The organism is Mesorhizobium album (assembly GCF_033977205.1).
Lineage (GTDB): Bacteria > Pseudomonadota > Alphaproteobacteria > Rhizobiales > Rhizobiaceae > Mesorhizobium > Mesorhizobium album.
The window spans coordinates 226,830-283,430 of sequence record NZ_JAVIIW010000001.1 but is presented as its reverse complement, the minus strand read 5'-3'; the positions used below and the strand labels follow the sequence as shown (position 1 = coordinate 283,430).

General features: G+C 64.4%; 50 protein-coding genes (1 of these 50 cut by a window edge). 24 read left to right on the top strand and 26 right to left on the bottom strand.

Going from position 1 to position 56,601, the window contains the following annotated elements:
• Positions 1 to 16: 16 nt before the first annotated feature.
• Together RFN28_RS01320 and RFN28_RS01315 are read left to right on the top strand one after the other, a co-directional pair.
• Complete coding sequence (locus RFN28_RS01320) at positions 17 to 817, top strand: class II glutamine amidotransferase (RefSeq protein WP_320285548.1); 801 nt, start codon at positions 17 to 19, stop codon at positions 815 to 817.
• A gap of 178 nt (positions 818 to 995) precedes the next feature.
• A complete protein-coding gene (locus tag RFN28_RS01315; protein WP_320285547.1) occupies positions 996 to 2,360 on the top strand; it encodes an amidase in 1,365 nt (454 codons plus the stop codon).
• On the opposite strand, the gene RFN28_RS01310 is transcribed toward RFN28_RS01315, so the two are convergent.
• Complete coding sequence (locus tag RFN28_RS01310) at positions 2,354 to 3,421, bottom strand: NAD(P)/FAD-dependent oxidoreductase (protein WP_320285546.1); 1,068 nt, start codon at positions 3,419 to 3,421, stop codon at positions 2,354 to 2,356. The two genes, RFN28_RS01315 and RFN28_RS01310, sit on opposite strands and share 7 nt — an antisense overlap.
• A gap of 118 nt (positions 3,422 to 3,539) precedes the next feature.
• Here RFN28_RS01310 and RFN28_RS01305 point away from each other — a divergent pair, with 118 nt between their 5' ends.
• From RFN28_RS01305 to RFN28_RS01295, 3 genes are all read left to right on the top strand, one after another.
• On the top strand, positions 3,540 to 4,136 hold the full coding sequence (locus RFN28_RS01305) for a TetR/AcrR family transcriptional regulator (protein WP_320285545.1): 597 nt from the start codon (positions 3,540 to 3,542) through the stop codon (positions 4,134 to 4,136).
• Positions 4,133 to 5,062 (top strand): haloalkane dehalogenase, encoded by a 930-nt coding sequence (locus RFN28_RS01300; protein ID WP_320285544.1) that lies wholly within the window; start codon positions 4,133 to 4,135, stop codon positions 5,060 to 5,062. The genes RFN28_RS01305 and RFN28_RS01300 overlap by 4 nt, the downstream gene beginning before the upstream one ends.
• A 97-nt stretch (positions 5,063 to 5,159) precedes the next feature.
• The gene (locus RFN28_RS01295) at positions 5,160 to 6,752 is read left to right on the top strand and encodes a peptide chain release factor 3 (protein WP_320285543.1); all 1,593 of its coding nucleotides are present in this window, start codon (positions 5,160 to 5,162) and stop codon (positions 6,750 to 6,752) included.
• Positions 6,753 to 6,910: 158 nt separating this feature from the next.
• Here RFN28_RS01295 and RFN28_RS01290 read toward each other — a convergent pair whose 3' ends face one another.
• Positions 6,911 to 7,378 (bottom strand): VOC family protein, encoded by a 468-nt coding sequence (locus tag RFN28_RS01290; protein ID WP_320285542.1) that lies wholly within the window; start codon positions 7,376 to 7,378, stop codon positions 6,911 to 6,913.
• 255 nt (positions 7,379 to 7,633) lie between these two features.
• Between RFN28_RS01290 and ilvD the strand changes: the two genes are divergently transcribed.
• Positions 7,634 to 9,478: a dihydroxy-acid dehydratase gene (gene ilvD, locus RFN28_RS01285; protein ID WP_320285541.1), complete on the top strand. Its 1,845-nt coding sequence runs from the start codon at positions 7,634 to 7,636 to the stop codon at positions 9,476 to 9,478.
• Between the two features lie 174 nt (positions 9,479 to 9,652).
• Here the strand turns inward: ilvD and RFN28_RS01280 are convergent, their stop codons facing one another.
• Positions 9,653 to 11,407 (bottom strand): ABC transporter ATP-binding protein, encoded by a 1,755-nt coding sequence (locus RFN28_RS01280; protein ID WP_320285540.1) that lies wholly within the window; start codon positions 11,405 to 11,407, stop codon positions 9,653 to 9,655.
• A gap of 319 nt (positions 11,408 to 11,726) precedes the next feature.
• On the opposite strand from RFN28_RS01280, the gene RFN28_RS01275 reads away from it, so the two are divergent.
• Both RFN28_RS01275 and RFN28_RS01270 read left to right on the top strand, forming a co-directional pair.
• The gene (locus RFN28_RS01275; RefSeq protein WP_320285539.1) at positions 11,727 to 13,007 is read left to right on the top strand and encodes an amidohydrolase family protein; all 1,281 of its coding nucleotides are present in this window, start codon (positions 11,727 to 11,729) and stop codon (positions 13,005 to 13,007) included.
• A gap of 414 nt (positions 13,008 to 13,421) precedes the next feature.
• A complete protein-coding gene (locus RFN28_RS01270; protein WP_320285538.1) occupies positions 13,422 to 14,342 on the top strand; it encodes a DMT family transporter in 921 nt (306 codons plus the stop codon).
• Here RFN28_RS01270 and RFN28_RS01265 read toward each other — a convergent pair.
• Positions 14,339 to 15,238 (bottom strand): phosphotransferase, encoded by a 900-nt coding sequence (locus tag RFN28_RS01265; RefSeq protein WP_320285537.1) that lies wholly within the window; start codon positions 15,236 to 15,238, stop codon positions 14,339 to 14,341. The genes RFN28_RS01270 and RFN28_RS01265 overlap by 4 nt on opposite strands.
• Positions 15,239 to 15,335: 97 nt before the next feature.
• On the opposite strand from RFN28_RS01265, the gene RFN28_RS01260 reads away from it, so the two are divergent.
• A complete protein-coding gene (locus RFN28_RS01260; RefSeq protein WP_320285536.1) occupies positions 15,336 to 15,968 on the top strand; it encodes a class I SAM-dependent DNA methyltransferase in 633 nt (210 codons plus the stop codon).
• Between the two features lie 13 nt (positions 15,969 to 15,981).
• Here RFN28_RS01260 and RFN28_RS01255 read toward each other — a convergent pair whose 3' ends face one another.
• Both RFN28_RS01255 and RFN28_RS01250 read right to left on the bottom strand, forming a co-directional pair.
• A complete protein-coding gene (locus RFN28_RS01255) occupies positions 15,982 to 18,423 on the bottom strand; it encodes a GcvT family protein (protein WP_320285535.1) in 2,442 nt (813 codons plus the stop codon).
• Entirely contained in the window at positions 18,420 to 19,319 is a 900-nt protein-coding gene (locus RFN28_RS01250) for a phosphotransferase (protein WP_320285534.1), read from the bottom strand. The genes RFN28_RS01255 and RFN28_RS01250 overlap by 4 nt, the downstream gene beginning before the upstream one ends.
• 386 nt (positions 19,320 to 19,705) lie before the next feature.
• Between RFN28_RS01250 and RFN28_RS01245 the strand changes: the two genes are divergently transcribed.
• Positions 19,706 to 20,470: a DeoR/GlpR family DNA-binding transcription regulator gene (locus tag RFN28_RS01245; protein WP_320285533.1), complete on the top strand. Its 765-nt coding sequence runs from the start codon at positions 19,706 to 19,708 to the stop codon at positions 20,468 to 20,470.
• A gap of 18 nt (positions 20,471 to 20,488) precedes the next feature.
• Here RFN28_RS01245 and RFN28_RS01240 read toward each other — a convergent pair whose 3' ends face one another.
• Positions 20,489 to 21,385: an NAD(P)/FAD-dependent oxidoreductase gene (locus tag RFN28_RS01240; RefSeq protein ID WP_320285532.1), complete on the bottom strand. Its 897-nt coding sequence runs from the start codon at positions 21,383 to 21,385 to the stop codon at positions 20,489 to 20,491.
• Positions 21,375 to 21,824, bottom strand: coding sequence for an RrF2 family transcriptional regulator (locus RFN28_RS01235; RefSeq protein WP_320285531.1), 450 nt, complete (start codon positions 21,822 to 21,824; stop codon positions 21,375 to 21,377). The genes RFN28_RS01240 and RFN28_RS01235 overlap by 11 nt, the downstream gene beginning before the upstream one ends.
• A gap of 86 nt (positions 21,825 to 21,910) precedes the next feature.
• On the opposite strand from RFN28_RS01235, the gene RFN28_RS01230 reads away from it, so the two are divergent.
• On the top strand, positions 21,911 to 22,816 hold the full coding sequence (locus tag RFN28_RS01230; protein ID WP_320285530.1) for a LysR family transcriptional regulator: 906 nt from the start codon (positions 21,911 to 21,913) through the stop codon (positions 22,814 to 22,816).
• A 234-nt stretch (positions 22,817 to 23,050) separates the two neighbouring features.
• Here RFN28_RS01230 and RFN28_RS01225 read toward each other — a convergent pair whose 3' ends face one another.
• On the bottom strand, positions 23,051 to 23,296 hold the full coding sequence (locus RFN28_RS01225) for a MerR family transcriptional regulator (RefSeq protein ID WP_320285529.1): 246 nt from the start codon (positions 23,294 to 23,296) through the stop codon (positions 23,051 to 23,053).
• Between the two features lie 84 nt (positions 23,297 to 23,380).
• On the opposite strand from RFN28_RS01225, the gene RFN28_RS01220 reads away from it, so the two are divergent.
• The 6 genes from RFN28_RS01220 (at position 23,381) to RFN28_RS01195 (ending at position 29,972) form a co-directional block, all read left to right on the top strand.
• Complete coding sequence (locus RFN28_RS01220) at positions 23,381 to 24,226, top strand: class I SAM-dependent methyltransferase (RefSeq protein ID WP_320285528.1); 846 nt, start codon at positions 23,381 to 23,383, stop codon at positions 24,224 to 24,226.
• Between the two features lie 205 nt (positions 24,227 to 24,431).
• A complete protein-coding gene (locus RFN28_RS01215; RefSeq protein WP_320285651.1) occupies positions 24,432 to 25,586 on the top strand; it encodes an ABC transporter substrate-binding protein in 1,155 nt (384 codons plus the stop codon).
• Between the two features lie 164 nt (positions 25,587 to 25,750).
• Positions 25,751 to 26,749 (top strand): ABC transporter ATP-binding protein, encoded by a 999-nt coding sequence (locus RFN28_RS01210; RefSeq protein ID WP_320285527.1) that lies wholly within the window; start codon positions 25,751 to 25,753, stop codon positions 26,747 to 26,749.
• Positions 26,746 to 27,714: an ABC transporter permease gene (locus RFN28_RS01205; protein ID WP_320285526.1), complete on the top strand. Its 969-nt coding sequence runs from the start codon at positions 26,746 to 26,748 to the stop codon at positions 27,712 to 27,714. Before RFN28_RS01210 ends, RFN28_RS01205 begins: the two co-directional genes overlap by 4 nt.
• On the top strand, positions 27,704 to 28,519 hold the full coding sequence (locus RFN28_RS01200) for an ABC transporter permease (protein ID WP_320285525.1): 816 nt from the start codon (positions 27,704 to 27,706) through the stop codon (positions 28,517 to 28,519). The genes RFN28_RS01205 and RFN28_RS01200 overlap by 11 nt, the downstream gene beginning before the upstream one ends.
• Positions 28,520 to 28,544: 25 nt before the next feature.
• Complete coding sequence (locus tag RFN28_RS01195) at positions 28,545 to 29,972, top strand: gamma-aminobutyraldehyde dehydrogenase (protein ID WP_320285524.1); 1,428 nt, start codon at positions 28,545 to 28,547, stop codon at positions 29,970 to 29,972.
• Positions 29,973 to 30,169: 197 nt separating this feature from the next.
• On the opposite strand, the gene RFN28_RS01190 is transcribed toward RFN28_RS01195, so the two are convergent.
• The 11 genes from RFN28_RS01190 to RFN28_RS01140 all read right to left on the bottom strand — a co-directional run bounded on the left by RFN28_RS01190 (position 30,170) and on the right by RFN28_RS01140 (position 40,812).
• Positions 30,170 to 30,484, bottom strand: a complete 315-nt coding sequence (locus tag RFN28_RS01190; RefSeq protein ID WP_320285523.1) for a hypothetical protein — start codon at positions 30,482 to 30,484, stop codon at positions 30,170 to 30,172.
• A 29-nt stretch (positions 30,485 to 30,513) separates the two neighbouring features.
• Complete coding sequence (locus tag RFN28_RS01185) at positions 30,514 to 30,876, bottom strand: nuclear transport factor 2 family protein (protein WP_320285650.1); 363 nt, start codon at positions 30,874 to 30,876, stop codon at positions 30,514 to 30,516.
• 74 nt (positions 30,877 to 30,950) lie between these two features.
• Positions 30,951 to 31,424, bottom strand: coding sequence for a carboxymuconolactone decarboxylase family protein (locus RFN28_RS01180; protein ID WP_320285522.1), 474 nt, complete (start codon positions 31,422 to 31,424; stop codon positions 30,951 to 30,953).
• A gap of 108 nt (positions 31,425 to 31,532) precedes the next feature.
• Positions 31,533 to 33,044 carry an alpha/beta fold hydrolase gene (locus tag RFN28_RS01175; RefSeq protein ID WP_320285521.1) on the bottom strand — a complete coding sequence of 504 codons (1,512 nt, stop codon included), beginning with the start codon at positions 33,042 to 33,044 and terminating at the stop codon, positions 31,533 to 31,535.
• A gap of 165 nt (positions 33,045 to 33,209) precedes the next feature.
• Positions 33,210 to 33,524, bottom strand: coding sequence for a formate dehydrogenase subunit delta (locus tag RFN28_RS01170; RefSeq protein WP_320285520.1), 315 nt, complete (start codon positions 33,522 to 33,524; stop codon positions 33,210 to 33,212).
• Positions 33,514 to 34,344 carry a formate dehydrogenase accessory sulfurtransferase FdhD gene (fdhD, locus tag RFN28_RS01165; RefSeq protein WP_320285519.1) on the bottom strand — a complete coding sequence of 277 codons (831 nt, stop codon included), beginning with the start codon at positions 34,342 to 34,344 and terminating at the stop codon, positions 33,514 to 33,516. Before fdhD ends, RFN28_RS01170 begins: the two co-directional genes overlap by 11 nt.
• A 2-nt stretch (positions 34,345 to 34,346) precedes the next feature.
• Complete coding sequence (gene fdhF, locus RFN28_RS01160) at positions 34,347 to 37,256, bottom strand: formate dehydrogenase subunit alpha (RefSeq protein ID WP_320285518.1); 2,910 nt, start codon at positions 37,254 to 37,256, stop codon at positions 34,347 to 34,349.
• A 10-nt stretch (positions 37,257 to 37,266) separates the two neighbouring features.
• Positions 37,267 to 38,823, bottom strand: a complete 1,557-nt coding sequence (locus RFN28_RS01155) for a formate dehydrogenase beta subunit (protein WP_320285517.1) — start codon at positions 38,821 to 38,823, stop codon at positions 37,267 to 37,269.
• The gene (locus RFN28_RS01150) at positions 38,820 to 39,299 is read right to left on the bottom strand and encodes a formate dehydrogenase subunit gamma (RefSeq protein ID WP_320285516.1); all 480 of its coding nucleotides are present in this window, start codon (positions 39,297 to 39,299) and stop codon (positions 38,820 to 38,822) included. The genes RFN28_RS01155 and RFN28_RS01150 overlap by 4 nt, the downstream gene beginning before the upstream one ends.
• A 194-nt stretch (positions 39,300 to 39,493) precedes the next feature.
• Positions 39,494 to 40,393: a LysR family transcriptional regulator gene (locus RFN28_RS01145; protein WP_320285515.1), complete on the bottom strand. Its 900-nt coding sequence runs from the start codon at positions 40,391 to 40,393 to the stop codon at positions 39,494 to 39,496.
• A 41-nt stretch (positions 40,394 to 40,434) separates the two neighbouring features.
• Positions 40,435 to 40,812, bottom strand: coding sequence for a VOC family protein (locus tag RFN28_RS01140; protein ID WP_320285514.1), 378 nt, complete (start codon positions 40,810 to 40,812; stop codon positions 40,435 to 40,437).
• A gap of 251 nt (positions 40,813 to 41,063) precedes the next feature.
• Here RFN28_RS01140 and RFN28_RS01135 point away from each other — a divergent pair, with 251 nt between their 5' ends.
• A complete protein-coding gene (locus tag RFN28_RS01135; protein WP_320285513.1) occupies positions 41,064 to 42,221 on the top strand; it encodes an Mrp/NBP35 family ATP-binding protein in 1,158 nt (385 codons plus the stop codon).
• Between the two features lie 16 nt (positions 42,222 to 42,237).
• Here RFN28_RS01135 and RFN28_RS01130 read toward each other — a convergent pair whose 3' ends face one another.
• Positions 42,238 to 42,687 (bottom strand): SRPBCC family protein, encoded by a 450-nt coding sequence (locus RFN28_RS01130; protein ID WP_320285512.1) that lies wholly within the window; start codon positions 42,685 to 42,687, stop codon positions 42,238 to 42,240.
• A gap of 150 nt (positions 42,688 to 42,837) precedes the next feature.
• Here RFN28_RS01130 and RFN28_RS01125 point away from each other — a divergent pair, with 150 nt between their 5' ends.
• Positions 42,838 to 44,643: an IlvD/Edd family dehydratase gene (locus tag RFN28_RS01125; RefSeq protein ID WP_320285511.1), complete on the top strand. Its 1,806-nt coding sequence runs from the start codon at positions 42,838 to 42,840 to the stop codon at positions 44,641 to 44,643.
• Positions 44,644 to 44,827: 184 nt separating this feature from the next.
• Positions 44,828 to 45,226 (top strand): hypothetical protein, encoded by a 399-nt coding sequence (locus RFN28_RS01120; protein WP_320285510.1) that lies wholly within the window; start codon positions 44,828 to 44,830, stop codon positions 45,224 to 45,226.
• An 18-nt stretch (positions 45,227 to 45,244) separates the two neighbouring features.
• Here the strand turns inward: RFN28_RS01120 and RFN28_RS01115 are convergent, their stop codons facing one another.
• The 3 genes from RFN28_RS01115 to RFN28_RS01105 form a co-directional block, all read right to left on the bottom strand.
• Positions 45,245 to 46,834: a trimethylamine methyltransferase family protein gene (locus tag RFN28_RS01115; protein ID WP_320285509.1), complete on the bottom strand. Its 1,590-nt coding sequence runs from the start codon at positions 46,832 to 46,834 to the stop codon at positions 45,245 to 45,247.
• A 220-nt stretch (positions 46,835 to 47,054) separates the two neighbouring features.
• Positions 47,055 to 48,548: a MocR-like pyridoxine biosynthesis transcription factor PdxR gene (gene pdxR / locus RFN28_RS01110; RefSeq protein ID WP_040993852.1), complete on the bottom strand. Its 1,494-nt coding sequence runs from the start codon at positions 48,546 to 48,548 to the stop codon at positions 47,055 to 47,057.
• Complete coding sequence (locus RFN28_RS01105; protein WP_320285508.1) at positions 48,532 to 48,795, bottom strand: hypothetical protein; 264 nt, start codon at positions 48,793 to 48,795, stop codon at positions 48,532 to 48,534. Before RFN28_RS01105 ends, pdxR begins: the two co-directional genes overlap by 17 nt.
• A gap of 92 nt (positions 48,796 to 48,887) precedes the next feature.
• Here RFN28_RS01105 and pgi point away from each other — a divergent pair, with 92 nt between their 5' ends.
• Both pgi and RFN28_RS01095 read left to right on the top strand, forming a co-directional pair.
• Complete coding sequence (pgi, locus tag RFN28_RS01100; protein ID WP_320285649.1) at positions 48,888 to 50,492, top strand: glucose-6-phosphate isomerase; 1,605 nt, start codon at positions 48,888 to 48,890, stop codon at positions 50,490 to 50,492.
• A gap of 5 nt (positions 50,493 to 50,497) precedes the next feature.
• Positions 50,498 to 51,223, top strand: coding sequence for an HAD family hydrolase (locus tag RFN28_RS01095; RefSeq protein ID WP_320285507.1), 726 nt, complete (start codon positions 50,498 to 50,500; stop codon positions 51,221 to 51,223).
• Here the strand turns inward: RFN28_RS01095 and RFN28_RS01090 are convergent.
• Positions 51,220 to 51,858, bottom strand: coding sequence for a class I SAM-dependent methyltransferase (locus tag RFN28_RS01090; protein ID WP_320285648.1), 639 nt, complete (start codon positions 51,856 to 51,858; stop codon positions 51,220 to 51,222). The genes RFN28_RS01095 and RFN28_RS01090 overlap by 4 nt on opposite strands.
• Before the next feature lie 77 nt (positions 51,859 to 51,935).
• Positions 51,936 to 53,936: a long-chain fatty acid--CoA ligase gene (locus tag RFN28_RS01085; protein ID WP_320285506.1), complete on the bottom strand. Its 2,001-nt coding sequence runs from the start codon at positions 53,934 to 53,936 to the stop codon at positions 51,936 to 51,938.
• A gap of 469 nt (positions 53,937 to 54,405) precedes the next feature.
• On the opposite strand from RFN28_RS01085, the gene RFN28_RS01080 reads away from it, so the two are divergent.
• The gene (locus RFN28_RS01080; RefSeq protein WP_320285505.1) at positions 54,406 to 56,004 is read left to right on the top strand and encodes an ABC transporter substrate-binding protein; all 1,599 of its coding nucleotides are present in this window, start codon (positions 54,406 to 54,408) and stop codon (positions 56,002 to 56,004) included.
• Positions 56,005 to 56,049: 45 nt separating this feature from the next.
• Positions 56,050 to 56,601, top strand: partial view of an ABC transporter permease subunit gene (locus tag RFN28_RS01075; protein ID WP_320285504.1) — the 5' portion only. Its footprint extends 456 nt past the window's final position; the window shows 552 of its 1,008 coding nt (coding positions 1–552); its start codon is at positions 56,050 to 56,052; its stop codon lies off the right edge, out of view.

The following is a 56,601-nucleotide window of genomic DNA, read 5'->3' as shown; positions in this document are numbered from 1 at the left end:
TAGATGGTGGAATGCGATGTGCCGGTGGGCGGCCTATCTTGGTGAAGCGGTCTTCCTCGAAGACATCGTCACCGCGCCCTGCCACTCGCTGATCGTCCAAAGTCATTGCGCCCAGGAGGCCAAGTCACCGACCAATGGCGACGGATTCGGCCTCGCCTGGTATGGTGATCGGCCCGAGCCCGGCCTCTATCGCGACATCCTGCCGGCCTGGTCGGACCCCAATCTGAAAAGCCTCTGCCGGCAGATCAAGTCCGGCCTGTTCCTCGCCCATGTGCGCGCCGCGACCGGCGGCGCCACCAGCCGCATGAACTGCCATCCTTTCGTATCCGGCCGCTGGTCGTTCATGCACAACGGCCAGATCGGCGGTTTCGAAAAGATCCGCCGCGTGCTGGAAAATTCACTCTCGGATGCTGTCTTCGACCAGCGCGAAGGGACGACCGATTCCGAGCTCTTTTTCCTGCTGATGCTCGACGAAGGCCTGTCCGCCGACCCGATAGGCGCAGTGTCCCGCGCCACCAGCCGCGTCATCGAGGCCTCGCGCCGCGCCGGTGTCGAGCCCTCCTTGAAATTGACTGCCGCCTTTTCGGATGGCGAGGCGCTCCACGCCGTGCGCTTCGCCACGGACGGCCATGCGCCGACGCTCTATACCGGCGCCTTCACAAGTCGCGCCGGCCGCTGCCTAGTCTCGGAACCCTTTGACCGCGACGGCGGCGACTGGCAGGCGATCCCGCCGTCGAGCTTCGTCACCATGGCGAGGGACGGCACCAGCATTCAACCGTTTGCGCCTGCGGTCGCGCAACTGGCAATGGCCGTGTAATTCCAAAAAAATCGGCCACGTCGCAGGACAGAGGGGCGCCGTAGAGCGCAGATCTGATCAAACTTGACGCGCAATTTCGATCAAGCGTCACCCAGTCTTGAATGCTGAACTCTTGGCTTGAAGCCACGCGCCAATCCGCCATTTCACGCTGGGCGCGGCCAGAGCCGGAGCTTTCACCATGGATACCGCCTTCTCCTCAGTCGTCGAACTCGCCGCCGCGATTGCCGAGCGCAAGATATCGGCGGTCGAGGCGCTCGACGCGCACCTCGCGCAGATCGATCGGCACAACAAGGCGATCAACGCTGTCGTGATCCTCGACCGGGAAGGCGCGCGCGAGCGTGCCAGACAAGCCGATGCGGCGTTGGCTCGCACCGACACGCTCGGCCCGCTGCATGGCGTGCCCTTCACCTTGAAGGACACGCACGAGACGGCGGGCATGAGGACCACCGTCGGCTTCCCGCCTTTTGCCGACTATGTGGCCAGGAAGGACAGCCCGGTCGTCGCCCGGCTGAAGGCGGCGGGAGGCGTGCTGGTCGGCAAAACCAATGTCGCCACCATGCTGGGTGACTGGCAGTCGGACAATCCGTTGTTCGGTCGCACCGGCAACCCGTGGGATTTGTCGCGCACGGCGGGTGGCTCGAGCGGCGGTGCCGCAGCCGCTGTTGGCGCCGGCCTCACCCCCTTCGAAGTGGGGACGGACATGCAGGATTCGATTCGACTGCCGGCTGCATTCTGTGGAGTCTACGGGTTGAAGCCTACCGAGCATCGCGTCTCGCTGGCCGGCGCTTTTCCCGATCCGGGCGGCGCTCCACGCAGCGTCCGCTTGATGTCCTGTGTTGGGCCGATTGCTCGCAATCTGGAGGACCTGGCGCTGATCTACCGGATCATTGCCGGTCCGGACGGAGCCGACACCGATCTGGCGCCGGTGCCGGTTGAGCCGATGCCGAAGCTCGAGCTGAAATCGCTGCGCATTGCCTTCGCCAGCACCTTCCCCGGTTTTCCGGTGGCCGCCGAGATCAGCGCGGCGGTGGAAAGATTGGCCGCCGGGCTCGCCTCCGCCGGCGCCAGCGTCGAGGAAGCAAGACTGCCGAAACTCGACCTGCATGACGACCTCGCCGAGGGCGGCAAGCTGATCGGCATGATGTTGGAGGCCTCGCAGCCGGAACAGCCGACGCCGGTGTCACAGTGGTTTGCGGCGCTTGCCCGGCGCGATCGGTCGATCCTTGCCTGGCAGCGCTTCTTCGAAAGCTGCGACGCCTTCCTCTGCCCGGTTGCGATGACCACGGCCTTTGCGCACTGCAAGCCGGGAACCACGCTCAAGGTCAGCGGCAAGGACGAGAGCTATTGGATGCTGCCGGCCTACGGCGCGGTGTTCAACTATTCCGGCCATCCTGCAGTCGCCATCCCGTGCGGACTGGACAGCGGCGGTTTGCCAATTGGCTTGCAGCTGGCCGGACGGCGCTGGTCGGAAGCGCGGCTGCTCGGCATCGCCGCAGCGATCGCGCCGTTGGCTGGCGGGTTTCGCCGGCCGCCTGGCTACTGAGCGAAACGCGACAGTGCATAAGGCGCGAGCAACGCATCGCGCTCGTTATCGAGGATTTCGCGGGCTGCAAACAGTCCGATGGCCGGCGCCAGCGTGATGCCGGAATGGGTAACGGCGATATAGAGGCCGCCGACGCTGTCGGCGCGGCTGACGATCGGAAACCCGTCGGTCGGGGTAGGGCGGTAGCCAACTGTGTGGAAATCGAACTCCAGCCCATCGCCGCCGCTCAGCATCGCTTTCATCGCCGCGAACAGTTCGCGCGCGGTAGCCTCCGGGTTCTCGCCTGGGTCACCGCCGCCGAAATCCGAGCCGGCGATGATGCGCCCCTCCGCCGTCTGGCGCATGTGCAACTTCTCGGCCAGCACCAGACCGTTGAGCAATTTCTTGTAAGGGCGCGAATGCACGATCAGGCCCGGCGGCGTCTCGATCGGCAGCTCGATGCCGGCCGTTGCGGCGATCGCAGGAGCGCCTGCGCCGGCGGCGATCACCACCTCGTCGGCGGCGAAGATTTCGCCCGAAACGACCACGCCGGTGACTTTGCCATTGGACAGCGCCAGCGCATCGACGGCTCCTGCGACGATCCGCGCCCTGCGCCGTTCGGCATCGGCAAGCAGCGCCTTGGCGGTGGCAACCGGCTCGGCGACGCCTTCCTCGGCGACATAAAGGGCAAGATCGGGAGGCTCCGCCAGATTGGGCTCGATCCGCGCCGCCCGCTCGCGGCCGACGCGCTCGATGCCGTAGCCCCAGGACGAATGCTCGGCCGCGTAAGCTTCGAGCCTGTCCGCCGGCAGGTCCCAGCATAGGCCGCCGCACCAGGCGAGCGGCAATCCCGGCAGTTCCTTTGCCAGTCGCATCCATTCGGTCATCGCCCGGGTGCGCAGCCGGAAGTAGGTTTCGGGGTTACCCCAGCTAGCATTGATCCAGGCGAAGGAATTCGGCGTGGCGACACCGCCGGGGCCGCTCTCGGAGACGACCGTCACCCGCGCACCGGCCTTTGCCAGATGCCAGGCGATCGATGCGCCGATGATGCCGGCGCCGATGACGATGACTTGTTTGGCCACGATATCTTCCTCCTCGGCGCCACGTTCCGGACCTCTCCAACTGCCATTTGCCGCAGTCCTTTGCCAATGCAAAAATTTCACCACTTGACATCAATACGTACGTACGTATTATTTTGCCATGGCTAGACAATCACTTCGCGAAAACCTTCTCGACGCCGGTTTCCGGACCATCTGGAATTCCGGCTACACGGCAGCCGGCGTGCGTGACATCGTCGCCGCGGCCGGCGCCAGGCCTGGCTCCTTCACCAACCATTTTGCCTCCAAGGAGGAATTCGCCGGTGAGGTGCTGGAGCGTTACTTCGCCTATGTCAGCGGACTGGTCGAAAAAGCGCTGGCGCGCGACGGCACGCCGCCCGCGGGGAGGCTTCGCCGCTATCTCGATGTCATCACCTCGAAGCTCGCAGCGCATGACTGGGCGCGCGGCTGCATGATCGGCAATCTCAGCCTCGAGACGGCGGTTCACAGCGAGCCGCTCAGGCTGCGGCTGGTCGACATTTTCGAGCGTTGGCGCAAGCCTTTCGCCGAATGCATCGCGGAAGGCCAGGCAGCGGGCGAGATCACCAAGGCGTTCGATGCCGCGGACCTTGCCGATTTCCTCTTGAGCTCCTGGCAGGGGGCCATGCTGCGCATGAAGGTCGAGCGCAGTCCCGAACCGCTCGAGCGGTTCAAGAACATCATCTTCAGCACCGTGTTTGGGAAGGAGACTATGCGATGAATTGGAAGACCGACGGACAACAGGCTGGCGGCACCGCGTTACGGCGTTCCCAAGTGACCGTGCTCGATTCCACCATGTCCTGGCTGGAGGCCGGCGCGGCCGGTCCGACTGTGCTGTTCCTGCATGGCAACCCGACCTCCTCCTACATCTGGCGCAACATCATCCCGCATGTCGCGCCGGTTGGCCGCTGCATCGCGCCGGACCTCATCGGCTACGGTCAGTCGGGCAAGCCCGATATCGACTATCGCTTCTTCGATCATGTCCGATACCTCGATGCCTTCCTTGAGACGCTCGACATCGAGGATCTGGCGATCGTCGCCCAGGATTGGGGCACCGCACTTGCGTTCCATCTCGCGGCACGACGCCCGCAACGCGTTTTGGGCTTGGCCTTCATGGAATTCATCCGGCCGTTCGAGCGCTGGGAGGATTTTCACCAGCGCCCACAGGCGCGCGAGCTGTTCAAAGCGCTGCGCACGCCGGGCGTCGGCGAAAAGCTGGTGCTGGAGGACAACGTCTTCGTCGAGAAAGTGCTGCCGGCTTCCGTGTTGCGGCCGATGAGCGAGGAGGAGATGGCGGCTTACCGGGCGCCATTCCCGACACCTGCGTCGCGCAAGCCGATGCTCCGCCTGCCAAGGGAGCTTCCGATCGAGGGCCAGCCTGCCGACGTCGCCGCCATCAGCGAACACGATCACCGGGCGCTGCGGCTTTCCTCGTATCCAAAACTGCTTTTCGCGGGCGATCCCGGTGCTCTGATCTCGCCGCAGGCGGCACAGGAATTTGCGGCCGGGCTGAAGAACTGCCGGTTCATCAATTTGGGCCCGGGCGCCCATTATCTGCAGGAAGATCACCCGGATGCCATCGGCACAGCCATCGCCCACTGGCTGCCGAAGATCGCGAGAGCACAAAGCATGGCCCAACTGGCCTGAGCCGAGGCGATGGGGCCCGAGGTGTTTCCCATCCATGTCGACAGGCCGGCGCAGCGCTGGTAGAAGCGCCGCCTGTCACACGGAACGCCTGGAAGAAATGCCCGAGACCATTCCCGAAGAGGTATCGCGCCGCCGCACCTTCGCGATCATCGCCCACCCCGACGCCGGCAAGACGACGCTCACCGAGAAGCTGCTTCTGTTCGGTGGCGCCATCCAGCTTGCCGGCGAGGTCAAGGCCAAGAAGGATCGCATCCAGACCCGGTCGGACTGGATGAAGATCGAGCGCGAGCGCGGCATCTCGGTGGTCACCTCGGTGATGACCTTCGAGTATGACGACAATGTCTTCAACCTGCTCGACACGCCCGGCCACGAGGATTTTGCCGACGACACTTATCGCACGCTGTCGGCGGTCGACTCGGCTGTCATGGTCATCGACGCCGCCAAGGGCATCGAGCCGCGCACGCTGAAGCTGTTCGAGGTTTGCCGGCTGCGCGACATCCCGATCATCACCTTCGTCAACAAGATGGACCGCGAGAGCCGCGATCCCTTCGAGATCCTCGACGAGATCGAGCAGAAGCTGGCGCTGGACACGGCTCCCGTCACCTGGCCGATTGGCCGCGGCAAGACCTTTTGCGGCACCTATCACCTGGCGCAGAACGCGGTGCGCCGGAGCGACGACGAGAAAGAGCGCACGCCGGTCCACGGCCCGGACTCCAATCGCGTCGCCGGCCTCTTGCCGGAAAACGAGCGCAACGACTTCATCGAGGAACTGGAGCTGGCGCGCGAGGCCTGCCGTCCGCTCGACATCGACGCCTTTCGCGAAGGCCACCTGACGCCGGTCTATTTCGGCTCGGCGCTGCGCAATTACGGCGTGCGCGACCTGATCGAGGCCCTCGGCGCCTTTGGGCCGCCGCCGCGCGCGCAAGAGGCCGACAGCCGTAAGGTCGAGGCGACCGAGGAGAAGATGACCTCCTTCGTCTTCAAGATCCAGGCCAACATGGACCCCAACCACCGCGACCGCATCGCCTTCGTCCGCGTCTGCTCGGGCAAGCTCGAGCGCGGCATGAAGGCGAAGCTGGTGCGCACCGGCAAGCCGATGAGCCTGTCGGCGCCACAGTTCTTCTTCGCCCGCACCCGCGTCACCGCCGACGAGGCCTTTGCCGGCGACGTCGTCGGCATCCCCAACCACGGCACGCTGCGCATCGGCGACACGCTGACCGAGGGTGAGGAGATCCTGTTCCGCGGCGTGCCGAACTTCGCGCCGGAAATCCTGCGCCGCGTCCGCCTCGGCGACGCCATGAAGGCCAAGAAGCTCAAGGAAGCGCTGCACCAGATGGCCGAGGAGGGCGTCGTGCAGCTGTTCTCGCCGGAGGACGGCTCGCCCGCGATCGTCGGCGTCGTCGGCGCGCTGCAGCTCGATGTGCTCAAGGAGCGGCTGAACATCGAATACACGCTGCCGGTGGATTTCGAGATGTCGCGCTTCTCGGTCTGCCGCTGGATCTCGGCCGACGACAAGGCGGATGTGCAGCGCTTCATCGAGGCGCATCGCGGCGACATCGCCCGTGACCTCGACAACGACCCGGTGTTCCTCGCCCAACACGCCTTCTCGCTGAACTACGAGGCCGAGCGCTGGAAAGCGATCCGTTTTACGGCAGTGAAGGATTATCAGGTCCGCGACAAGGCGGCGTGAGCTCCTCCTTCTCCCCTTCTTGTGGGAGAAGGTGTCGCCGAAGGCGACGGATGAGGGGTGTTCCAGGGAACACCAACGCTCCGCTGGAACACGCCTCATCCGTCTCGGCGCTGCGCGCCGATCCACCTTCTTCCACAAGGGGAGAAGGGGAAGTCCGCTCACCCCCTGGCCGCTTCCTCGATCTTGGCGATCTCGATCTTACCCATCTGCATCATCGCCGACATCACCCGGCCGGCCTTGGCCCTGTCCGGGTCCTGAAGCAGGCGTGGCAGTTGCTCCGGCACGACCTGCCAGGAGACACCGAACTTGTCTTTCAGCCAGCTGCACGGGCCGGGCTCGCCGCCCTCGGTGAGCCTCTCCCAGAAATAGTCGACCTCTTCCTGCGTCTTGCAGTCGATCGACTGCGACATCGCCTCGTTAAACTTGAAGTTGGGGCCACCATTGAGCGCCTGGAACGGCACGCCGTCGAGTTCGAATGAGGTCATCAGCACTTTGCCCTCGTTGGCGTGACCCTCGGGCCAACGCAAAACGCTCAGCACCTTCGAATTCTTGAAGATGGAGATGTAGTGGTTCATCGCCTCCTCGGCCTGGCCGTCGAACCACAGGCATGTGGTGATCTTTTGCATGTCTTGCTCCTCGGACTTTTCAGGTTGGTTCCATCTTCAACGGCGCGCCGGCGACTTTGTGCCGTTTCCGTGCCGCCTGCCTCAAGGACGGACCCGTAAGGCGCGATCCGACAGCGATTTCCAAATTTTCCTGAAGATTTGTGGCGCAGCGCAAAACTGTGGCAAGGCCCGGCGGTGGCCGCTATAACCGGCGCCGACTGAAATTCAGCGCCGCCGCGCCTCGCTTTGGCGCGGCCAGCCAGCAAGGACAATTCGATGCCTGCCTATCGTTCCCGCACCACCACCCATGGCCGCAACATGGCCGGCGCCCGCGGCCTGTGGCGCGCCACCGGCATGAAGGATTCGGATTTCGGCAAGCCGATCATCGCGGTGGTCAACTCCTTCACCCAGTTCGTGCCGGGCCATGTGCATCTGAAGGACCTCGGCCAGCTTGTCGCTCGAGAGATCGAGAAAGCCGGCGGCGTCGCCAAGGAGTTCAACACCATCGCCGTCGACGACGGCATCGCCATGGGCCACGACGGCATGCTCTATTCGCTGCCGTCGCGCGAGCTGATCGCCGACTCCGTCGAATACATGGTCAACGCGCATTGCGCCGACGCCATGGTCTGCATCTCCAATTGCGACAAGATCACTCCCGGCATGCTGATGGCCTCGCTGCGCCTCAACATCCCGACTGTCTTCGTCTCCGGCGGCCCGATGGAGGCCGGCAAGGTGGTGCTGGCCGGCAAGGCGCAGGCGCTCGACCTGGTCGACGCCATGGTCGCCGCCGCCGACGACAAGATTTCCGATGAGGACGTCAAGGTCATAGAGCGCTCGGCCTGCCCGACCTGTGGCTCCTGCTCCGGCATGTTCACGGCGAACTCGATGAACTGCCTGACCGAGGCGCTCGGCCTCTCGCTGCCCGGCAACGGCTCGACGCTCGCAACGCACGCCGACCGCAAGCGCCTGTTCGTCGAGGCCGGCCATCTGATCGTCGATCTCGCCCAGCGCTATTACGAGCAGGAGGACGAAAGTGCGCTGCCACGCAGCATCGCCTCCAAGGGTGCCTTCGAGAACGCCATGGCGCTCGACATCGCCATGGGCGGTTCGACCAACACGGTGCTGCACATCCTTGCCGCAGCACACGAGGGCGAGGTCGACTTCACCATGGAGGATATCGACCGGCTGTCGCGGAAAGTGCCGGTGCTCTGCAAGGTGGCGCCCGCCAAGGCCGACGTGCATATGGAGGACGTCCACCGCGCCGGCGGTATCATGGCCATCCTCGGCGAACTCGACCAGGCCGGCCTGATCAATCGCGATCTGCCGACGGTGCATACGGCAACCCTCGGTGAAGCGCTCGACCATTGGGATATCGCCCGTACCTCGGCCGAGAATGTGCGCGAATTTTTCCGCGCCGCGCCCGGCGGTGTGCCGACGCAGGTCGCCTTCAGCCAGGACCGGCGTTGGGACGAGCTCGACACGAACCGCGAGAAGGGCGTCATCCGCTCGGCCAAGACGCCGTTCTCCAAGGATGGCGGCCTTGCCGTGCTGAAGGGCAATCTGGCGCTCGATGGCTGCATCGTGAAGACGGCCGGCGTCGACGAGTCGATCCTGAAATTCACCGGCCCGGCCCGCGTCTTCGAGAGCCAGGACGCCTCCGTCAAGGCGATCCTCGGCAACGAGATCAAGGCGGGCGACATCGTCGTCATCCGCTATGAGGGACCGCGCGGCGGTCCGGGCATGCAAGAGATGCTCTACCCGACCAGCTATCTGAAGTCGAAGGGCCTCGGCAAAGCCTGCGCGCTGATCACCGACGGCCGCTTCTCCGGCGGCACCTCGGGCCTGTCGATCGGCCATGTTTCGCCGGAAGCCGCCGAAGGCGGGCTGATCGGACTGGTCCGGGAAGGCGACACGATCGAGATCGACATCCCGAACCGCAAGATCCATCTCGCCGTCAGCGACGCCGAGCTCGACGCCCGCCGCGCCGCAATGGTGGCGAAGGGTGCCGATGCCTGGAAGCCGGAAGAAAAGCGCAAGCGCAAGGTGACGGCGGCGCTGCGCGCCTACGCCGCCTTCGCCACCAGCGCCGATAAGGGCGCTGTAAGGAAAGTGCCGGAATAAGGGCACGACCTTCCCTTTTTCCCCTTGTGGGAGAAGGTGGCCGAGCGAAGCTCGGCCGGATGAGGGGTTCCAGGGAACGCCGGCGTCTCGCTCCGTCCAACACCCCTCAACCGTCTCGGCGCTGCGCGCCGATCCACCTTCTCCCACAAGGGAGAGGGGAGGGCCGTGCCCCACTCACGGCATCAGCTGATATTCATAGAGCTTCTGATAGAGCCCGCCCTGCTTGAGCAGGGTCTTGTGCTCACCACTTTCCAGCACCTTGCCGTTTTCCAGCACCACGATGGTGTCGGCCTGGTGCACGGTCGACAGGCGGTGGGCGATCACGATCGTCGTGCGCCCGATGGCGAGCTGCTGCAGCGCGTCGCGGAACAACGCTTCCGACTCCGCATCGAGCGCGCTGGTCGCTTCGTCGAGCAGCAGGATCTCGGCGTTGCGCAGCATGGCGCGGGCGATCGAGATGCGCTGGCGCTGGCCGCCGGAGAGCAGCGAGCCGTTCTCGCCCACTTCCGTCTCGTAGCCCTTGGTCATGGCGCTGATGAAGTCGTGGGCGTTGGCGGCCTTGGCGGCGGCGATCACCTCCTCGTCGGTCGCGTCCTGCCGGCCGAGGCGGATGTTGTGCATGATCGTGCCGGCAAACAGGAACGTGTCCTGGCTGACATAGGCGATCTTTTCACGAAGCGAAGCGATTGTTGCAAAGGAGATGTCCTGGCCGTCGAACATCACCTTGCCGCTCTGCGGGTCATACATGCGCATGATCAGGTTGAGGATCGTCGACTTGCCGCTGCCCGATGGGCCGACCAGCGCCGTCATCTTGCCCGGTGCGAAGGTCAGGTTGAAGCCTTCGAACACCAGCGGGCCCTCCGGATAGGCGAAGCTGACATTGTCGAAGCGGATTTCGCCGGGGCCCGGCTGCAACGGCTTGGCGTCGGGCTTTTCGGCGAGCGTCAGCGGCCGGTCGGCAAGCTGGAACATCATGCGCACGCCGACGATGCCGGTCTCAAGCGAGATGCGTACGCGCGCCAGGCGCTTTGCCGGCTCATAGGCGAGCAGAAGGGCTGCGATGAAGGCCATGATGTTGCCCGGCATCTGGCCGCCTTCCAGCACCAGGAAGCCGCTGACCAGCACGGCACCGGCGATCGCCAGGCCGGCAAGCGTTTCCATCACCGGGCTGGTGGCTGCCTCCAGCGTTGCGATGTTGTTGGCGCGGTTCTGCACATCCGAGACGGCCTTGTACATGCGCTTGCGCATCGCGCCTTCGAGATTGAAGGATTTGACGACACGCACGCCGATCGCCGTCTCCTGCATCACATGCACGACCTGGCCGAGCGAGCGGAACTCCATCTGGGCGATCTTGCGCACGCGCTTCAGGATGCGGTTGACGCCGTAGATGGCGACCGGCCCGGCGACGAAGCAGATCAGCGACAGCGCCGGCTGCTGCCAGACCATGACCAGCACCAGCACGACCAATGTTACCAGGTCCCGCACATAGGAAGTAACGACGAGGTCGAGCACACTGCGCGCTGCCTGTGCATTGTTGGTCATGCGCGTGATCAGGTCGGACGACGAGGTCGAATGATAGAACTCGATGCCTTGCGCCAGGATCCGGTCATAGATCTTGCGCTGCCGGTCGGCGATGATGGCGTTGCCGACGCGGCTCATGAAATAGGCTTGGACGAAATTGGCCACACCCTTGAGCAGGAAGATCACTGCGACCGCGGCGGCGATCAGGTTGACGCGGTCGATCCGCTTGTAGATCACGAATTCGTTGGTGATCTCGCGCAGGATCCAGGCGCTGGCGCCCGTCATGGCTGCCACCACCAGCATCGACATTATGGCGGCGCCATAGCCGAATTTATGCTCCCGGAAGGATTCCCTCACCAGCCTTGCGACAAGGCGCTGGTTCTCCGTCGAGCGGAAGAAACGAAACAAACGGCCGATCCCATGCCTGGCTAGAGACGGTTTCGAAATTCGCTCTGGCGAGTCATATGGTGGTGTTTTCGAGGACTGTAGCGCAGCGGACATTTGGTCCGTGAGCAACGGAAGCGCAGAAAACGCCATCAGATGGCCGCCGGAGTAGGATTTCCAAACAGTCTCTGAACGAATTTCGGATTCGCCACGAGGGCGAGAGGCGGCTTATAGAGCGAGTTGCCGCCGGAGGAAACCTTTCGCCGCCAGGCAATGAAACGGCTGCGGCGGACCGTCTTTTCGGCCACGATGGTTGCTAATTCTACTAAGGGGATGACGACAGATGGATTTCGACCTCATCGTGCGCGGCGGCACGCTGCCGGACGGCAGGATTGCCGATATCGGCATCGCCGGCGAGACCATTGCCGCCATCGAGCCGGAACTGCAGGGCTCGGCACGGACCGAGGTCGACGCGCGCGGCAATCTCGTCTCGCCGCCCTTTGTCGATCCGCACTTCCATATGGACGCCACGCTTTCCTACGGCATTCCGCGCATCAACGCGTCGGGCACGTTGCTTGAAGGCATTGCGCTCTGGGGCGAGTTGAAGCCGCTTTTGACGCATGAGGCGGTGCGTGACCGCGCGCTCGCCTATTGCGACTGGGCGGTGTCGATGGGCCTTCTCGCCATCCGCAGCCATGTCGACGTCTGCGACGACCGGCTGCTCGCGGTGGAAGCCCTGCTCGACGTGAAGAAGACGGTCGCGCCCTACATAGACCTGCAACTGGTCGCCTTTCCGCAAGACGGGTTCTATCGCTCGCCGACCGCGCGCGAAAACACCATCCGCGCGCTGGATATGGGCGTCGACATCGTCGGCGGCATCCCGCATTTCGAGCGCACCATGGCCGACGGCACCCGCTCGGTGACGGAGCTTTGCGAGATCGCCGCCAAGCGCGGCCTGATGGTCGACATGCATTGCGACGAGACCGACGACCCGCTGTCGCGCCATATCGAGCAGCTTGCCTATGAGACCCAGCGCCTCGGCCTGCAGGGCAGGGTGGCCGGCTCGCATCTCACCTCGATGCACTCGATGGACAATTACTACGTCTCGAAGCTCCTGCCGCTGATCGCCGAAGCCGGCGTCTCTGCCATCCCCAATCCGCTAATCAACATCATGCTGCAGGGGCGCCACGACACCTTCCCGAAGCGGCGCGGCCTCACGCAGGTGAAGGAGATGCTGGCGCTCGGCATCCGCGTCGGCTGGGGCCAGGATTGCGTGCTCGATCCCTGGTATTCGCTGGGCACCGCCGACATGCTCGACGTTGCCTTCATGGGCCTGCACGTCGCGCAGATGTCGAGCCCGGCCGATATGGCGCGCTGCTTCGACATGGTGACCAACGTCAATGCCGAGATCATGAGCCTCGACCATCTCGGCCTCGCTGTCGGCAAGCGCGCCAGCCTCGTCGTGCTCGATGCCGGCAATCCGATCGAAGCGGTACGTCTTCGTCCGGAACGCCTGTGCGTCATCGCCAGGGGCAAGGTCGTGGCCGAACGGACGCAGCAGGAGACCAAGCTGTCGATCGCCGGCCGCCCGGAGAGGGTCAACCGAAGACATAAAACAGCATAAGTCTCTGGCGTCTCGGTTTGACCGGTCGCCGGCTTGGACGGACAGCGCGCTTCGGCCAATCTCCAAAGTCAGCGATTTGCTTCGTTTGGGACATAGCATCATGAACGGTTCGCGATTGGCCGGAACGCTCGCCACTTCGTCATCCTATGGCGAAGCAAGGAGCGAAGCGACGCGGCGTAGACCATAGGATCCTGCCATTACTTATGAGAGTTGCAGCGGTTCAGAACGTCGTCTGTTCTGCACCGCTTTCACTCGTCGCGCGAGGTCACGGCATGGATCCTCGGGTCTGCGCGTCCGCTTCGCTCCCGCTCCGCCCGTGGATGACCAAGTTCCAACGTTTCGCCCTACCTCGTTTCCGCCGCTGGTTCTACGGATTTCCCTCGTCAAACCGGCTGCGTGCAGCTAGGGAGCCGCATGGCTTCACTCGCCCGCAATTTCACGATCCGGAACGTCCTGCTCGCTGGCATCCTCTTGATGCTGGCCGGCGACTTCATGTTCGCGTTGAACGACGCCATGGGCAAATGGCTGGTCGCCTCCTTCTCCGTCGGCCAGGTGGTGCTGATCCGCTCCATCGGCGCCTTCTTCGTGCTCGGGCCGATGATCGCCAACCAGGGTGCGAGCAAGCTGTTTCAGATGGAACGACCGGTTCTGCAGCTCCTGCGCGTCGTAGCGACCACGCTCGACACCGGGCTCTTCTACGCCGCCGTGGTCTATCTGCCGCTCGCCGACGTGATGAGCTTCTATATGGCCGGCCCGATCTATGTCGCAGCGCTCTCACATCTTTTGCTCGGCGAGAAGGTCGGTTGGCGGCGCTGGCTGGCGATCCTGGTCGGCTTCTGCGGCGTACTGATCATCCTGAAACCCTCCTCGGCGGCCTTCTCGCTGTCGTCGACCTATGCGCTGATCGGCAGTATAGCCTTCGGCTTCGCCATTATTCTCGGCCGGCGCTTGCGTGGCACAAGCGACACCACGCTGGTCACCTGGCAGACCATCGGCACGCTGATTGTCGGCGGGGCGTTCACCATCGGCGCCTGGCGCGCGACGTCCGCGCTCGATTTCGGCGCCATGCTTTTGCTCGGCGTCGTCTCCTGCGCCGCCCATCTGATGATCACCCGCGCGCTGAAGCTGGCGCCGGCCTCGACGCTGGCGCCGCTGCATTACAGCCTGCTTCTGTGGGCGGTGGTCTTCGGTCTTGTCTTCTTCGGCGACGTGCCGAGCCCACGGATCCTCGTCGGCTCGGCCATCGTCGTGTTTGCCGGCATGTTCATCTTCCACCGTCAGAAGGTAGTGGAAACTGTGGTGCCGCCGGAGAACGTGCCGAAGGGCGTCAATTAGCCCTCTCGTATCGCTGCCAGATGCCGTGAGAACTCATCTGTCTCCATCAGCGCCTTGCAGCGGGCGAAGCGGCCGTCGGCGTAGGCGCGGAAATCGTCGACCGGGTTGTTGTTGGCGAGTTGGATCAGGCCCCACAGCGTCCAGAGCAGGTCGCACATCGCCTTGTAGATGACGACGCGGCCGCGCTCGGTCGGTCTCGCCTCGCCCCCGAAATAGGCGCGCATCAGCGCCTCGTCCTGCGCGGCGTCGAACCTGCCTTCGACGGAGAGGTCGCCGAGGTCCCACAGCGGATCGTTCATTCCGGAATATTCCCAGTCGACGATCCACATCCGCTCGCCCGTATCGAGGAAGTTTTCGCAGAGCGGATCGCAATGGCAGGCAGCAAGCTGGATGGGGTGGGCGGCGAGTGCTTCGCGCACCACTTCTGCCTCCCGCACCACGTCGTGATAGCCTGGAGGCAACGCAACATCCTTGGTCGACAGCACCTTCAAATAGTCGTCGATCATCGCAAACAATTCGAAGCGGAAGGGAAAGGCAGCGCCCGACGAATGCAGCTTGCGGAAGGCCTCGCCGGCACGCGCCGGGCTGCCTTGTCTGGCCTTGAATTTTTCCGGCGACATCGTCTCGGCGCCGGCGACGAAGCGCGTCGCCATCAGGCCGGTTGCGGGATCGACATAGAGCACCTCGGGGCTGACGCCGGCCTTCGCCGCCTCGCGCGCCGCCACTGCCTCGTTGGCGCGGTTGATATATTCCTGCGTGCCCTTGCCAGGAATGCGCACACAGACATTGCCGGCCCTGTAGACGAGATTGGTGAGCCCACCCAGCCGCTCCAGCGGTCCGTCATAGCCGCTAAGCATAGGAATGGAGGCCAGCGCGGCGCGCAGTTCGTCATTCATGTCGTGTCCCCCTTCACGTCATTGTTGTGGCTCTGACGCTTCCACAGTTTTTGCTGCTTGGCTATCATCCGATGAGCAAGAATCGGCGGGAGCGGCAATGACGGACGGCAAGCACAACAACGCATTGAGCGCGGCTTACGCGGCGACCCGGCCGGACGAGGTTGCCGCGGTCTATGACCGTTGGGCGCAGACCTATGACGCCGATATGTCGGCGGCCGGCTATCGCCATCCGACGATATGTCTCGCGCTGCTTGCCCGTTACCTGCCGCGCGGCGCCGAGCCTTTGCTCGATGCGGGGGCCGGCACCGGCCTGATCGGCGAGTGGCTCGCCATCACCGGCTATCCACGCGTCGAGGCGCTCGACATCTCGCAAGGCATGCTGGACCGGGCGACCGCAAAGGGCGTCTACACGGCGCTGCATCGGCTGGCGCTGGGCGGACCCTTGCCCTTCGCCGACGGCTATTATGCCGGCATCGTCTCGGCCGGCGTCTTCACCTCTGGCCATGTCGGGATCGAAGGACTGGACGAGCTGATCCGCATCTGCCGCCCGGGCGGCATCATCGTGCTGACGGTCAAGAACACGCTGTGGCAGGGCGGCTTTGCCGACCGCATCGCCGAGCTGGAAGCGCAAGGCGCCATAACCCGCCTAGAAGAGACGCGACCTTACGCCTCGATGCCTGGCGAGGGCGACACGGTGCCGAGCAGGGGCCTGGTCCTGCGCGTCGGCTGACAGCTTCTCTGGCTCAAGCCTTTATCTTCTTCCCGGCCGGATCGTACATCGGCTCGAGATGGATTTTTGCCGGCACGCGTTCCATCGCCACCACCAGCTCGTAGGCGCCTGAAGTAAGGAAATCGTCGCTGACGCCTTCGGCGTTGCGCACATAGCCATACCCGATGTTCTTTTCCACCGTGTAGCCATAGCCGCCGCTGGTGAGATAACCGACCGGCTCGCCGTTGCGCAGGATCGTTTCGCGCCCGACCAGAACCACCTCCGGATCGTCGACCGTGAAGCCGGCAAAGCGTTTGGTCAGCGGCTTGCCGGCCAGCTTCCCCAGTGCCCGCCGTCCGACGAAGTCGGTGTTCTTCCTGAGCTTCACCGCCCAGCCGAGGCCAGCCTCCTGCGGCGTGTCGTTCGGCGTGATATCGGAGCCCCAGGCGCGATAGCCCTTTTCCAGCCGCAGCGATTCCAGCGCCCGGTAACCGACCGGGCGGATGCCGTGCTTCTTCCCCGCCGCCATCAGCGCATCGAAGATCTCGCCCGTGGCGGCGATCGGCACGTGCAGTTCCCAGCCGAGCTCGCCGACATAGGTCACCCGCAGCGCCCGCACCGTATGCCCGGCGATGTTGATCTCGCGCGCGTGGCCGAAGGGGAAGGCGGCGTTGGAGACATCGGCATCCGTCACCGCCGACAGCACGTCGCGGGCGCGCGGCCCCATCAGCGACAGCGTGCCGAAATCCTCGGTGACGTCTTCCAGCCTGGCGTCGAGGCCCTGGCCGACATGATCGCCGATCCACGACAGATCATGCGTGCGGAAGCCGGTGCCGGTGACGATGTAAAACCTTTCCTCGCCGAGCCTCGCCACGGTGAGGTCCGCCTCGATACCGCCGCGCGTGTTGAGGAGCTGCGTGTAGGTCAGCCGGCCGACCGGCTTGTCGACATCGTTGGCGCAGATCCAGTCGAGCGCCTTCAGCGCATCGGCGCCGGTCATCTCATATTTGGCGAAGGAGGATTGGTCGAAGATGCCGACCTTCTCGCGCACATGCCGGTGCTCGTCGCCGACCGGGCCGAACCAGTTCTGCCGGCCCATTGAATAGACGTCCTGCGGCTCCACGCCGTCGGGCGCGAACCAGTTCGGCCGCTCCCAACCGAGCTTCGAGCCAAACACCGCGCGCTGCCTCTTCAGCCGCTCATAGAGCGGCGAGACGATACGCGGCCTGCCCGAGAGATATTCCTCGTGCGGGAAGCCGATCGTGTAGTGCTTGCCATAGGCCTCCAGCGTGCGGTCGCGGACCCAGTCGCGGTCGCGGTGCAGACCGGAAAAGCGCCCGATATCGACCACCCAGAGGTCGAGCGGCGCCTCGCCGTCGACCACCCATTGCGCCAGCACCCAGCCGGCGCCGCCGCCCGACGCAATGCCGAAGGCGTTGAAGCCGGCGCCGACGAACATATTGGCGCATTCGGGCGCCGCGCCGAGAATGAAATTGCCGTCCGGCGTGAAGCTTTCCGGCCCGTTGATCATCTGCTTGACGCCGACGTTGGCCAGTGCCGGCACGCGCTCGATCGCTTGGCTCATATGCTGCTCGAAGTGATCGTAATCGTCGTCGAACAGGCGGAATTCCCAGTCGTTGGGAACGTCTCTTGTCGTCCAGGCTTGCGGGTTCGGCTCGTAGCCGCCCATCACCAGCCCGCCGACCTCTTCCTTGAAATAGGTGCGGCGGTCGGGATCGCGGATCGTCGGAGCGTCGCTGGCGAGCCCTTCGATCTTTTCGGTGATGATGTATTGGTGCTTGACCGGCTGCAGCGGCACGTTGATGCCGGCCATCGCCCCGACCTGCCTTGCCCATTGTCCGGCGCAGTTCACCACCTTGTCGCAGGCAATGTCGCCCTTCTCGGTCTTCACTGCCGTGATGTGGCCGTCCTTCATCTCGAAGCCGGTGACGCGCACGTCCTCGAACAGTTTTGCACCATGCAAGCGTGCGCCTTTGGCGAGCGATTGCGTGATGTCGGAGGGGCTCGCCTGCCCATCGGTCGGCAGCCAGGAGGCGCCGACGAGGTCGCCGGTTTCCATCAGCGGCCACATGCGCTTCACCTCGGCGGGCGACAGCAACTGCATGTCCATGCCGAAGCTTTTGGCGGTCGTTGCCAGCCGCTTGAACTCGGTCCAGCGGTCGACGTTGGTGGCGAGCCTAAGACACCCGGTCATCTTCCAGCCGGTGGCAAGCCCCGTCTCGGTCTCCAGCCCCTTGTAGAGCTCGACCGAATATTTGAGCACGCGGGTGATCGAGGCCGACGAGCGCAACTGACCGACCAGGCCGGCCGCATGCCAGGTCGAGCCCGAGGTCAGCTTGCCTTGCTCCAGCAGCACCACGTCGGCCTTGTGGTCGCGCGCCAGGTGATAGGCGGTCGAGCAGCCGATGATGCCGCCGCCGATGACTACGATCCCGGCATGGCTGGGCAAGGTCATGGGGTTAGTCTTCCGTATTTCGTCCGGTAGTTTTCCAGCGCCGCATCGAGCCGCACCAGGTTCTCCTCGGTATAGGCGACGTAGTCGATGCCGGGCGCGTCGAGGTAGAGCTCGGAGACCATGCTCCACATCGCCTCGCGCAGCAGTGAGGCGCACTGCATGGCCGCGTGCGAGCGGCGGATCTCGCTGTCCGGCTCCTTCATGAAATAGGCGGTCAGGAAGGCGAAGGACTCCTCGTCGTTCATGCCGGCATTGGAGGCGGCCCCGGCGAGATCGAACATGGCCGTGTTGAAGCCGGCATATTCGAAATCGATCAGCCACAGCCTCTTGCCGTCGTCGAGGATGTTCGCCGGCAAAAGATCATTGTGGCCGAAGACGATCGGCAAAAGCTTCTGCGCCCGTTCGAGCTCGTCCGCGAGCGTCAGGTAGCGCGGCAGATCGTCCCTCTTGCGGCTGCCGCCTTCGTCCAGCGTGCGCGCATAGTCGCGGATGACATGAAACACCCAGAACATGAAGCCGGCGCCGGAGACATGGTTCGGCATCTCGCGGTGGAAGCCGCGCAGCAGCGCCGCCACGCGGCCGAGATTGGCGCGCACGTCCTCGGCGACAAAGGTCCTGGCGCCGAGAAATTCCGTCACCAGAATTCCGGGCTCGGCATAATGCACGGCCGGCGCGAAGCCCGCCGCATGCGCTGCCCGCGCCGTCATCACCTCGCGCTCGCGAAAGACATGATGAAACGGGAAGTCCTGGCCGAAGCGCACGACATGCCGCCCGGCGGCGTCGGTGACGACATAGTTGGCGTTGCTGAGGCCGCCCGGCAGCGGTTCGATCTCGATGCTGCCGCTCCAGCAGGGCAGGGCACGGATACGGTCTTCGGCAACTGCGGGGGCACTCACGGGTTTGTTCCTGCTCCAGCCAGCTTTGGAGAAAGCGATGGTAAGAGAAAACAGAAAAGCCTCGTCGGTGCGGAACGGCGGGATCGATATCCCGCGCCGCACCGACGAGCCCCTGGGCCAGGTCTAGGATCCCGGCATCCGCCCCCGCGGATTCGAAAAAAGCTCGCGTCAGGCACGTTCCAGAAGATCTGCTCGGTCGATTGCGGCTCTGCCATCACCCTCCAGTGGCAGTTCCGAGCCTGTCACGGGAGTGATCTCATGCCAGCGCGACCCGGCTGTCAATAAAAAGCTGTGACCTTTTTTGGGTGTTTTGCCCGAAAATATAAGCAATTCCTTTAAAAACGTTAGGAATGCCTTAGAATCGGTCAAAATCCCCGGACATCCACATGATCCATTCCAAACGGCATGGCGAGATCCTGCGGCTGCTCAGCGAGGAGGGCACGATCACCATCGCCAGCCTGGCCGAGCGGCTGGGCGTGTCGCTGGAGACGGTGCGGCGCGACGTAAAGCCGCTCACCGACGAGGGATCGATCCTCAAGATGCATGGCGCCGTCAGCCTGCCGTCGATGGCGGGCGAGGCGCCGTTCGAGCGCCGCATGCGCGAGAATGCCGAGGCCAAGCGCCTGATTGCTCGCATGGTCGCGGCCACCATCCGCGACGGCGAGTCGATCATGCTCGACACCGGCACCACCACCTCGTTCCTGGCGCGCGAGCTGCTCGGCCATCGCCGGCTGCTGGTGGTCACCAACTCGTCCGACATCGCCCGCACGCTGGCGACCGTGAACGGCAACAAGGTCTACATGGCAGGCGGCGAATTGCGCAGCGATTCAGGCGCCGCCCTCGGCGTCACGGCGATTGAATTCGTCAGCCGCTTCTCGGTCAATCACGCGGTGATCTCCATCGGCGCGGTCGATGCCGTCGCCGGCCTCACCGACTACGAGCTGGAAGAAGCCGAATTCGCCCGCATGGTGCTGTCGCGCGGCCAGCGCTCGCTGGTCATCACCGATCACACCAAGTTCGGCCGCCAGGGCTTGGTCCAGGTCTGCGGCTTCGATGGCTTTTCCGAGCTTGCCACCGACCAGCCGCCGCCGCGCGACATCGCCGCCGCGCTCAGCCAGGCCGGGGCGCGGCTCAGCATCGCGGTGGCCTAGCGCAGCCGAAACTACGATCTAGCCGAACACGAGCGACTGATGGGCGGCGACCCCGGCCATGGCCCCGCCCGACACGGCGAAGGCGATGTTGTGCATCAGGCGCGCCGCGTCCCCTGCCGCGAAGACGCCGGGCACGGACGTCTGCTGTTTGTCGTCCACCGCGATCGCCCGGCCGAGTGGGCCCTCGCTGAAAGCGCAGCCCAGCTGGTCGGCGAGCGGGCTCGCCATCTCGTTGCGAGGCGCGGTGAACACTGCCCTGACACCAACGTTCCGGCCGCCATCGAGTCTGACGATGAGGCCGCCGGAATAGTCGTCTTGCATTTCGATCACCGGCGCCGGTTCGAAGCGAATCCTTCGCTTCTCCAGGATCCTCACCTGGTCGGCGTCCGGTTCGAACACGCCATCGCCGAACAGCGTGAGGTCGCCCCAGTCGGAAATCAGCTCCGCCTGGTGCATCGACATCGGTCCGGTCACCAGCACGCCGAGCGGGCCGCCGGCCACTTCATAGCCGTGGCAGTACGGACAATGCAGCGCCTTTCTCCCCCAAAATCCGGCGAGGCCCGGAACATTGGGCAGAATGTCGCGCACGCCGCTGGCGAGCACCAATCGTTTCGCCTCGAATATCTCGCCGCCGTCGGTGCGAACCTCGAAGCCGTTGCCGGCAACGGTGGCGCGCTCGGCTCGACCGGTGACCATCCTGGCAGTGGGGTAGGCGAGCAATTGCCGCCTGGCTTCGTCGAGGATGGCGGATGGCGTGCGGCCGTCCTGGCCAAGGAAGCCATGCGAATGTTCTGCAAAGCGGTTTCTCGGCTCACCGGCATCGATCACCAGTAACTTGCGTCGCGCTCGCGCCGGCTGCATAGCAGCCGATAGGCCGGCAAAACTGCCGCCAACGACGATCACATCATACTGCATGGCTCGACACTCCAATCAGGTCATAGCGGCGGCGGAAATCGGCCGTGAGGTCGGCCAGCGTGATTTGGCTGAGCTTCTCGGCGAGCAGCCTTTCCGCCCTGAGACGAAAATCGTCGAGTGCGGCAATCACCGCCTGCTCGACTAGGCATCCCGGGCTTTCCGGCTCGGTGCTGAACGGCATCATCGTTTCGCCGAGCGCTGCGCTGATCTCTGCCAGCGAGATCTTCTCCGGCGCGCGGCCGAGCAACCAGCCGCCGCCATGGCCGCGTGAGGAGGTGACGATGCCCGCATTGCGCAGGCCGGCGACGGTGCGGCGCACCACCACCGGGTTGGTGTGAATGAAGCCGGCAAGCTGCGCGGATGTCAGCGCCTTATCGGGTGCTTCCGCCATGTGGACAAGGATGTGCAGCGTGGAAGACAGTCGGCTATTGCGTTTCATGTAACTTAGTTAGTTACGAATCTGGCCGCCGTCAACTTTGTTCGCTGGACCTTTTCGCTGTCGCGCTGGCAGTGTTTAGTCCGGTCATGGCTTTCACCATCCGCCAGCTCCAGTTCTTCGTCGCCGTCGCCGAGCAGGGCACGGTGTCGGGCGCCGCGCAGAACCTCTCCATCTCGCAATCCTCGGTCACCGAGGCGATCAAGGAGCTGGAGAGCGATCTTGGCGTCGAGCTGTTCGAGCGCCATCCGCGGGGCTTGAACATCACCCACAAGGGCCACCAGTTCCTGCGCCACGCGAAGAAGATCCTGGCCGATGTCTCTGATGCGCGCCGCGCCTTCCTTGGCGACCAGGTGGCGGCCGGCGGCCGCCTGCAGCTCGGCGTCACCTCGCTGGTGGCCGGCTATGTGCTCTCCGACCTGCTCGCCCGCTACCGTCGCGCCTATCCGGGCGTCGAGGTCTCGGCCATTGAGGACAATGGCGACTATCTCGAGCACCTTCTGGTCGGCGGCAAGCTCGACATCGCCGTCATGGTCACCTCGAATTTGCGCGACCGCACCGCGCTGCAATCCGAAATCCTCGAGGTATCCGCCTATCGGCTTTGGCTGCCGCTCAGTCACAAGCTCGCCAGCGCCGATATCATCTCGATCGGCGACATTGCCTCCGAGCCGCTGATCATGCTCACCGTCGATGAGATCGAGGAGAACACCGGCAAGCTGCTGGCGGCGATCGGCGCGAGACCCCACGTCGCCTTTCGCACGCGCTCGGTCGAGGCCGTGCGCAGCCTCGTCGCGACGGGGGCCGGCGTAGCGCTTCTGCCCGACCTCGTCTACCGCCCCTGGTCGCTGGAAGGCGACCGCATCGAATCTCGCGATATTTCCGGCTCGCTTCCGGTCGTCCAGGTCGGCATGGTCTGGCGCCGTGGTTCCAGCCTGCCGCAGGCCGCCCGCGATTTCATCGGCCTCGCCCAGTCGCAGCGCATGGTCCGCCGCTAGTGTGGCCTACTCCAGGCTGACTTCGCCAGTCCTGCGCTTGCGCCTTGTTGCGGGAACCGCCTCCGCCTTGAACGGACCGATCGGAGCAACCTCGAAGCGGCCGGCGCCGGCCAGCCTGACGGCGCGCCGGAACGTCGGACACTCCATCGGCCGGACGGCCGGACATCGGGCGGCGTGACGCAAAGCCTCTCGGATCGCGGTCAGGCGCTGGATGGTCCAGTCCAGTTCGTTCGCTTAGGCATCCAAGCGCCGTTGATCCATTTTCGGCAGACCGTCGGGCGTCAGCATCGAGGAAATTTCGTCCAGTGCGAATCCACCCGCGCGTCCAAGCGCGATCAAGGCGAGCCGTTCCAGGACGGCCGGGTCGAACAAGCGGCGCAGGCCGCGACGGCCGATCGAGGCAATGAGGCCCTTCTCCTCGTAGTAACGAAGTGTCGAGGCGGGCACGCCGGTGCGGCGCGACACTTCGGCAATGTCCATATCTTTCATGCTTGACCTGAAGTCAGCTTGAACTCGTAGAGTGCTCGCGACGATCGGCGAGAGCAACAGAAAGCGAGGTCCGTTATGCCGCAATCCGCGCAGCCAAACACACAGCAAGCCGCTCTCTGGAATGACGTCAGCGGAAAGGCCTGGGTCGAGATGCAGCCGATCCTCGACGGGGTACTGGCGCCGTTCGAGCGCCTCGTAGTGGATGCCGGCTATCCCGGAGAAGGGGGCAGTGTCCTGGATATCGGCTGCGGCGCCGGCGCCACGTCTCTGGCGATGGCGCGCCGCGTCGGCAACGACGGACGTTGTGTTGGGCTGGACATCTCGCGGCCGCTTGTCGCCCTGGCGACGGAGCGCGCGCGGCTGGAAAAGGTGGCAAATGCAAGTTTTGAAGTGGGCGATGCCCAGACATATGCGTTCGAATCTGCGCACTTCGACACTGTTGTTTCGCGCTTTGGTGTCATGTTCTTCGATGATCCCGTGGCCGCGTTCACCAACATAAGACAGGCCGCGAGGCGCGGTGGCAAACTCGCCTTTGTCGCTTGGCGCAGTCCGGTCGAGAATGATTTCATGACGACCGCTGCGCGAGCGGCCGCGCCTTTCCTGCCGCCCGCGCCCGTGCCAGACCCCGAGGCGCCGGGGCAGTTTGCCTTTGCCGACGGCGCCAAGGTGAAGCGGATCCTTGAAGCGAGCGGCTGGTCGTCAATCAAAGTCGAACAGGCGGACGTCCTGTGTCAGATCGCCTTCGGCGATCTGATGACATATGTCACCCGGCTGGGGCCGGTGGGCGCTGCGCTGCGCGAGGTAGACCAGGCAACGGCCGAAAAAATCACCACGGTCTTGCCTGGTGCATTCGCGCCTTTCATGGAGGACGGTAAGGCTCGCTTCAATGCCGCCTGCTGGCTGGTGACGGCGGCGGCTTGAAGCCGGCTATCGGAAAATCCGATATCGTCCTTCTGATAAATGAAATTGCGAAACCGGATTTTTCACAGCACCTTTCGCCCAGGGAACAAAGCCGCCCGGGAGCGCGGCTGTCGGGGCGCAATGCTCCAGCGTTCAGGTTTGCGCATGATCCTTTCGGAAAACCGAAACCGGTTTCGGGGTCATGCGCCCAAATGGGAGATCGATGATGAATGCATTCCTGAAGTCGTGCACGGCGTTGACGGTTGCGCTGACCTTCTCGGGTCAGGCGATCGCCCAGGTGAAGGAGCTCGGCAAGGGCGAGGGCGAGCTCAATATCGTCGCCTGGCCGGGCTATATCGAGCGCGGCGAGACCGACAAGAACTACGACTGGGTGACCGCCTTCGAGAAGGAGACCGGCTGCAAGGTCAACGTCAAGACCGCCAACACGTCGGACGAGATGGTCTCGCTGATGAACGAGGGCGGCTTCGATCTCGTCACGGCTTCGGGTGATGCTTCGCTGCGCCTCGTCGCCGGCAAGCGCGTGCAGCCGATCAACACCGATCTCATCAAGAGCTGGAAGACGGTCGACGAGCGCCTGAAGGACGCCCCCTGGTTCACCGTCGACAAGGTGCACTACGGCGTTCCCTATCAGTGGGGCCCGAACATCCTGATGTACAACACCGATGTCTTCAAGGAAGCGCCCAAGAGCTGGAACGTCGTCTTCGAGGAAATGAACCTGCCCGACGGCAAGTCGAACAAGGGCCGGGTGCAGGCCTATGACGGGCCGATCCACATTGCGGATGCCGCCAACTACCTGATGTTCCACAAGCCGGAACTCGGCATCAAGGATCCCTACGAGCTCAACGAAGATCAGTACAAGGCCGCGCTCGACCTGCTGCGCAAGCAGCGCACGCTGGTCGGCCGCTACTGGCATGATGCGGCGATCCAGGTCGACGACTTCCAGAACGAAGGCGTGGTTGCCTCCGGCTCATGGCCTTATCAGGTGAACACGCTGGTCGCCGCCAAGAAGCCGGTCGCTTCGACCGTGCCGGAGGAAGGCGTCACTGGCTGGGCCGACACCACCATGATGGAAGCCGACGCCGCCCATCCGAATTGCGCTTACATGTGGCTCGAGCACTCGCTGTCGGCCAAGGTCCAGGGCGACGTCTCGTCCTGGTTCGGCTCGCTGCCGGTGGTGCCGGCCGCCTGCAAGGGCAACGAGTTGCTCGGCGAGGAAGGCTGCAAGACCAACGGCTACGACAATTTCGAGAAGATCAAGTTCTGGAAGACGCCGGTGTCGAAATGTGCCAGCCAGAACGACCAGTGCGTGCCGTACTACCGCTGGGTGTCGGACTATATCGGCGTCATCGGCGGGCGGTGATCTCCTTTACCCTCCCCCTTGTGGGGAGGGGTCGACGCGTAGCGTCGGGGTGGGGGCGTAGCGCGAAATTGCCCCCACTCACGGCTTCGCCGCGACCTCCCCCTGAGCGGGAGGTAGGGCGCCGTGCGACTTATTTTGACCCGGCAACTGAACTGACAGGGCCCATGACATCCGCCGTTTCCTTCAAACAAGTCTCGCGCCATTTCGGCAGCGTGCGCGCCGTCGATGCGGTCGATCTCGAGATCGCGCCGGGCGAGTTCTTCGCCATGCTCGGGCCGTCCGGCTCCGGCAAGACGACCTGTCTCAGGCTGATTGCCGGCTTCGAGCAGCCGACGGCGGGCTCGATCGCCATCTTCGGCGAGCGCGCCGAGGGCGTTCCGCCCTATCGCCGCAACGTCAACACCGTCTTCCAGGACTACGCGCTGTTTCCGCATCTCAATGTGCTCGACAACGTCGCCTACGGCCTGATGGTCAAGGGCGTCGGCAAGACCGAGCGGTTGAAGGCGGCGGAACAGGCGCTGTCGCTGGTGCGGCTGCCCGGCTATGGCGCCCGGCGCCCCGGCCAGCTCTCCGGCGGCCAGCGCCAGCGCGTCGCACTTGCCAGGGCGCTGGTCAACCAGCCCAAGGTGCTGCTGCTGGACGAGCCGCTCGGCGCGCTCGACCTCAAGCTGCGCGAGAACATGCAGGAGGAACTGAAGTCGCTGCAGAAGGTGCTCGGCATCACCTTCGTCTTCGTCACGCATGACCAGGGCGAGGCCCTGTCCATGGCCGACCGCGTCGCCGTCTTCAACGACGGCAGGATCATGCAGGTCGGCACGCCGGAGGATATCTACCAGCGGCCGAAAACACGCTTCGTCGCCGACTTCGTCGGCTCCTCCAACGTGCTGCCACCGGACTTCGTCCAGCGCTATTCCGGCCAGCACCGTTGGGGGAGTCTCAGGCCTGAATCCATTCGCGTCTCGCAAGCTACGAGTGGCGACGGCGTTGCCGCGCGCCTCGTCGGCACCAACTATCTCGGCGCCACCACAAGGCTGGCGCTCGATGCCGATGGGCTCAGGCTTCACGCCATGGTGCCGGCGGGCACGGCGCTCCCTGCCGAGGGCGAGGCCGTCATGCTCACCTTCAACCGTGAGCACCTGCATCTGATGGATGGGCCGGCATGAGCCTCGACGCCGCCATACCACGCGCGCCCGCCCCCGCGATCCTGCCGGGTAGCGGCGGCATGCGCGGGGCGCTCTCCGACCTCTTCTGGCGCCGGCCGAAACTGCTGCTGTTCCTGATGCTGATGCCGCCGCTTTTGTGGCTGGGCATCGTCTATATCGGCTCGCTCATCGCGCTGCTTCTTCAGAGCTTTTTCTCCATCGACGAGTTTTCCGGCCTGATCAACCGCGAATTCACGCTGAAGACGTACGGCGACCTGCTCCAGGCCGCCAATCTCGACATCATCCTGCGCACGGTGACGATGGCGGCGCTCGTCACGCTGGCCTCCGCCGTCATCGCCTTCCCCATCGCCTACTACGCGGCGCGCTACGCACGCGGGCGCTGGAAGGCGCTGTTTTATCTCGGCGTCATGCTGCCGCTCTGGTCGAGCTACCTGGTCAAGATCTATGCCTGGAAGCTGATCCTCGCCAAGGAAGGCATCCTCACTTGGCTGTTCGGCAAGCTCGGCCTGCTCTGGCTGCTCGACGGCTGGCTGTCGCTGCCGATCGTCGGCGGCAACTCGCTGTCGGTGTCCTTCACCGGCACCTTCATCGTCTTCGTCTATGTCTGGCTGCCTTTCATGATCCTGCCAGTGCAGGCGGCGCTCGAGCGCGTGCCAGGCAATCTGGTCGAGGCCTCGTCCGATCTCGGCGCCTCGCCGGGCCAGACCTTCCGCAACGTGCTGTTCCCGCTGGCGCTGCCGGGCATCGTCGCCGGCTCGATCTTCACCTTCTCGCTGACATTGGGCGACTACATCATCCCGCAGATCATCGGCACCTCGCGGCTCTTCATTGGCCAGGCCGTCTATTCGCAGCAGGGCACGGCCGGCAACATCCCGCTTGCCGCCGCCTTCACCGTGGTGCCCATCGTCATCATGGGCTTCTACCTTTGGGGCGCCAAGCGCATGGGAGCTTTCGATGCGCTCTGACCGTGGCCAATCCGCTCCGCTCGGGCTGAAGATCGCCGCCGCCGGCGGCCTGCTTTTCCTGCATCTGCCGATCCTGCTGATCTTCGTCTACGCCTTCACCACCGAAGAGAAGAGTTTTGTGTGGCCGCCGCCGGGCCTCACGACGCAATGGTTCGCTGTCACCTGGAACCGGCCGGATGTGTGGGAGGCGCTGTCGCTGTCGATCCGCGTCGCAGCCATCTCGACGGCGATGGCGCTGGTGCTGGGCACGCTCTGCGCCGCCGCCGTCTCGCAGACGCGCTTCTTCGGCCGCGAGACCATCTCGCTGCTGGTCATCCTGCCGATCGCGCTGCCCGGCATCATCACCGGCATCGCCCTGCGCTCGGCCTTTGCGCTCGCCGACATCCCGTTCTCGTTCTGGACGATCGTGCTCGGCCACGCCACCTTCTGCGTGGTCGTGGTCTACAACAATGCCGTCGCTCGCTTCCGCCGCACCTCAGGCTCGATGATCGAGGTCTCGATGGACCTCGGCGCCGACGGCTTCCAGACGTTTAGGCATGTCGTGCTGCCCAACATTGCCACAGCACTCCTTGCCGGCGGCATGCTGGCCTTCGCTCTGTCCTTCGACGAGGTCATCGTCACCACCTTCACCGCTGGCCAGCAGCAGACCGTACCGATCTGGATGCTCGAGGAACTTATCCGCCCGCGCCAGCGCCCGGTCACCAACGTCGTGGCCATGGTGGTCGTGCTGGTGACGCTGCTGCCGATCTTGCTTGCCTATTACCTGACCCGCGACGGCGACCAGATCGCCGGCTCGGGCAAATAACCGAATTCATAAGGGAGTGACGTCCATGGACACTCAAATGCTGATCGGCTCGAAATTCGAGAAGGGCACCGAAACCGAGGAGCCGATCCTCAATCCAAAGACCGGGGCGACCATCCTCAACCTGCCCGAAGCAAGCCCGGCGCAGATCGATGCGGCAGTGGCGGCTGCGGAGAAGGCCTTCGCCACCTGGTCGCGCACCACGCCTGCGCAGCGGTCGGGCTATCTGTTGAAGATCGCCAACCGCATCGAGGCCGAGGCGAAGGAGTTCGCCGCGCTCGAGGCGCTGAACTGCGGCAAGCCGATCAATGCCGTGCTCAACGACGAGATCCCGGCGATCGTCGACTGCTATCGCTTCTTTGCCGGCGCGGTCCGCTCGATGCCCGGCCAGGTCGCCGGCGAATATCTCCCCGGCCACACCTCGATGGTGCGGCGCGATCCGATCGGCATCGTCGCCTCCATCGCGCCCTGGAACTATCCGCTGATGATGATGGCCTGGAAGCTGGCGCCGGCGATCGGCGGCGGCAACACGGTCGTCTTCAAACCGTCGGAGCAGACGCCGCTCACGGCGCTGAAGCTGGCGAAAATCCTCTCCGAGATCCTGCCCGAGGGTGTCGTCAACGTCGTGCTTGGCCGCGGCGACAGCGTCGGCAACACGCTGATCAACCATGCCAAGGTCAACATGATCTCGATCACCGGCGACGTCGCCACCGGCAAGAAGGTGCTGCAGGCCGCCGCCAAGTCGGTCAAGCGCACGCATCTCGAGCTTGGCGGCAAGGCGCCGGTCATCGTCTTTGACGATGCCGACCTCGGCGCCGTGGTCAACGGCCTGCGCGCCTTCGGCTATTACAATGCCGGCCAGGACTGCACCGCCGCTTGCCGCATCTATGCCGGCAAGAAGATCTACGACAAGCTCGTCGCCGACCTCTCCTCGGCGGTCTCGACCATCAGGTATAACCGCCCCGACGACACCGAGAACGAGATCGGGCCGCTGATCTCGCGCCGCCAGCGCGACCGCGTGTCGAGCTTCGTCGAGCGCGCCTCGGAACTGAAGCACATCGAGATCACCACTGGCGGCAAGCCGGGCGAGGGTACCGGCTTCTACTACCAGCCGACGGTTGTCGCCGGCGCGCTGCAGGAAGACGAGATCGTGCGCCGCGAGGTGTTCGGCCCCGTCGTCTCCGTCACTCGCTTCTCGGAGGTCGACGAGGCGGTGAACTGGGCCAACGACAGCGACTACGGCCTTGCCTCGTCGGTCTGGACCAAGGACATCTCGCGCGCCATGGCGACGGCCGCACGCCTGCAATATGGCTGCACCTGGATCAACACCCACTTCATGCTGACCAACGAGATGCCGCATGGCGGGCTGAAGCAGTCCGGCTACGGCAAGGACATGTCGCTCTACGCGCTGGAGGACTACACCGCCGTCCGCCACGTCATGGTGGCGCACGGGTAGCAAAAGAACACCCTCCCTTCCTTCTCCCCTTCGTGTGGGAGAAGGTGGCTCGTCGCGAAGCGACAAGACGGATGAGGGGTGTTCCAGCGTGGCGCCAAGTCACCCCTCACCCGGATTGCCAACCGATTTGTGAAGGACAAATCGGTTGGCAATCCGACCTCTCCCACAACAAGGGGAGAGGCGGGCCACCCAGGCCACTACTCTACGATCCGGAAGATCTGCCAGAGGCTGGTGCCCGACACGACATATGGCTCCATCTCCTTGCCCCATTTGGCGTGCGCGTCGATCTTGGCGATCTTGGCGAAGAATTCCTCCAACTGGGCCAGGCTCTCGACCTCGTGGTGGGCCTCGATTGTCGCTTCTCGCGCGCCGACAGAACCGGTCATGAGTCGGAACTTCAGGTCGGCGAGGCCAACCTGCGAGCCGATCTCGCGTTCCCATTTCCGCATCAGTTCCAGTGCGGTTTGCTTGTGCCCGAATTTGGCATCGATCTGCCATCTGGCGCTGAACATGTTGGTTCTCCTCCGTGGTTTGGGTTGGTCTACTCGTCCCAGGCCTGCACGACCGTCTGCCGCGCGATGCGGCCGTTCTTCAACTCCAGCATCGCCGCGCAGAACACTTTCGTGCCGTCCGGATAGGCGCACGCCTGGGTGAAGGCGAGGCTGTCGCCCTCGGCGATCGTGGTGTCGACCTTGTGGGTCATCGCCCGGCTGCAGATGTCGTCCCAGAAGGTGTTGATCGCCGCGCGGCCGCGGATTTCGCGCGGCTTGCTCGGCGGGTTGTTGCGGTCGATCACCCGCACCAGCGCGTCGTCGGTGTAGAAGCTCGACAGCATCTTGCCGTCGCGGCCTTCGATCGCCTTCTTGATCGCCGCGCCGTCCACAATTTGTGTCTTGGTCAGCATTTCGATCTCCATGGCCCGTCTGACCGGGCGTTCGATTGGGCGCTGCCCGGCATAAGCGCCGGGCAGCTTGCGGCTCACTGTGACTTCGCCTTGACGGCGGCGAACAGGTCGTCGGTCTGCTTCTTGAACGTGGCGAGGTCGACCTGGCTGCCGTTGAGCATGGTCGACCAGTGGCGCACGATCGCCGCCATCGCCACGGCCTCCTTGATCTCCTCGTCGCTCGCACCGTTGGCCTTGGCCGCCAGCGTGTGGAAATAGATGCAGTATTGGCAGGGGATCTGCGAGGCGACCGCAAGGCCCATCAGCTCCTTGGTCTTGCCGTCGAGGGCGGTCTTGGGATTGAGCTGCACGCCCTTGATTTCGGCCCAGGCGCCGGCAACCGCGACGTCCGGCAGCGTCTTGAACATGTCGGGCACCGAGCCGAGCGTGGCCTGGATGTCCTTGTAGGCGGCGGTGGCCGAAGTGTCTTCGGCCCGTGCCGAGGTGATGGCCAGCAATGCGCCTGCGGCAAATGCCAGCAATCCGATCTTGCGATTGAGTTTCAGCATTTCATCCTCCATTCGCAGGGCCGTCTCGGCGACATCGCCTGGCCTGCATGGGAAGAATTCGTAACCCTCATGGCGCCTCCGCCGCTTCGCTCGAAAGTGCCATGGCTCTCATGGCCCGTCCGGGCCAGCATGGCGGGCCGAAAAGGCCGCCGCCGCCGCCCGCGACGGCAGGTCGAGCTTGAGCAATATGTTGGCGACGTGCCGCTTGACCGTATGCTCGCTGAGCTTCAGCTCGGCGGCGATCGCCGCATTGCTCTTGCCGTCCGCAATCAGGCTCACCACCTCGCTTTCCCGCGCCGTCAAGGCCGACTCCACGGCTCTTGGTTTGGGGCGGCAGGCAGGCTCCAGATGCTGTTCCGATGTCGCCTGCACCACCGGCAGCGGCTCGCCCAGCTCGTCGAGGCTGATGCGGCCAGCATCGACGAAATGCAGCCCGGAGCCTACCGCAAGCTCGGCGACCAGCCGCGAGGCGAGAATGTCGCCGCGCCCGGCATGGACGGCGAGCTGCATCGTCACGCGCGCCGTCAGGCCGACCGACTGGCCGCGCATTTCGATCTCGCCGACATGCACCCCTTGAGCGCTCGCCACGCCGATCTGCTGCGCCGCGCCGCGCAGCGCCGCCGCGCAGCGTATGGCGCGCGCCGGCCCGTCGAAGCGCGAGATCATCAATTCGCCATGGGTGCCGGCGACGCGCCCGCCATGGCGCCCGACCAGCAGCCGCCATGTCTCCTGGAAGCGCTGGCTTCGCTCGCTCCACATGCGGTCGCCCAGCTTGGCCGTGTCGTAGATGCGCGTCACCAGCAGCGCGGCGAGCACGCGCTCGGTGTCGGCCACCGCCGGCTGGCCGGTCAGGAACTCCTCGATCAGGTCGGCCACCCGGTCCACGTCCCCGGTCCAGATCGGATGGTCGCGCCCGGCAATTTCGACCAGCCGGGCGCCATGGATCTTCCTGGCGAGGAAGCGGCTGGCCTCCGGGTCGATGCGCGCGTCGTTGCGGCGGTGGATGAGCAGCGTCGGCGCGCTGATCGCCGGCAGGATGCCGCGCACGTCGATCCCGGCATTCATGCGGGCAAGGGTCGCCGCGGCGGTCGGGCTGGCCGACAGCCGCTCGAACCGGGCCCACCAGTGGGCAAAATGCATGTCGTCCACCCGGCCCGGCGCGAAATTGGGCAAGGTCGCGCCGGTGCCCCACGACGTCTCCGCCGTTTCGATGAAGGCTTCCAGCCGCTCAGGCGGCATCACCCATTTGTGGAAATGCGCATAGCCGCCATAAAGCACCAGCCCACGCGTCCGCTCCGGATAGGTGGCGGCGAACAGCATCGCCATCGGCGCGCCTTCCGAGGCGCCGAGGATCGCCGCACGGCCGCTGCCGGCGGCATCCATCACCGCGCGCACGTCGTCCATGCGAGTCTCTAGGCTCGGCAGGTGACGGGTGTCGACGCGGTCGGAAAGCCCGGTGCCGCGTTTGTCGAACAGAATCAGCCGCGAGAAGGTCGAGAGCCGTTTCAAAAGGCGGCTGTAGCCCTCGTCTTCCCACTGCAGGTCGAGATTGGAGATGAAGCCCGGCACGAAGACGAGATCGAACGAGCCTTGGCCGACCACCTGATAGGCGATCCGCACATCCCCGCTTCGGGCATATCTGGTCTCGATCGGCCTCAACGCAAACTGCCCCGCCCGGCCAGACGATTTCCTGTCGCCGACCATAACAGAACGCCGCCGCGCGCGGCAGACAAACTTTAGAGAGCGGAAATGTTAGACCTATGGCGCCGATGAGGCGCCGAGGCGCTATTTGTGCGGAACGGCGCCTTCGGCCTCGGCGGGCCCCGTGTAGCCAAGGCTCTTGTCGGCCTGTTCCGGCGTCAGCGGACGCTTGATCTTGGCCGCGGCGGCGATCACGAGGTCGTCGAAATCCTCCGGGTCGCCGTCCAGCAGCTCGAAGAACTGCCGCCGCATCCTGGGCTCCCAGAACTTGTTGATGTGCTCGGCAACGCCGGCGATGCCGTCTTCGCGGGGCTTCGAATGGAAGAAGGTGGCGATCTGATTGGCCATGCGCACCAGCTTTTCCTTTGTGCTGGCGATGTGGTCTTCGTCATGCGACATGCTTGGCAACTCCGCAAGCCACCCGGTCGGGGTGGGTGAAAATATCGAAATCATCACCGCGCACCAGCGCCACCAGCGTCATGCCGGCGGCCTCAGCCGTGCGGATGGCGAGCGCCGTCGGCGCCGAGACCGCCATGATGATCGGCGCGCCGATGGCCGCGGTTTTCTGCACCATCTCCACCGACACGCGCGACGTCACCACGACGGCGCCGCTCGCACCGTCGATGCCGGCTTTCGCCAGAGCGCCGGCGAGCTTGTCCAGCGCATTGTGGCGGCCGACATCCTCGCGTGCCATCACGATGCCCTTGCCGGGAACATAGAAGCCCGCGGCATGCACCGCGCCGGTCTCCGTGTGCAGCGGCTGCAGCTTCGACAGAAGCTTGACCGAACGGGTGACATCCTCGGCATCAAGCGTAAGCTTCGACGCACCGACCGCGTCGACCGAGCGCATCGCTTCTTCGATAGATTCGATGCCGCACAGGCCGCAGCCGACAGGCCCGGCGAGCCGGCGCCGCCGCGCCTGGAAGCGCGTGTTGGCCTTGTCTTTCAGCTTGATCTGGATGTCGATGCCGGCGCCGAGATCCTCCACCTCGATCGCCTCGATCTCCGCCGGGTCGGCAATGATGCCCTCGGTCAGCGAGAAGCCGAGCGCGAAATCCTCGAAATCGGCCGGGCTCGCCATCATCACCGCATGGGTGGTGCCGGCATAGGAGAACGCCACCGGCGTCTCCTCCGGCACCATGCGGTTCGCGGCCGCGGTGCCGCCGGCACGACGCGCCAGCCGCGAGATCTGGGTCGTTGCTTTGCGGCGCGCGACCAAGGCTACTCCGCCGCCTGCAGCGGGGCGATGCGGCGGCTCTGGCGTGCCTGCTCGTTATACTCCCTTTGCCACTCGGTCGGGCCGTTGGACGGCGCCACCTGCACGGCGGTGACCTTGTACTCCGGACAGTTGGTCGCCCAGTCCGAGAAGTCGGTCGTGATCACGTTCGCCTGCGTGTCCGGGTGGTGGAATGTCGTGTAGACGACGCCCGGCGACACGCGGTCGGTGATCAGCGCGCGCAGCGTGGTTTCGCCGGAACGGCTCGCCAGCCGCACCCAGTCACCATCGCGGATGCCGCGGTTCTCGGCGTCATGCGGATGGATCTCCAGCCGGTCTTCGGCATGCCATGCGACATTCTCGGTGCGCCTCGTCTGCGCGCCGACATTGTACTGGGAGAGAATGCGGCCGGTGGTGAGCAGCAGCGGGTAGCGCGGTCCGGTCCTTTCGTCCGTCGCCACATATTCGGTGCGGATGAACTTGCCTTTGCCGCGCACGAAGCCGTCGACATGCATGATCGGCGTGCCGAGCGGCGCCTTCTCGTTGCAGGGCCATTGCACCGATCCGACGCGGTCGAGCAACTCGAAGGAGACGCCGGCGAAGCTCGGCGTCGTCTTGGCGATCTCGTCCATGATCTGCGACGGATGCGTGTAGTTCCAGTCGAGCCCGATGGCGCGGGCAAGCTCCTGCGTCGCTTCCCAGTCGGCGTAGCGCGCCTTCGGCTCCAGCACCTTGCGCACCATGTTGATGCGGCGCTCGGCATTGGTGAAGGTGCCGTCCTTCTCGAGGAAGGTCGAGCCCGGCAGGAAGACATGCGCGTAGTTCGCCGTCTCGTTGAGGAACAGGTCGTGCACGACGACGCACTCCATCGCGGCAAGGCCGGCGGCGACATGCTTGGTGTCGGGGTCGGACTGCAGGATGTCCTCGCCCTGGATGTAGATGCCCTTGAAGGAACCGTCGACGGCGGCGTCCAGCATGTTGGGGATGCGCAGGCCGGGCTCCTCGTCCAGCTTCACGCCCCACAGGCTCTCATAGATGTCGCGCACGGCTTCGCCGGAGATGTGGCGATAGCCCGGCAGCTCATGAGGGAAGGAGCCCATGTCGCACGAGCCCTGCACATTGTTCTGGCCGCGCAGCGGGTTCACGCCGACGCCCGGACGGCCGATATTGCCGGTAGCCATGGCAAGGTTGGCGATCGCCATCACTGTGGTCGAGCCCTGGCTATGCTCCGTGACGCCGAGGCCGTAATAGATCGCGCCGTTGCCGCCCTTGGCGTAGAGGCGCGCAGCACCCCGGATGGCCTCCGGATCGACGCCGGACAGCTTGCCGACCGTCTCCGGGCTGTTTTCCGGCAGGGCGACGAAGGACGCCCAGTCCTGGAACTCGGCCCAGTCGCAGCGCTCGCGGATGAAGGCCTCGTTGTAGAGACCCTCGGTGACGATGACATGGGCCAGCGCCGTCAGCACCGCCACGTTGGTGCCGGGCTTCAACGGCAGGTGATAGTCCGCCTCGACATGCGCCGACTTGACCATCTCGGTGCGACGCGGATCGAGCACGATCAGCTTGGCGCCCTGGCGCAGCCGCTTCTTCAGCCGCGAGGCGAACACCGGGTGGGCGGAAGCGGGGTTGGCGCCGATGATGACGGCGACGTCGGTGTATTCGACGGAATCGAAATCCTGCGTGCCGGCCGAGGTGCCGTAGGTCTGGCCGAGGCCGTAGCCGGTCGGCGAATGGCAGACGCGCGCGCAGGTGTCGACGTTGTTGTTACGGAAGCCTTGCCGTACCAGCTTCTGGATGAGATAGGTCTCTTCATTCGTGCAGCGCGAGGAAGTAATGCCGCCGATGGCGCCGCGTCCGTACTGATACTGGATGCGACGGAATTCCTTCGCAGTATGGGCGATCGCCTCTTCCCATGTCACCTCGCGCCAGGGATCGCTGATCTTGTCGCGGATCATCGGCGACAGTATGCGGTCCTTGTGCGTGGCATAGCCATAGGCGAAACGGCCCTTCACGCAGGAATGCCCGTGGTTCGCCTTGCCGTCCTTGTAAGGCATCATGCGGATGACCTCGTCACCCCTGACTTCCGCCTTGAACGAGCAGCCGACGCCGCAATAGGCGCAGGTGGTGACCGCCGAGCGCTCCGGCATGCCTTTCTCGAGCACCGTCTTCTCGCGCAGCGCGTCGGTCGGGCAGGCCTGCACGCAGGCGCCGCAGGACACGCATTCGGAAGCGATGAAATCCTCATGCATGCCGGCGACCATGCGCGATTCGAAGCCGCGGCCCTCGATGGTCAGCGCAAAGGTGCCCTGCACCTCCTCGCAAGCGCGCACGCAGCGCGAGCAGACGATGCACTGCGCCGGGTCATAGGTAAAATAGGGGTTGGATTCATCGCGGGCGATGTAGTCGACCGCCAGCGAGCCATGACCGGGCGCGACGCCGTTTTCCTTGACGTGGTTGCGGCCCTCAACGCCGTAACGGTTCTCGGTGAGGCCGACCGACTTCGCCACCGCGTCGAACTCGCTGGCGCCGGTGCCGGCCTTCTCGTTCCAGCCGGTCGGATGGTCGGAGACGTAGAGTTCCATGACGCCGCGGCGGATCGCGTCGAGCCGGTGCGACTGCGTGCGCACCACGATGCCTTCGGCAACCGGCGTCGTGCAGGAGGCCGGCGTGCCGGCGCGGCCTTCGATCTCGACCAGGCAGACGCGACAGGAGCCGAAGGAGTCCAGCATGTCGGTGGCGCAGAGTTTTGGGATCTCTACCCCGCCTTCCATCGCCGCGCGCATAATCGAGGTGCCTTCCGGCACGGTGATGGTTTGCCCGTCGACGGTCAGCGTGACCTGCTTCGTCGCCTTCGACTCTGGCGTTCCGTAATCGATCTCTTCGATAAGTGTTGGGAAGTCGGCTTTGATGTTCATCTGCCAGCTCCTATTCGGCAGCCACGCGCGTCGGCGCCGGCTTGAAATCCTCGGGGAAATGCGTGATCGAGCTCATCACTGGATACGGCGTGAAGCCGCCCAGCGCGCAGAGCGATCCGAACTTCATCGTGTTGCAGAGGTCGCTGACCAGAGCGAGGTTCTTCTCCGCTTCGATGCCTGCGGCGACCTTGTCGAGAACCTCCATGCCGCGCGTCGAGCCGATGCGGCAGGGCGTGCACTTGCCGCAACTTTCGATGGCGCAGAACTCCATGGCGAAGCGCGCCTGCTTCATCATGTCGGCGGTGTCGTCGAAGACGGTGATGCCGGCATGGCCGATCAGCCCGTCTTTGGCGGCGAAGGCTTCATAGTCGAACGGCGTGTCGAACAAAGCGCGCGGGAAATAGGCGCCGAGCGGGCCGCCGACCTGCACGGCTTTCACCGGACGGCCCGAAGCCGTGCCGCCGCCGATCTCATCGACGATCTCGCCGAGCGTCAGGCCGAAGGCTGTCTCGAACAGCCCGCCATGCTTGACGTTGCCGGCGATCTGGATCGGGATCGTGCCGCGCGAGCGGCCCATGCCGAAATCCTTGTAGTAGGCGGCGCCCTTGTCCATGATGATCGGCACCGAGGCCAGACTGATGACGTTGTTGATCACCGTCGGCTTGCCAAACAACCCTTGGATCGCCGGCAGCGGCGGCTTGGCGCGCACCACGCCGCGCTTGCCTTCGAGGCTGTTCAAGAGCGAGGTTTCCTCGCCGCAGACATAGGCGCCAGCGCCGACGCGGATTTCCATGTCGAAGGCGTTGGGCGAGCCGAGCACATTGGCGCCGAGCACGCCGGCCTTGCGGGCGATCTCGACGGCCTTGGTCATCGTCGCCACCGCATGCGGATATTCCGAGCGGATATAGACGAAACCCTTGGTCGCGCCGGTGGCGATGCCGGCGATCGCCATGCCCTCGATCAGCACGAAGGGATCGCCTTCCATGATCATGCGGTCGGCGAAGGTGGCGCTGTCGCCCTCGTCGGCGTTGCAGACGATGTATTTGCGGTCGGCGGTCGTATCCAGCACCGTCTTCCACTTGATGCCGGTCGGGAAGCCGGCGCCGCCGCGGCCGCGCAGGCCGGATTCGGTAACTTGGCTGACGATGTCTGCGGGCGCCATCGCCACCGCATTCTGCAGGCCGTTCAAGCCGCCATGCGACTTGTAGCTGTCGAGCGACAGCGGGTCGATGACGCCGCAGCGCGCGAAGGTCAGCCGCGTCTGCTTGGCGAGGAAGGGGATCTTGTCAGGGGCGCCGAGCCAGCGCTTGTGATGGCCGCCCTTGAGGAAGCCGCAGTCGAACAGGCTCTTCACGTCCGAGGGCTTCACCGGCCCGTAGGCGACGCGGCCCTCGGCCGTCGCCACCTCGACCATCGGCTCCAGGAAATAGGCGCCACGCGAGCCGTTGCGCACGATCTTGGCCTCGACGCCGCGCTCCTTGAGCTCCTTCTCGATCGCTTTGGCGACCTTTTCGGCGCCAAGCGCCAGCGCGCCGGAATCCGCGGGGATATAGATGCGCGGGATCATGAACGCACCTCCGCGACAATCTCTTCGATCTTCTCGTCATCGAGCCGGCCGATCACTTCGCCGTCCAGCATTGCCGACGGCGAGCAGGCGCACAGCCCGAGGCAGTAGACCGGTTCCAGTGTAACCGATCCGTCGCGGGCGGTCTCGTGGAAATCGATGCCGAGCAACTGCTTGACCCTGGCGGCGACCGCCTCCGAACCCATCGACTGGCAGGCTTCCGCCTGGCAGAGCTTCAGGACATGCCGGCCGGCAGGCTGGGCGCGGAAATCATGGTAGAAGCTGACGACGCCGTGCACTTCGGCCCTGGAAAGGTTCAGCCCGTCGGCAATGACGGGGAGTGCTGCCTGCGGCACATGGCCGAACTCTTCCTGGAGTTCGTGGAGGATCGGCAGCAAGGGACCTTCGAGGCCCTTTAACTCGTTGACGATCGCCGCCGTGCGCGACGCGATCTCGGTACTTGCAGGCTGCATCGGCATGCAGCGCCCTCCCTGGTCGTTGGCGACCCAATGTATGTCACCCCAAAATATAGAGCGATTTTGGGGCAACGACATGCACAGGGCGCAATATCGCTAAGTCCTTACGAAATCAGAGGAAACCCCTGAGATCAATAAAGCTCTCCCGTCACTCGATAGAAATTTTCTATCGATGCCATCGGTTCGCATTGTCTAACCTAGCGATGGGCGCGGAAATCGTCTGCCAGCGCCATCGCCTCGTCCAGCAGCGCCTGAACCAGCGGCGTATGCGGCTCGCGCGGCGCCGCCACCAGCCCGACCGTGTGGCTGGCATCCGGATCGACGATCGGAATGGCCCGGATCGGTTCGGAAAAGCCGAATGTTTCCGCAAGGTTGAGCGGCATGATCGATGACCACTTGCCGGTCCGGATGTGCGAGAACAGAACGATCATCGAGTTGGATTCCAGCGTCGGACGCACTTCCACGCCGGCTTCCGCCAGATGCTGGTCGATGATACGGCGGTTCTGCATGTCCGGGGTCAGAAGGCAGAGCGGCAGCTGGCTGATCTCGGCCCACGTCACTTTGTCGCAGTCCGAATAGGGATTCCCCACCGCCGTGATCAGCTGGTAGCGCTCGTCGTAGAGCGGCACGCTGGTCACTCGCCCCAGCGGCTCGTTGTCGAGATAGGTGATGCCAGCATCGATATCGAGATTGCCGAGCAGCGACAGCACTTCGATCGAGGTGCGCGACAGCACCGAAAAGGTGACGCCCGGATGCTTCTCGCGGAACGGCGTCGTCAGCCGCGCCACCATGGCGAGCGCCGTCGGCACGGCGGCGATACGGATGCGGCCGGAAAGGCCGCGGCGCGCCGCCCGCATCTCCTCGCGCATGGCCCTCGAGTCGCCGACGATGCGGCGCGCCCACGCCAGCACCTGCTTGCCTTCCGGTGTCAGGCCCTGGAAGCGCGAGCCGCGCAGCACGAGCATGACGCCGAGCTGTTCCTCGAGCTGCTTGATGCCGGCCGACAGCGTCGGCTGGGTGACGCCGCACACCTCGGCCGCACGGCCGAAATGCTCTTCCCTGGCGAGCGCGATGAAGAATTCCAGCTTATCGATCATCGGCGCAAGCTATCCAGCCCGGCAAGACTTCGCCAGATGGCTTATTCGCCCACGACGTTCAGGATGTTGCCGTCGGGGTCCTTGAACCAGGCGACCTTCATGCCGTGGCCGACGTGGATATCGCCCTCGAGCGCCATGCCGCGCATGTCGTAGTGCTCGAAAGCGACGCCCTTCGACCGCAGCGAGCTGACGATCGGCTCGATCTGGTCGCCGACCGCCCACGTTACGGCCGTCGCCTTGTTGGTGCCGGCAAATTGCGAGCGATAGACGTTGATAAGCGTGTCGCCGCTTTTGTAGACGATCAGCTCGCCCTCCATGTCGTCGACCTGCCTGAGGCCGAGCGTTCCCTCGTAGAAGGCCTTCGCCTTCTCCAGGTCCTTCACTGCGAGATTGGCCGTTGCGTTGCTGTTTGCGAGCATGACGGACTCCTTTCCTTGTTGGGCACTCCGTTGGCTGCCGCGCCGCAAGTCGGGAAATAGCGTTGCGCTGTCTTCCGGCGACCGCGGCCTGCGCAACTGGGGTACATCTCTTTGGAAGACGAAAGGCGACCGCAAAACCCGACAGGTGAGTGCAAGTTTTTGAAGGCATGTCGCCGCAGGTGTCGTTCTGAAGCTTGGTTCTCTCCGCGAACTGCACTATCTGAACCGGCAAACGCCTGGAAAAAGCACTCATGCCCGTTACCAAGGAATCCGTTATCGAGCGCCTGAAGACGGTGAATGGACCGGATTTCACCGGCAATATCGTCGACCTCGGCCTGGTCTCGGAGATTTTCATAGCCGATTCCAAGGTGTTCTTCTCGATTACCGTTCCTGCCGCCCGCGCCCAGGAGATGGAGCCGCTGCGCGCCGCCGCCGAGCGCGTGGTTAAGGAAATCCCTGGCGTCGCCAACGCCGTCGTAGCGCTGACGGCGGAAAAGAAGGGCGGCGGCATGGAAGCGCCGGTTCGCCCGCGCCCAGCTCCGCAGGCAGCGCCGCCCCGACCCGCGCCGCAGGCGCCAGCCTCGCACAGCCACGGCAAGCGCGGCGTGCCCGGCATCGATGCGATCATCGCGGTGGCCTCCGGCAAGGGCGGCGTCGGCAAATCGACCACCGCCGTCAACCTGGCGCTCGGCCTTGCCGCCAACGGCCTGAGCGTCGGTGTGCTCGATGCCGACATCTACGGACCGTCGATGCCTCGCCTGCTCAACATCCACGGCCGGCCGCAGACGGTCGACGGCAAGGTCCTGAAGCCGATGCAGAATTACGGCCTCAGGGTGATGTCGATAGGCTTCCTCGTCGACGAGGAGACGCCGATGATCTGGCGCGGCCCGATGGTGATGTCGGCGCTGACCCAGATGCTGCGCGAGGTCGAATGGGGACCGCTTGACGTGCTTGTCGTCGACATGCCGCCCGGCACCGGCGACGCCCAGCTCACCATGGCCCAGCAGGTGCCGCTCGCCGGCGCCGTCATCGTCTCGACGCCGCAGGACCTCGCGCTGATCGATGCGCGCAAGGGTCTCAACATGTTCAAGAAGGTCGACGTGCCGGTGCTCGGTATTGTCGAGAATATGAGCTATTTCCTCGCGCCCGATACCGGCAAGCGCTACGACATTTTCGGCCATGGCGGCGCGCGCCGCGAGGCCGAGCGGCTCGGCGTCACCTTCCTGGGCGAGGTGCCGCTCGAAATGGGCATTCGCGAAAGCTCGGATGCTGGCTCGCCGGTGGTCGTGGCCAAGCCGGAAGGCGCCGAAGCGAAGATCTATCGCGACATAGCCTCGAAAGTCTGGAACAGGGTGCTGGAGGAGCGCGGCGCGTCGGAAGCCGCCGTGCCGTCGATAGTCTTCGAGTAACCTCTCCTATCGAGGGTCAGCCGCCCATTTTCTCTCCGAACGTCGAGAAGAACTGACCGGCCAGCTTCTTCGATGTCGATTCGATCAGCCGGCTGCCGAGCTGGGCGATCTTGCCGCCGACATCGGCCTTGGCCGCGTATTTCAGGATCGTCGTGTCGGCACCGTCGGCGGTGAGTGTCACGTCGGCTCCGCCCTTGGCGAAGCCTGCGATGCCGCCCTTGCCTTCGCCCTGGATGGTGTAGGAATGCGGCGGGTTGAGATTCTTCAAGGTGACCTCGCCGTTGAATGTCGCCTTGATCGGCCCGATCTTCAGCACAACGGTCGCGGCCATCTCGGTGTCCGATTTTTTCTCGAGCGACTTGCAGCCGGGAATCGACTCCTTGAGGATGTCGGGGTCGTTCAGGCCTGCCCACACTTTTTGCAGGGATGCGGCGATGCGCTCCTCGCCTTCGATCACCAAAGCCATCAAGACCTCCCGGATTGCTGATGCCGCTTGGTCGTAGCGCGTGGCCCTTTATCTGTCTATCGCACCAAAGTGCGGGTCTGCGGCGCTCGTGCCTCTTGCCTGCATGAGCGCATTGTCATATCGATTTGTCATACAAATACGGAGACCATGATGGCCGGCGCCCCAACAACGAAGAAGAAATTTCGCTCGCAGGAGTGGTTCGACAACCCCGACAATCCGGGCATGACGGCGCTCTATCTCGAGCGCTACCTCAATTTCGGGCTGACGCGCGCCGAGCTGATGTCAGGCAAGCCGCTGATCGGCATCGCGCAGACCGGCTCCGACCTTTCGCCCTGCAACCGGCACCATCTCGAACTCGCCAAGCGCGTGCGCGAGGGCATCGTGTCGATGGGCGGCATTCCGTTCGAATTCCCATGCCACCCGATCCAGGAGACCGGCAAGCGCCCGACCGCGGCGCTCGACCGCAACCTCGCTTATCTCGGCCTCGTCGAGGTGCTCTACGGCTATCCGATCGACGGCGTGGTGCTCACCATCGGCTGTGACAAGACCACGCCAGCGCTGCTGATGGCGGCGGCCACAGTCAATATTCCGGCTATCGCGTTTTCGGTCGGTCCGATGCTCAACGGCTGGCACAAAGGCAAGCGCACCGGTTCCGGCACCATTGTCTGGGAATCGCGCCAGCGGCTGTCGGCCGGCGAGATCGACTATGACGAATTCATGGACATCGTCGCCTCGTCGGCACCTTCGACCGGCTATTGCAACACCATGGGCACCGCCACCACGATGAACTCGCTGGCCGAGGCGCTTGGCATGCAGCTGCCGGGCTCGGCCGCCATCCCCGCGCCCTATCGCGAGCGCGGCCAGATGGGCTACGAGACGGGCAGGCGCATCGTCGAGATGGTGCATGAGGATCTGAAGCCGTCAGACATCATGACCCGCAAGGCGTTCGAGAACGCCATCGTCGTCAACTCGGCCATCGGCGGCTCGACCAACGCGCCGATCCATCTCAACGCCATTGCCCGCCATCTCGGCGTGCCGCTCGACAATGACGACTGGCAGAACGTTGGCCTCAACATCCCGCTCCTGGTGAATCTGCAGCCGACGGGCGAGTATCTGGGCGAGGACTATCACCATGCCGGCGGCGTGCCGGCCGTGGTGGCCGAGCTGATGAAGGGCGGCCTGCTGCCGCATCCCGATGCGATCACCGCCAACGGCAAGACCATGGGCGACAATTGCAGGGATGCCGTCAACGAGAACCCGGAGGTGATCAGCAGCGCCGCCAAGCCGCTCAAGGCCAATGCCGGCTTCATCAACCTCAAGGGCAACCTGTTCGATTCCGCGATCATGAAGACCAGCGGCATCTCGCCCGAATTCCGCGAGCGCTATCTCTCCAACCCGAACGACCCGGAGGCCTTCGAAGGCAACGCCATGGTCTTCGACGGTCCGGAAGATTACCACGCCCGCATCGACGATCCGGCGCAGGGCATCGACGAGCACACGATCCTGTTCATGCGCGGCGCCGGTCCGGTCGGCTATCCGGGCGGCGCCGAGGTGGTCAACATGCAGCCGCCGGCCTACCTCATCAAGAAGGGCATCCATTCGTTGGCCTGCATCGGCGACGGCCGCCAGTCCGGCACGTCCGGCTCGCCCTCGATCCTCAACGCCTCGCCGGAGGCAGCCGTCGGCGGCGGCCTCGCGCTGCTCAGGACGGGCGACCGCGTCCGCATCGACCTGAAGAAAGCCACGGCCAATATCCTCGTCAGCGACGAGGAGATCGCCAGGCGGCGGGCCGAGCTCGAAGCCAATGGCGGCTACCACTATCCCAAGCACCAGACGCCGTGGCAGGAGATCCAGCGCGGCATGGTCGACCAGTTCTCGGCCGGCATGGTGCTGAAGCCGGCGGTGAAATACCAGGACGTCGCGCACACCAGCGGCGTGCCGCGCGACAATCACTAGAGCAATTCCAGGAAAAGTGCGCAGCGGTTTTCCGTCCGGAATTGCGTAAAAACAAAAATACTTAGATTCACGTTCAGGAAATCGAGGGGCGGCTTGCGAAGCCGAGGCCGCCCTTTTCTTGTGCCCTTGTTTCGGCCGCGCCGGACATCCAGATAGGCGTCATCTCGACCGGTTCCGGGCCATCATGACCAAACGGCGCTCTTCCCTCGGCTTCCTCGGCATGTTCGGGCGCTCCGGCGACCTGCGCCAGCTCGACGATGCTCTGCGCCAGGCGGACCTGCATCCGGCCTTGGTGCCCGAGGGGGTAAAACTCACCATCGTCAATCTCATGAACGATCGCTGGCCGCAGGAGCCGCCGCCGCAGGCCTATCAATCGGTGGCGCAGCTCTGCAGCTATTGCTTCGCCGGGCCGCAGCTGTTCGAGCAGACCAACGGCAGCGAGCGGATGCTGGAAGTCGAACGCCGCATCGAGGCGGCGCTCGAAGCCGGCGACAGCTTCGATGCGCAGATCGTGCTGATGACACTGCACGCGAAGCTGATCAATGCCGAGGTAGTTGAGCGCTACGGCCTGAGTGCAGAGTGAGCCGCGAGAGCGGAGAGATCAGCCGCCCATCTTGCTGCGCGGCAGCTTGATCATCTCGCCGAAGCGCGCCCGCAGCTTGTCGTCGACGATCCGCGACACATGGCGCGGAAAACGCTCGGCCAGGACGCGCTTCTTCTCGGCAATCGCCCGCTGCAATATGTCGGGCCGGCCCTTCTCGTTCCATTCCTTGGGCGAGAAGCGGTCGCCGACGGCGGGATAGAAATATTCGGTCTGCATCAGCTTCAGCGTCTGCTCGTTGCCGAGATAGTGGCCCGGTCCCTTGAGGCAGACATCTGCGATGGTGTCGACCGATAAGGCGTCGTCGGTCACCTCGATGCCGCGCACGCAGCGTAGGCAGTGGCCGAGCATGTCGTTGTCGATGATCAGGCTTTCGAGGCAGAAGCCGAGCAGCGAGGCATGCATGCCGGCCGATTCATAGACGAGGTTGAGGCCGGACAGTCCCGCCATCACGTTGGTGATGCCTTTTTCGTAACCGGACTGGATGTCGGGCAGCTTCGAGTCCGTCATGCCGGCAGCCGAGCCGCCCGGCAGATCGTAGAATTGCGCCATCTGCGCGCAGGCCGCGGTCAGCACCGACTGTTCGGCCGAGCCGCCGGACATGGCGCCGGTCCTAAGGTCTGACACGAACGGCCAGGTACCGAAAATCGCCGGATGGCCGGGCTTGATGGCGTTGACATAGACAAGTCCCATCAGCACTTCGGCCACCGCCTGGACGACGGCGCCGGCAATCGCGGCGGGGGCCGTGGCGCCGGCCTGTCCCGCCGACAAGAGCAGGATCGGAATGCCGCCCTCGACGCAGGCTTCGAGCACGCCGCACGCGTCCTCGGCGAACTTCATCGGCGGCACGACGAAGCAGTTCGAGTTGGAGACGAACGGCCGCGCCCGAAAGTTCTCCTCGCCGCCGGCGATCGCATAGAGCATCTCCAGCGCCGGCTTGACGTTCTCTCGCACCGTGAAGGAGGTGCCGATATGTTTCGACGTCCCCATCACGCAGGCATAGAGCGTGTTGAAGTCCATCTCGAGCGGGTCGGGAATGTCGCGCGGCACCATGGTGCGCTGGAAGAAATGGATGTTGTCGAGCCCGTCGACGAGACGTGCGGCGTCGTAGATGTCCTGCAGCTGCGACTCGCGATATTCGCGCTTCTCGACATCGACCAGATGCACGGCAGCGCCCGCCGTGCCGTAATGCACGCGTTTGCCCTGGATCACCATGTCGTGCTTGGGGTCCTGGCCGTGAAGCGTGAAGTGGCGCGCCGCCGTCTTGATCGTGTCGAGCACCAGCGCCCGCGGCAGCCGGATGCGGCCGTCATCGCCATATATGCCGCCGACCCTGGTCAGCGCCTCGATGCAGGAGGGAATGGCGTTGGCGAAGCCGACCGTCTCCAGAAGCGTCAGCACCGCCTCGTGGATGCGCTCGCAATCGTTCTGGCTCAATGGTCCGTAGCTGCCGCCTTCAAGGCCGGGCCGCACCGGACGGACGTCGTCCGCGAGCGGCGCCGCCCGCATCGCGCGGCGCGCTTCGCGCCCGCCGGACCGCCGCGAACGCTGGTCCGACGACGCTTCCTGCTTCTCAAGAGCCACTGACATGGGAGGCACTCCACCTTTAGCTTTTCAGGGGCAGGGTGCGTGGCGGTTGGTCCACCATCGGCCTGCCTCGTCCCCTATAGGCCCCGACTATGCCGCCGGCATTGGTACAGCCTATGAGCCAGCCTGTCCCGTCGAATATGCCAGGATGCTAAAGCAAGCAGAGTGCAAAACAAAAGGGAGCCGGCTCGCGCCGGCTCCCATCTAAGAAATCTGTCCGCGGTCAGGCCGCCGCGGGCCGGCGTCCGGCTGCCGTGGCGAGTTCCCGGATGCCGGGCTCGATGTGCTGCAGCGAGATCGAAGAGATGCCCAAGCGCATGAAACGAGAGGGCTTTTCGCTGCGGTCGAAGAAGCGGTCGCCGGGCTCGATGATGACGCTGCGCGAGGCGGCCGCCTCGGCGAGCCCGCGTGAATCGGTGCCGCGCGGCCCCTCCAGCCAGAGTGATGTACCGCCTGCCGAGTCGGTCGAACGCCACTCTGGCAGGAAAGCGGAAATCGCATGGACCAGACGCTTGCGCCGCTCGTCGAAAGCGGCGGAGAGCCTGCGCACCAGCGCCTCGTGATGGCCGAGCGACAGGAACAGCGCAACGGCGCGCTGGTTGTTCGCCGGCGGGTGCCTGAGCATGAAGCGGCGCAGCGCGCGAAGCTCGGCGATCAGCCCGGCCGAGGCGACGATGTAGCCAAGCCTCAAGCCCGGAGCCAGCGTCTTCGACATCGAGCCGACATAGATGACGCGGCCCGAGCGATCGAGGCTTTTCAGCGCCTGCTGCGGCGCCTCGTCGAGAAGCTGGCTGTCATAGCCGTCCTCGATGATGATCTGGTTGTTGCGGTTGGCCCGCGCCAAAAGATCCTGCCGCCGCTCGGCCGACAGCGGCACCATTGTCGGGCAATGGTGGCTGGGGGTGACGAAGACGAAGCCTGAATCGCTGGGGATCGCCGAGGTCACGATGCCCGACTGGTCGACAGGAACCGGCTGGATATCGGCGCCTGCCAGCCGGAAGATAGAGCGGGCATCCGGGTAGCCGGGGTCTTCCATTGCCACCTTCGAGCCCTTGGTCATCAGCAGCGAGGCGAGCATGTAGAGCGCGTTCTGCGCGCCTAGCGTCACGATGATCTCGTCCGGGTTGGCGAAGATGCCGCGGCGCGGCAAAAGCCGGGCCTGGATCTGCTCGATCAGCAGCGGATCGTCGCGATCCACCATGTCGGACGCCCAGTTGCGGATCTCCAGCACCGCGAGCGCCATGCGGTTGCATTCGCGCCATTCGGCGGTCGGGAACAGCGCCGGGTCGAACTGGCCGTAGACGAACGGGTAGGAGGACTTGATCCAGTTGTCATGCTTGGCCGGCGGCGGCATGTCGCTGGCGGCGATCTGCCGGCGCGCCTTCCAGTCGATCTCGTTCTGCTGGTCCGGCGCCTTCTGGTGCGGCTTGGCGGGGGTGGCCAGCACGTCAGGGTTGACGAAGTGGCCGCGCCGCTCGCGCGCAACCAGGAAGCCCTGGTCGACCAGCTGCTGGAAGGCAAGCACCACCGTGCCGCGGGCAACGCCAAGTTTTTCCGCCAGAATCCGGCATGACGGCAGCGGCATCGAAGCGGCGATTTGTCGGTCGAGGATGGCTGCGACGATCGCCTGGCGGATCTGTGCCTGGAGGGTTTGTCCGGATTCGGCCGAAATCCGGAACAGGCCGGACCATATGGCCGTGTCATTGCGCTGTGGCATGGGAGATGTTCCTCGGATGGCCAGCTGTTTTCACTTGGCTGGACCAGTCGAGTGTATGGGTGGCACAAGGGGTTGCGCCAATCAATTTTTCTGATCGCTGGGATTTATGCCAGTGATCCATTGGGTCGCGAATGCGATCCATTGCCCGTGAAATGGTGTTGCGGCGCTTCATATAAGTGTGATGCGCCGCGGCATCGCCGCGCTTGAACGAAACGGAAATCGGCTCAATAGAATGACGCGCCGACACGCGCCGGAAACATCCGGCCTGTTAAGATGGTCTAAAAAACCCGCCAGGAGCCGCCAGTGGATCAGTCATCTTTCGACAAGCAACTTGCCGCGTTGCGTGATCAGCGCGCGGGGGCATCGGGCACCATGCGCGAGGCCTTTGCCGCCGACCCCAAGCGCTTCGAAAAATTCTCCACCACCGATGGCGACCTGCTGCTTGACTGGTCGAAATGCGCGGTCGATGCCGATACGATGGCGATGCTGGAGAAGCTCGCCCGCGCCGCCGATCTCGAAGGCCGCCGCAACGCCATGTTCGAAGGCAAGAAGATCAACATCACCGAAGGCCGCGCCGTGCTGCATACCGCGCTGCGCAACCTGACCGGCAAAGGCGTGATGGTCGATGGCCAGGACACGAAGGCCGATGTCATTGCCGTGCTCGATGCCATGGGCGCCTTCGCCGATGCCATCCGCTCGGGCAAGGCGGCCGGCGCCAGCGGCAAGAAGATCACCGACATCGTCAACATCGGCATCGGCGGCTCGGACCTGGGCCCGGCGATGGTGACGCTGGCGCTGGCGCCCTACCATGATGGCCCGCGCGCGCATTATGTCTCCAATGTCGATGGCGCCCACATCCATGACACGCTGAAGGGCCTTTCGCCCGAAACGACGCTGTTCATCGTCGCCTCCAAGACCTTCACCACGGTCGAGACGATGACCAATGCCGAGACGGCGCGCAAATGGGTGGAAAAGGCGCTGGGCAAGGAGGCGATCGGCAAGCATTTCGCCGCTGTCTCGACCGCGCTCGACCTCGTGGCCAAGTTCGGCATCGCCTCCGATCGCGTCTTCGGCTTCTGGGACTGGGTCGGCGGCCGCTACTCGGTCTGGAGCGCCATCGGCCTGCCGGTGATGATCGCCATCGGTCCGCGCAACTTCCGCGCCTTCCTCGACGGCGCGCATGAGATGGACGAGCATTTCCGTACCGCGCCGCTGCAGAAGAACCTGCCGGCACTGCTGGGCCTGATCGGTTGGTGGCACCGGGTCGTCTGCAAATATCCCGCACGCGCCGTCATACCTTACGACCAGCGCCTGTCGCGCCTGCCGGCCTATCTGCAGCAGCTCGACATGGAATCGAACGGCAAGAGCGTCACGCTGGACGGCGGCGCAGTCGCGCCGACCGGCCCGCTGGTTTGGGGCGAGCCCGGCACCAACGGCCAGCATGCCTTCTTCCAGTTGCTTCACCAGGGCACCGACTTCATCCCGGTGGAGTTCCTCGCCGCCGCCGTCAGCCACGAGCCCGAGCTGAAGCACCACCACGATCTCCTGCTTGCCAATTACCTGGCGCAGTCGGAGGCCTTCATGAAAGGCCGCACGCTGGAAGAGGCGCGCGCGCAGATGTTGGCCAAGGGCATGAAGCCTGCCGATGTCGACCGCATCGCGCCGCACCGCGTCTTTTCGGGCAACCGCCCCTCGCTCACCATCCTCTATCGCAAGCTCGATCCGAGCACGCTTGGTCGGCTGATCGCGCTCTACGAGCACCGGGTCTTCGTCGAGGGCACGCTGTTCAACATCAACTCCTTCGACCAATGGGGCGTCGAGTTGGGCAAGGAACTGGCGACGGGCCTGCTGCCTGTCGTGGAAGGCAAGGAGACTGCCGCAAAACGCGACGCCTCGACTGCCGGACTGGTGGCCTATATCCACCAATTGCGCGGCGCGGAGTAAAAGGTTTGGCGGACATCAAGGGCATCCTGTTCGACAAGGACGGCACGCTTGTCGACTTCAACGCAACTTGGCTCGGCGTTGCCGATTTCATGGCCATGGACGCCGCAGAGGGCGACCGCTGGAAGGCCGACCGGCTGCTCGCCGCGGCAGGCTTCGACTTCGTCAGCAAGCGCTTCAAGCCCGATTCGATCTTTGCTTCCGGCTCGAACATGGATGTCGTCGAGCTCTGGTTCCCGCGCCTGTCCAATGAGGACCAGATGCAGGCCGTTTCCCGCTTCAACGAGATCACCTCGGTGCAGGGCTCGGCGATGGCGGTCGCGCTGCCGGGCATCATCGATTCGCTGAGGACGCTGCACAAAAGATCCTACCGCATGGGCGTCGCCACCAACGATTCCACCAGCGGTGCCGAAAAGACGCTGGCCACGCTGGGCGTCGCGCAGCTCTTCGACGCCGCCTTTGGCTATGACGCCGTGGCGAGCCCAAAGCCGGCGCCCGATACCGTTTTGGCATTCTGCGATCTGACGGGGCTGAAGCCCGGCGAAATCGCCATGGTCGGCGACAACCGGCATGATCTCGAAATGGCACGTGCCGGCGGCTGCGGACTGGCGATCGGCGTGCTTTCCGGCACCGGCACGCGCGACTCGCTGTCGCCGATGGCCGACGTCGTCCTGGATTCGGTCGCCGACCTGCCGGCCTTCCTATCGGCGCGGGTGAGCGAGCCGGCCGGCTAGTCAGCCTTTTCCGGGACAAAGGCGAAGGCGCCGCTCGGTCTCGGCTCGACGCCGCCGTTTCCGCCGACATCGGGCACCTGATACTCGCCGAGCAGGCGAAGCCGCGGCCTGGGCAGCCAGGCCCGTCCCGGATCGCCGACCAGCACCTCGATGCCGGCGGCAAGACAGCGGTCGAGGAATGGGATGACCCGCCGCGCGACGGCTTGCCCGTAAAAAACATCGCCGGCAAGCACCAGGTCGACCGACGGCGGCGGACCGGTGGTGATGTCCTCGCCAATTATGGCGATGGCGACGCCGTTGGCCGCGGCGTTGAGGCCGAGCGCGACAATGCCGTTGCGGTCGATTTCTGCCGCGATCACCTCGCTCGCTCCGGCCTTTGCAGCGGCGATACCGACAAGGCCGCAGCCTGCGCCGAGGTCGAGCACGCGGCGGCCCGCGACCGTCAAAGGATTATCGAGAATGTAGCGCGCCAGCACGGCGCCGCCCGCCCAGGCATAGGCCCAGTAGGGCGGCTGCGGCTCGGTCGCCTCGTCGTCAGTGCCATCGTCCGGCTCCAGCAGCCGCCTCAGCCCACTGCCGGGATGGGCACTGAAGAGGCGGATTTCGGGCAGCGCCGGTACCGGCGCGAGCCGCATGTTCGCCTGGATGAATTCCGCGGGATCGAGCCTTTCGCCTCGCTCGCGCGTCACGCCGGCAGCAGGGTCGCTCAAGCTTACTCCCGCAGCGCGCGTCGCAGGATCTTGCCGACGGGCGTTTTCGGCAGCTCGGTGCGAAATTCGATATATCTCGGCCGCTTGTAGCCGGTCAGGTTTTCACGGCAATAGGCAGTCAGCGCCTCGGTGGTAAGCGCCTGGTCCTTCTTGACCACGAAGAGTTTCGGCACCTCGCCGGAATGCTCGTCCGGCACGCCGATCGCCGCCACTTCGAGCACGCCGGGGTGCTGCGCCACGACCTCCTCCAGCTCGTTCGGATAGACGTTGAAGCCGGAGACCAGGATCATGTCCTTCTTGCGGTCGACGATCTTGGTGTAGCCGCGCTCGTCCATGAAGCCCATGTCGCCCGACTTGAAGAAGCCGTCCTCGGTCATCACCTTGGCGGTCTCGTCCGGCCGGTTCCAGTAGCCGGCCATCACCTGCGGTCCGCGGATGCAGATCTCGCCGACCTCGCCGAGCGGCACGTTGTTGCCGTCGTCGTCACGGATGGCGATCTCGGTCGAAGGCAGCGGCAGGCCGATTGTGCCGGTGAATTCGCTGGAACTGAACTTGTTGGCGGTGGCCACCGGCGAGGTTTCGGAAAGCCCGTAGCCTTCGCTCACCGGACAGCCGGTCAGGCCCTTCCAGCGCTCGGCCACGCCCTTCTGCACCGCCATGCCGCCGCCAAGCGTCAGGATCAGCGGCTTGAAGTCGAGCTTGCGGAAATCCTCGTTGTTGAGCAGCGCGTTGAACAGCGTGTTGAGGCCGGGGAAGATGTGGGCCGGATATTTCTGCAGTTCCTTGACGAAGCCCGGAATGTCGCGCGGGTTCGGAATGAGCACATTCTGGGCGCCCTGCTGCATGCCCATCAGCGCGTTCACCGTCAGCGCGAAGACGTGGTAGAGCGGCAGCGCGCAGATGAAGTTTTGATGCGCCGGCTTCGGCTTGACCGTATAGGCGTCCTCCACCCAGAGCGAATTCTGCGCCACGTTGGACAAGACGTTCCGGTGCAGCAGCGTCGCCCCCTTCGAGACGCCGGTCGTGCCGCCCGTATACTGCAGGAAGGCTATATCGTCGCCCGAGACCGCCACAGGCCTGAAAGCGCTTGCGGAGCCGGCCTTCAGCGCGGCGTTGAACTTGACATGGCCGGGCAGCGACCAGGCGGGAACCATCTTCTTCACCCGCCGCACGACGAGGTTGACGATCCTGCCCTTGAGGCCGCCCAGCATGTCGCCCATCGCTGCGACCACCACATGCTTCACCGGCGTCCGGGCGATCACCGCCTGCAGCGTGCTGGCGAAGTTCTCCAGGATGACGATGGCCTGCGCGCCGGAATCCTTGAGCTGATGCTCCAGCTCGCGCGGCGTGTAGAGCGGGTTGACGTTAACCACCGTGAAGCCGGCGCGAAGCACCGCCATCATCGCCACTGGATATTGCAGCACGTTCGGCATCATCAGCGCCACGCGCGCGCCCTTCTCCAGCCCCTTCGACTGCAGATAGGCGCCGAAGGCCGCCGAAAGCCGCTCGAGCTCGGCATAGGAAATCGACTTGCCCATGCACACGAATGCCGGCCGGCCGGCAAACTCCTTGCAGGCGCCGACGAGGAAGTCGCCGATCGAATTGTAAGGCAGCGGACCGATCTGGGCCGGCATATTCTTCGGATAGCTTTTGAGCCACGGCTTTTCCGGCAGCCCGGCGGTGAGTACCGTAATCGCCTTCGGCAACTCCTTGGCCGGGACAGATGGGTTTGCTGCGCCCGCTGCCTTGGCGGCGGCGGGCTTCGCGGTCCCGGACTTGTCCGTCTTTGCGGCTGCAGCCCTGGTGGCGGGTTTTGAACTCGTCTTCGCCTTGGCGGAAACTGGTTTCGCGCTGGCCTTCGGCTTGGCAGCGGTCTTTGCAGGTGCAGAGGTTTTGGCAGGTGAAGCGGTCTTTGCTGGTGAAGCCTTGGGCGCGTCGGCATTGCCGGTCGCGGCCTTGGCTTTTGCCTTCGCCGGGGGCGTTGTCTTTGCTGCTCTTGCCACCAAGTCCCTCCCTGTCGGTCTTGCTGCTGCGTGCCGCGCCCGCTCCCTCACGAGAAGCGTCCTCCGCGCCGGTTGCGGATTCCCCAAGAAATCCAGCGTATCACCTATGTATTGCCTCTGTCGGCGGCGGTGCAAGCCTTGCCCCTGCGGCAGGAGCGGAAAGATTTGCCGTCAAAGTCGCTTGTTCAAACGCCTCTTGGAACGCGTGTCCGCCGAAGCTGGCGCGTAATCAGGGTTGCATTGCGTTGCGATTTTAAGGTGCGGTGCATCAATAAAAAAATGCAATCGTTAATATTATCGTGAGCAGAAAATTCTGCTCATTTTTTCCCTTATTCTGGTAAAATCCGGATTCCTTTTCTGCTTACCGTGGGGTACGCAAGCGGGGTGTTCCAAAGCCCGGAAAACGGTGCTTATATGCGCGCTTCGCGAGCCTGATAGAGGGGCTTGAGAGAACATCAGGGAGTGCTCAATGAAAAAGACAATGACTTTTGCAGCCGCGTTGCTGGCTGCAAGCGTCCTGGGCGGCATGGCCAATGCAAAGACGCTTGTCTATTGCTCGGAAGCGTCGCCGGCCAATTTCGACCCGGGTACGACGACGGGTGGTAACGACTTCGATGCTTCGTCGCGCACGGTCTATTCGCGCCTCGTCGAGTTCAAGCACGGCGGCACCGAGATCGAGCCCGGCCTCGCCGACAAATGGGAAATCTCCGACGACGGCCTGGTCTATACTTTCCACCTGCATCCGGGCGTGAAGTTCCAGACCACCGATTATTTCAAGCCGACCCGCGACCTCAACGCTGACGACGTCGTCTTCTCCTTCGACCGCCAGTTCAACAAGCAGAACCCGTGGAACGGCGACAAATATCTGCCGAACCTGACCTGGGACTACTACACCGGCATGGACATGCCGAAATACGTCGCCAAGTGGGAAAAGGTCGATGACCTCACCGTCAAGCTGACGCTGACCGAGCCGAACGCGCCGATGCTGGCCAACCTCGGCATGGACTTCGCCTCGATCGTCTCGAAGGAATATGCCGACCAGCTGGAGAAGTCCGGCAAGATGGCCGACTTCTCGACCAAGCCGATCGGCACCGGTCCGTTCCAGTTCGTCGACTATCAGCTGGATTCGGTCATCCGCTACGCGGCCCATCCGGACTACTTCAAGGGCAAGGAGAAGATCGACGATCTCGTCTTCGCCATCACGCCCGACCCGACCGCTCGTACCCAGAAGGTGCTCGCCGGCGAATGCGATGTGGCACCCTATCCGAACCCGGCCGACCTCGCCACGATCAAGGCCAACAAGGATGTCACGCTGCTCGACCAGGCCGGCCTCAACATCGGCTACATGAGCTACAACACGACGATCCCGCCGCTCGACAAGCCTGAGGTTCGTCATGCGCTCAACCAGGCGATCGACCGGGAAGCGCTGATCAAGGCGCTGTTCCAGGATGCCGGCGCCACGCCGGCCCAGAACCTGATCCCGCCGACCATGTGGTCGTGGAACAAGGACGTGAAGTTCGATTCCTATGATCCCGAGGCGGCCAAGAAGGTGCTGGCCGATGCCGGCCTGAAGGAAATCCAGCTCTGGGCTTCCGACCGCGTTCGTCCGTACAACCCGAACTTCCAGCGCGCCGCTGAGCTGATCCAGGCCGACTGGGCCAAGGTCGGCGTCAAGGCGGAGATCGTCAACTACGAGTGGACCAAGTATCGCGCGGAGGGCAAGAAGAAGGATCGTCCAGGCGCGTTCCAGGTCGGCTGGACCGGCGACAATGGCGATCCGGACAACTTCTTCGCCACCCTCTTCGCCTGCTCGGCCATCGGCGTGTCGAACTACTCCAGCTGGTGCGACAAGGACTTCGAGGACCTGATCCAGAAGGCCAAGAAGACCAGCGACCAGGGTGAGCGCACCAAGCTGTACGAACAGGCGCAGGTGATCTTCCAGAAGCAGGCCCCTGCCTTCCTGCTGGCGCACAGCCAGGTCTACTCGGTCGTTCGCAACAACGTGACCGGCTACAAGATGGACCCGCTCGGCATTCACCGCTTCGACGGCGTTGACAAGTCCGAGTAATATTTGCGAACGGGGCGGCGCAATCATGCGCCGCCGCACTTCACGATGCTTAGATATCTCCTCAACAAAATCGCACTTGTGATCCCGACCCTCGTTGGCATCACCATCTGCGCCTTCGCCTTCGTCCGGCTGCTGCCCGGCGATCCGATCCTGGCCATGGCCGGCGAGCACGGCGTATCGCCGGCGCGCTACGAAGAACTCAAGGAACAGTTCGGCTATAACCTGCCGATCTGGGAACAGTATGTGCGCTATGTCGGCGAGGTCGCGACCGGCGATTTCGGCGTTTCCATTTCATCCAAGCGCCCGGTCATCGAGGAGTTCAAGACGCTCTTCCCGGCGACGCTGGAACTCTCCTTCTTCGCCATGATCTTCGCCATGGTGATCGGCATCCCGGCCGGCATATTCGCGGCCGTCAAGCGCGGCTCGTGGTTCGACCAGTCGCTGATGGGCACCGCGCTCGTCGGCTATTCCATGCCGATCTTCTGGTGGGGCCTGCTGCTCATCATCTTCTTTTCCGGCTATCTCGGCTGGACGCCGGTTTCCGGCCGCATCGGCCTGCAATTCTTCCTGAGGCCGATCACCGGTTTCATGACCATC

What these genes read in the sequence shown, in the direction of transcription:
- pdxR (WP_040993852.1), bottom strand. Translation starts at nt 48,548, where the DNA reads ATGCCACAGCGCAATGACACGGCCATATGGTCCGGCCTGTTCCGGATT.
- RFN28_RS01260 (WP_320285536.1), top strand. Translation starts at nt 15,336, where the DNA reads ATGACGGACGGCAAGCACAACAACGCATTGAGCGCGGCTTACGCGGCG.
- RFN28_RS01145 (WP_320285515.1), bottom strand. Translation starts at nt 40,393, where the DNA reads ATGATCGATAAGCTGGAATTCTTCATCGCGCTCGCCAGGGAAGAGCAT.
- RFN28_RS01225 (WP_320285529.1), bottom strand. Translation starts at nt 23,296, where the DNA reads ATGGACATTGCCGAAGTGTCGCGCCGCACCGGCGTGCCCGCCTCGACA.
- RFN28_RS01150 (WP_320285516.1), bottom strand. Translation starts at nt 39,299, where the DNA reads ATGCCGATGCAGCCTGCAAGTACCGAGATCGCGTCGCGCACGGCGGCG.
- RFN28_RS01255 (WP_320285535.1), bottom strand. Translation starts at nt 18,423, where the DNA reads ATGACCTTGCCCAGCCATGCCGGGATCGTAGTCATCGGCGGCGGCATC.
- RFN28_RS01080 (WP_320285505.1), top strand. Translation starts at nt 54,406, where the DNA reads ATGAAAAAGACAATGACTTTTGCAGCCGCGTTGCTGGCTGCAAGCGTC.
- RFN28_RS01200 (WP_320285525.1), top strand. Translation starts at nt 27,704, where the DNA reads ATGCGCTCTGACCGTGGCCAATCCGCTCCGCTCGGGCTGAAGATCGCC.
- fdhF (WP_320285518.1), bottom strand. Translation starts at nt 37,256, where the DNA reads ATGAACATCAAAGCCGACTTCCCAACACTTATCGAAGAGATCGATTAC.
- RFN28_RS01315 (WP_320285547.1), top strand. Translation starts at nt 996, where the DNA reads ATGGATACCGCCTTCTCCTCAGTCGTCGAACTCGCCGCCGCGATTGCC.
- RFN28_RS01125 (WP_320285511.1), top strand. Translation starts at nt 42,838, where the DNA reads ATGGCCGGCGCCCCAACAACGAAGAAGAAATTTCGCTCGCAGGAGTGG.
- RFN28_RS01205 (WP_320285526.1), top strand. Translation starts at nt 26,746, where the DNA reads ATGAGCCTCGACGCCGCCATACCACGCGCGCCCGCCCCCGCGATCCTG.
- RFN28_RS01270 (WP_320285538.1), top strand. Translation starts at nt 13,422, where the DNA reads ATGGCTTCACTCGCCCGCAATTTCACGATCCGGAACGTCCTGCTCGCT.
- RFN28_RS01295 (WP_320285543.1), top strand. Translation starts at nt 5,160, where the DNA reads ATGCCCGAGACCATTCCCGAAGAGGTATCGCGCCGCCGCACCTTCGCG.
- RFN28_RS01215 (WP_320285651.1), top strand. Translation starts at nt 24,432, where the DNA reads ATGAATGCATTCCTGAAGTCGTGCACGGCGTTGACGGTTGCGCTGACC.
- RFN28_RS01180 (WP_320285522.1), bottom strand. Translation starts at nt 31,424, where the DNA reads ATGCTGAAACTCAATCGCAAGATCGGATTGCTGGCATTTGCCGCAGGC.
- RFN28_RS01170 (WP_320285520.1), bottom strand. Translation starts at nt 33,524, where the DNA reads ATGTCGCATGACGAAGACCACATCGCCAGCACAAAGGAAAAGCTGGTG.
- ilvD (WP_320285541.1), top strand. Translation starts at nt 7,634, where the DNA reads ATGCCTGCCTATCGTTCCCGCACCACCACCCATGGCCGCAACATGGCC.
- RFN28_RS01130 (WP_320285512.1), bottom strand. Translation starts at nt 42,687, where the DNA reads ATGGCTTTGGTGATCGAAGGCGAGGAGCGCATCGCCGCATCCCTGCAA.
- RFN28_RS01235 (WP_320285531.1), bottom strand. Translation starts at nt 21,824, where the DNA reads ATGAAACGCAATAGCCGACTGTCTTCCACGCTGCACATCCTTGTCCAC.
- RFN28_RS01195 (WP_320285524.1), top strand. Translation starts at nt 28,545, where the DNA reads ATGGACACTCAAATGCTGATCGGCTCGAAATTCGAGAAGGGCACCGAA.
- RFN28_RS01265 (WP_320285537.1), bottom strand. Translation starts at nt 15,238, where the DNA reads ATGAATGACGAACTGCGCGCCGCGCTGGCCTCCATTCCTATGCTTAGC.
- RFN28_RS01135 (WP_320285513.1), top strand. Translation starts at nt 41,064, where the DNA reads ATGCCCGTTACCAAGGAATCCGTTATCGAGCGCCTGAAGACGGTGAAT.
- RFN28_RS01190 (WP_320285523.1), bottom strand. Translation starts at nt 30,484, where the DNA reads ATGTTCAGCGCCAGATGGCAGATCGATGCCAAATTCGGGCACAAGCAA.
- RFN28_RS01120 (WP_320285510.1), top strand. Translation starts at nt 44,828, where the DNA reads ATGACCAAACGGCGCTCTTCCCTCGGCTTCCTCGGCATGTTCGGGCGC.
- RFN28_RS01210 (WP_320285527.1), top strand. Translation starts at nt 25,751, where the DNA reads ATGACATCCGCCGTTTCCTTCAAACAAGTCTCGCGCCATTTCGGCAGC.
- RFN28_RS01230 (WP_320285530.1), top strand. Translation starts at nt 21,911, where the DNA reads ATGGCTTTCACCATCCGCCAGCTCCAGTTCTTCGTCGCCGTCGCCGAG.
- RFN28_RS01275 (WP_320285539.1), top strand. Translation starts at nt 11,727, where the DNA reads ATGGATTTCGACCTCATCGTGCGCGGCGGCACGCTGCCGGACGGCAGG.
- RFN28_RS01155 (WP_320285517.1), bottom strand. Translation starts at nt 38,823, where the DNA reads ATGATCCCGCGCATCTATATCCCCGCGGATTCCGGCGCGCTGGCGCTT.
- RFN28_RS01140 (WP_320285514.1), bottom strand. Translation starts at nt 40,812, where the DNA reads ATGCTCGCAAACAGCAACGCAACGGCCAATCTCGCAGTGAAGGACCTG.
- RFN28_RS01185 (WP_320285650.1), bottom strand. Translation starts at nt 30,876, where the DNA reads ATGCTGACCAAGACACAAATTGTGGACGGCGCGGCGATCAAGAAGGCG.
- RFN28_RS01300 (WP_320285544.1), top strand. Translation starts at nt 4,133, where the DNA reads ATGAATTGGAAGACCGACGGACAACAGGCTGGCGGCACCGCGTTACGG.
- RFN28_RS01245 (WP_320285533.1), top strand. Translation starts at nt 19,706, where the DNA reads ATGATCCATTCCAAACGGCATGGCGAGATCCTGCGGCTGCTCAGCGAG.
- RFN28_RS01320 (WP_320285548.1), top strand. Translation starts at nt 17, where the DNA reads ATGTGCCGGTGGGCGGCCTATCTTGGTGAAGCGGTCTTCCTCGAAGAC.
- RFN28_RS01115 (WP_320285509.1), bottom strand. Translation starts at nt 46,834, where the DNA reads ATGTCAGTGGCTCTTGAGAAGCAGGAAGCGTCGTCGGACCAGCGTTCG.
- RFN28_RS01305 (WP_320285545.1), top strand. Translation starts at nt 3,540, where the DNA reads ATGGCTAGACAATCACTTCGCGAAAACCTTCTCGACGCCGGTTTCCGG.
- RFN28_RS01290 (WP_320285542.1), bottom strand. Translation starts at nt 7,378, where the DNA reads ATGCAAAAGATCACCACATGCCTGTGGTTCGACGGCCAGGCCGAGGAG.
- RFN28_RS01240 (WP_320285532.1), bottom strand. Translation starts at nt 21,385, where the DNA reads ATGCAGTATGATGTGATCGTCGTTGGCGGCAGTTTTGCCGGCCTATCG.
- RFN28_RS01090 (WP_320285648.1), bottom strand. Translation starts at nt 51,858, where the DNA reads ATGCGGCTCGCGCCGGTACCGGCGCTGCCCGAAATCCGCCTCTTCAGT.
- RFN28_RS01220 (WP_320285528.1), top strand. Translation starts at nt 23,381, where the DNA reads ATGCCGCAATCCGCGCAGCCAAACACACAGCAAGCCGCTCTCTGGAAT.